This is a genomic window from Niallia sp. FSL K6-0212 (genome assembly GCF_038007605.1).
GTDB lineage: Bacteria > Bacillota > Bacilli > Bacillales > Cytobacillaceae > Niallia > Niallia circulans.
Window position 1 is genome coordinate 3,097,989 of the sequence record NZ_JBBOXL010000001.1, and the last position, 57,671, is coordinate 3,155,659.

Below are 57,671 nucleotides of genomic sequence, written 5' to 3' on the forward strand. Positions count from 1 at the left end.
CATGCATATCATTGATTTAGAAAAGCCAGAGGGAGTAGTGGTTCAGTTTGGCGGACAGACAGCCATCAACTTAGCTGGTCCATTAGCAGAGCGTGGCATCAAAATTTTAGGAACATCTCTTGAAGACTTAGATCGCGCTGAGGACCGTGATAAGTTTGAACAAAGTCTTCAAGACTTGGGTATACCACAGCCAGATGGAAAAACAGCGTTAACAGTTGAAGAAGCAATTGTCGTTGCACAATCAATTGGCTACCCAGTACTTGTAAGACCATCTTATGTATTAGGTGGAAGAGCGATGCAGATCGTTTATAAAGAAGAAGAGCTGATTCCTTATATGGAAAATGCGGTTAAAGCAAGTCCAGGACAGCCAATCTTAATTGATCGTTATTTAACAGGGAAAGAAATTGAAGTGGATGCAATCTGTGATGGCACTGATGTAGTAATTCCAGGAATTATGGAGCATATTGAGCGAGCAGGAGTACACTCAGGCGATTCGATCGCAGTCTATCCGCCACAAAGCTTATCTGCAGAAATCAAGCAAACATTAGTAGATTATACAACAAGGCTGGCAAAAGGGTTAAAAATCGTTGGTTTGCTGAATATCCAGTATGTTGTATCCAAAGGAGAAGTTTTTGTACTAGAAGTAAATCCTCGCTCTAGTAGAACAGTACCTTTCTTAAGTAAAATTACGAATGTGCCAATGGCGAAAATAGCTACAAAAGTTATTTTGGGTACTTCCTTAAAAGAACAAGGCTATCAATCCGGCTTAGTAGCAGAGAAGTCTGGTGTTTATGTGAAAGTTCCAGTATTCTCCTTTGCAAAATTACGAAGAGTAGATATTACCTTAGGTCCTGAGATGAAGTCAACAGGAGAAGTAATGGGCAAAGACATCACTCTTGAAAAGGCTCTTTATAAAGGGTTAATTGCTTCAGGAATGAAGATTAAAACATTCGGAACTGTTCTGATGACAATTGGCGATAAAGATAAGGAAGAGGCTTTACAGCTTGCAAACAGATTTACGAATATCGGCTATAGCTTAATGGCAACAAGTGGAACAGCAGCTTTCCTTGAAAGCAATGACATTCCAGTAAAAGTGGTTGGCAAAATCGGTGGAGAAGGCCATACATTAATTGATGTCATCCGCAATGGAGAAGCACAATTTGTCATTAATACCTTTTCCAAAGGCAGTCAGCCAGCAAGAGATGGATTCCGTATCAGACGTGAATCTGTCGAAAATGGGATTCCATGTTTAACTTCTTTAGACACAGCAGAGGCGATCCTTCGAGTAGTTGAATCCATGACATTTTCTACAGAGGCAATGGAGCCAAGTAAAAAGCAACTGGAGGCATTGTTAGTATGATCAAAAACGAAATTTGTACAGTAGTTGAACAGAAGGAAATAGCGGAGAATATTATGGAGCTCACCTTAACAGGTGAGCTTGTCTCTGAAATGAACGAGCCAGGTCAATTTGTTCATATCAAAGTAAGTGATCATTCTGCACCGTTATTAAGACGTCCAATTAGTATTTGCCACATTGATCCGGAAAGAAAAACATTTACGATGATCTACCGCGCTGAAGGAGCGGGCACAAAGCTTCTTGCCAAAAAACAAGCGGGAGAAGCTATTGATATCCTCGGTCCTTTAGGAAATGGTTTCCCAGTTGAAGAAAGCAAGTCAGGGCAGACAGCTTTATTAATTGGTGGAGGAATTGGAGTGCCGCCATTATATGAATTAGCCAATCGTCTAGTTGCCAAAGGAGTAAAGGTAGTGGCTGTATTAGGCTTTCAAACAGAATCCGTTGCTTTTTATGAAGAAAAGTTTGCGAAACTGGGGGATACGTATATCGCTACAGTAGACGGTAGTTATGGTGCACAAGGATTTGTAACAGACGTTATTTTTCAAGAAAAACTAGAATTTGACGTATTATACTCCTGTGGACCAACACCAATGCTTAAAAATCTAGAAAAAACATTTCCAGATAAAAAGGTGTTCATTTCTCTAGAGGAAAGAATGGGATGTGGGATAGGTGCATGTTTTGCTTGTGTATGTCATACAGCAGACGATCCAACAGGTTTTAGTTATAAAAAGGTATGTACAGATGGACCAGTATTTAGAACAGGGGAGGTTGTCCTATGAACCGACTTCAGGTAAAGCTTCCTGGATTAGAGCTTAAAAACCCTATTATGCCTGCCTCTGGCTGTTTTGGATTTGGACGGGAATACAGTAACTTATATGATTTAAGCAAGCTTGGTGCCATCATGATTAAAGCGACAACAGTAGAGCCTCGTTTTGGCAATCCTACACCAAGGGTCGCAGAAACTACTTCTGGGATGCTTAATGCCATCGGTCTGCAAAATCCCGGTCTTATAAAAGTAGTTGGGGAAGAATTGCCATGGCTAAGTCAGTTTGATGTACCAATTATTGCAAATGTTGCTGGATCCGTTGAAGAGGATTATGTTGCGGTTGCGAAAGAAATTTCCAGAGCTTCGAATGTCGCCGCATTAGAACTAAACATTTCTTGTCCAAATGTAAAAACAGGGGGAATTGCTTTTGGAACAATCCCTGAGGTTGCAAAGGAATTGACGAAAAAGGTAAAGGAAGTATCAGAGGTTCCGGTATATGTAAAGCTATCTCCCAATGTAACAAATATTGTGGAAATGGCAAAAGCAGTGGAAGCAGGAGGAGCAGATGGGATTACCATGATTAATACGCTTGTTGGCATGCGCCTGGACTTAAAGACAGGTCAGCCGGTTTTAGCAAACAAAACAGGGGGGTTATCAGGCCCAGCTGTTAAACCTGTAGCAATTCGAATGATCTACGAAGTAAGTCAAGCGGTAAATCTGCCGATTATCGGAATGGGCGGTGTTGCGTCGGCTGAGGATGTCCTAGAGTTTTTCTATGCTGGTGCAAGTGCAGTTGCAGTCGGCACAGCAAACTTTGTGGACCCATTCATCTGCCCAAAAATAATCGAAGACTTACCTGAGTTATTAGATAAATACGGATTTGAACATATTTCAGAAGTAACTGGAAGGAGCTGGGGAAAGCATGAACAATTCGCTTATCATCGCGCTTGATTTTGCAACAAAGGAAGAGGTACATTCCTTTTTGAAAAAATTTAATGGGGAATCTTTATTTTTAAAGGTAGGAATGGAACTTTTTTATAAAGAAGGTCCAAGTATTATCAAGGAATTAAAAGAGCAAAATCATCAAATTTTCCTCGACTTAAAATTACATGATATCCCTAATACTGTTGGTAGTGCGATGAAAAATATTGCTAGCTTAGGCGTTGATTTAGTAAATGTCCATGCAGCTGGTGGAGTGGACATGATGGCTCGTGCAGTGGAAGGACTTGAAGCGGGGACACCATCTGGAATGAAGCGAGCGAAATGTATTGGAGTAACTCAGCTAACAAGTACGTCTGAAGCAAGCATGCAAAAAGAGCAGTTAATTCAAGTTCCTTTATTGGAGTCTGTTTTACATTATGCATCGATTACGAAAGAGGCTGGACTGGATGGCGTTGTTTGCTCCACATTGGAAGCTGGGGCCATTCGTGAACAATTAGGAGAATCGTTTCTCACTGTAACACCTGGCATTCGTTTAAAAACAGATGAAGTACAGGATCAAGTGCGCGTTGCAACACCTCAAGTTGCCCGTGAGAATGGTGTATCAGCAATTGTTGTTGGTCGTTCGATTACAAGAGCAGAAAATCCATATAAAAGTTATACGTTATTTAAATCAGAGTGGGAGGGTATCACGCTATGAAACATGAAATTGCCGAACAATTGCTAGAGATTAAAGCCGTATTTTTACAGCCAAATGATCCATTTACTTGGTCTTCAGGATTAAAATCTCCAATCTATTGCGATAATCGCTTAACTTTGTCCTATCCTAAAGTGCGAAAAAATATTGCATCAGGGTTAGCTGGTTTAATTAAGGAGAAATTCCCTGAAACAGAAGTTGTGGCGGGAACAGCGACAGCCGGCATTCCTCACGCTGCTTGGGTAAGTGACCTTCTAGATTTGCCAATGGTATATGTGCGCTCTAAAGCAAAAGCGCATGGAAAGGGAAATCAGATTGAAGGAAAAGTGGAAAAGGGCCAAAAAGTAGTAGTAGTCGAGGATTTAATTTCTACTGGTGGAAGTGTTATCACAGCTGTTAATAGTTTACGAGAAGCAGGCTGTGAGGTGCTTGGAGTGGTTGCTATTTTTACATACGAATTACCAAAGGGGAAAGAATTACTTGGGGAGGCTGAGATTACAGCCTACTCATTAACAGACTATACGAGCTTATTAGATGTAGCACAGAAAAAAGGCTATATTCAAGAAGGAGATTTGGCAAGCTTAAATGCTTGGAAGGAAAGTCCGGAGAATTGGGGATAGATTAAGGAGTGAACAGCACTTTTATGTAAAGTGCTGTTTTTTAGTTTGAGTAAAAAAGTTAGTTATTGTTTGGGATTTGGTGAGAAGAATTGTTCATAAGAGGGATGAACGCCGAAATAGGAGCAGGAGGCAAGAAAAGTTGCGTTCATAAGAAGGGTGAACGCCGAAATTAGTGCGGCGGGCAAGAGAAGTGGTGTTCATAAGAAGGATGAAAACGGAAGACCAAGGATCGGAGACAAATCAGCTCTTCAAGCTATTATCATCATAAAAAACCAAAGTCACATGCATAATTAAACAAAAACGAGAGGCAGCTAAAGACCTCTCGTTTCAAACTATTTAGCTTTTTTTCAAGCGAATAACCGTTTCTTCATCTGGTGTAACATAAACAGTTTGCTGGTTATCATAAATTACAAAACCAGGCTTTGCGCCACTTGGCTTTTTCACATGACGTACTAATGTGAAGTCAACGGGAACAGAACTAGATTGGCGTGCTTTGCTAAAATAAGCTGCTAACTTTGCTGCTTGCATGATTGTTTCCTCGGAAGGCTCTTTGCTGCGAATAACAACATGGGATCCAGGAATATCCTTTGTATGCAGCCAAATTTCATCTCTAGCTGCTACTTTGTTTGTTAAATAATCATTTTGTTTATTATTCTTTCCGACGATAATTTCTGTACCCTCGGACGAAACATAGTAGTCTAAGACAGGCTTTACATTTTGCTGTTTCTTATTTTGCTTTTTCTGTCTTTCTCTAAGGTAACCTTCTTCCACTAACTCTTCCCGAATTTCCTGAATATCTTTTGGAGAGGCAGCAAGAATTTGCTGGTATAGTGTTTCAAAGTATTCATATTCTTGTTCTGCTAGTTTAATTTGTTCCTTGATAATATCAATCGAATTTTTCGCTTTTTGATATCTTGTGAAATATTTTTGCGCATTTTCAGAAGGAGACAGTCTTGGGCTAAGCGGAATCTTAACGGTTTTACTATCTTCATCATAATAATTGATTACTTCTACTTCTGACATGCCCTTTTTAACCGCATAAAGGTTTGCAGTCAAAAGTTCACCAAGTAATTGATATTGTTCCGCATTTTCAGCTTCCGATAAAGAACGTTCTAGTTTTTTTATTTTCTTTTTGTTTTTATCTCGTTCATTTACAATAAATCGTTCTAAATCATTGCTTTGCTGTTTCACTCGATCTCGTTCTGCTTTTCCGAAATAATAGCGATCAAGCATTTTACTTAATGTAGGAAAGGACTTCACGTTTCCTTTGACATGCTCCATTGATAGGCAGTAAAAATATTCTTTCTCTGGAGTATCCATGATAGAAGGAGCATAATTGCCTTTTTTTATTGGCTCCATTACCATAAGAAATGCTTTTGGTAAAGTTTCACGGTTTGCAAGACCAGCCAGATAGACCATTTCTTTAGCAATTAGTGGAGATAATCCAGCAAACTGCTGGACAAGCTGTTTGTCCAGTTTGCCGCTATTAAAATCAATAGCCCGCAGTACATCTTCCTCTGATGCTGTATAAGGATCTTGTTTTTCTTGTTTTGGCGGAGCTAAATACTCATAACCGGGAAGAATAGCTCTATGACTATTAACAGCATACGAAATATGTTTAATGCTATCTAGAATGGTATTTTTATCGCGGTCAACCAAAATGATATTGCTGTGTCTACCCATTATCTCGATCATCAGTTTTTTATAGGAAGTATCGCCAATTTCATTTCTTCCCCTAATTTCTAAAACAATGATCCGTTCATTGTCTATTTGATAAATATCTTCTATAAAATAACCTTCTAAATGCTTGCGGAGAAGCATGCAGAACATTGGTGGTTCTTTAGGATTTTCATAATTTTCTTCCGTAATTTGAATGCGGGCATAGCTAGGATGAGCCGATAATAGCAATTTTTGATTTTTTCCATTAGCTCGAATGGATAAAATAATTTCATTGGTAAAAGGCTGTTGAACTTTATTAATTCGGCCTCCTAGTAAAAGCTCTTTTAATTCAAGAGACATTGCGCGTGTAAATAAACCATCAAATGACATAACTAACGACCTCATTTATAATAATTTCCCTCTTTACTCTATCTTTATTGAGGAAGAAATACAAGGATTTGGGTTGAAAATGCTTGTGATTTTGCTATAGATGCAAGAATAACGAGAAGTGGAGGCAGCCTTCGCAAAATTTTAATTTGTAAAAAATAGATGAGATCTAGGCATATGGTATTTTTTCTCATAGTAAATAGGAATTAAATCTCTATCCTTAGCATTTTTTCGGCCAAGCTTGAATATGATTCTCTTAGAGTGGTGTTGGGACAACTATGTATGTTAGTAAGTTGCTAACTTTTGTTCAAAACAGCTACGAATTTCTTCGCTGCTACTATAGCGAACGGTGAATGAAAAAGGGGGAAGTGAGATGGCCGGATGAACTATCATGAAATGAACGAAAAAGAAGTAGAACAAACATTGAATACTGATTTTTCGGCTGGGTTATCAGATGAAGAAGCGGAAAAGCGACGAAAGAACTTTGGATACAATGAATTAGAGGAAGGAGAAAAGCAATCACTCCTGCTTATTTTCTTCAGTCAATTTAAGGATTTTATGGTACTCGTTCTTTTAGCTGCCACGCTTATTTCAGGTTTATTAGGCGAATATATTGATGCAATTGCGATAATTGCAATCATCATTCTCAATAGTTTTCTTGGATTTTTTCAAGAGATAAGAGCAGAAAAATCTTTATCTGCTTTAAAAGAATTATCACAGCCTCATGTTCAGGCACTACGGAATGGAGAATGGATTAGTCTATTATCGAAAGAGTTAGTTCCTGGAGATGTCATAAAATTCGCGAGCGGGGATCGAATTGGAGCAGATGTCAGAATTATTGAATCAAGAAGCCTGGAAGTGGAGGAATCTGCTTTAACCGGAGAATCTGTGCCAGTTCCTAAAACAGTATCTGCAATCAAAAATAACAATCTAGCACTTGGTGATATGGAAAATATGGGCTTTATGGGAACGATGGTATCCCGTGGAAGTGGTGTCGGGGTTGTTATTGGGACAGGGATGAAAACAGCAATGGGGCAAATTGCTGATTTGCTGCAAAATGCAGATTCGGTTACCACCCCGCTGCAAAGACGTTTAGAGCAGCTAGGGAAAATTCTCATTGTCACAGCATTACTATTAACCGTATTAGTTGTGGTGATTGGGGTTCTTCAAGGGAATGATTTATATACAATGGTACTAGCAGGTGTATCATTAGCGGTAGCCGCGATTCCAGAAGGCTTGCCAGCGATTGTAACCATTGCTCTATCTCTTGGTGTTCAGAAAATGATTCGCAAAAATGCCATTGTCAGAAAGCTGCCTGCTGTCGAAACTCTTGGCTGTGCTTCAGTCATTTGTTCTGATAAAACCGGAACATTAACGCAAAATAAAATGACAGTAACAAAAACTTGGATCGGCGGAAAAACATATACGGTAGATGGAACTGGATATGAGCCGCAAGGACAATACTATGTAGGCGAACAATTAATAAATCCAGCAAAGGATAAGGCATTACAACAGCTTTTAACCTTTGGAATGCTTTGTAATCACGCCGAGATTCTGCAAAAAGATGGCGATTATGTTTTAAATGGGGATCCGACGGAAGGAGCAATTTTAGTTGCAGGGATGAAAGCAGGATTCACGCGTGCTCAATTATTAAATCAATTTGCGATTGTCAATGAATTCCCTTTTGATTCTACAAGAAAAATGATGAGTGTTGTGGTAAAAGATCCAACTGGACGTCAATTTGTTGTTACTAAAGGTGCACCCGATGTCTTAATTGGTCAGAGTAAATCAATTCTTTTTGAAAATCGTTCACAAGCTTTAGGAAATAATGAAAAGCAAGTAGTTCAAGAAGCGATCAATGGCTTAGCTTCCCAGGCGCTTCGTACCATTGCAATTGGCTATAAGGAAATTTCACCAAACACTCTTATTATGCATGAAGGAGAAGCAGAAAAGGACTTGATTTTCATTGGTCTGCAAGGAATTATTGATCCGCCAAGACCAGAAGTAAAACAAGCTGTAAAAGAATGTAAAGAAGCTGGTATTAAAACAGTAATGATTACAGGAGACCATGTTATTACTGCAAATGCTATTGCGAAACAGCTAGGCATTGCCAATAATCGCTCTAAAGTAATGGAAGGGAAAGAGCTTTCAGATTTAAGTTTAAAAGAATTAGAGGATATCGTAGAAGATGTTGCTGTCTTTGCACGAGTTTCCCCAGAGCATAAATTGAAGATTGTTCAAGCATTTCAAAATAGAGGGCATGTAGTTGCGATGACTGGTGACGGAGTAAATGACGCTCCAGCGATAAAGAAAGCAGACATCGGCATTGCGATGGGAATCACAGGGACGGATGTTGCGAAGGAAGCATCTTCTTTAGTATTAATGGATGATAATTTTGCGAGTATAAAATCTGCTATTGTAGAAGGAAGAAATATTTATGAAAACATTCGTAAATTCATCCGTTATTTACTTGCCTCAAATGTTGGGGAAATACTGGTGATGTTATTTGCGATGCTGTTAGCACTTCCTTTGCCGCTTGTTCCTATTCAAATTTTATGGGTGAATTTAGTAACAGACGGATTACCAGCGATGGCCTTAGGCTTAGATAGACCGGAAGATAATGTTATGAAAAGAGGACCACGCAGTCCGAATGAAGGTGTATTTTCTAGAGGGCTTGGATGGAAGGTTATCTCTCGCGGGTTCCTTATCGGTATTTCGACTATTTTAGCTTTTATGTTTGCCTATAACAATAATCCAGAAAATCTTGAATATGCCCAAACGGTTGCTTTTATAACATTAGTACTTGCCCAGTTAATTCATGTATTTGACTGCCGCAGTGAAAAATCCATTCTTTCAAGAAATCCGTTTGGCAATATGTATCTAGTCTGGGCTGTGATTTCTTCCTTAGTATTGGCGCTTGCTGTTATTTACGTGCCAGGCTTGCAAGAAATCTTCCATACACTGCCAATAGCAATGAAAGATTGGCCAATGATCATCGGATTCGCCTCTGTACCAACTTTTTTACTCGCAGGATCATTTTTATTAAGTAAATCAAAATAAAATATGTTATAATCCAAAAGGTAGTAGAGACCACTCTATTACCTTTTATTTATTTGATGCTGTTTTTAATGCTGATTTCTAAAAGGTTAGTAACCATATAATGTATAATGAGAAATGATCGAATAATAAAGCAGCGTGAATACACGAAGACGGCAGGGGATTGTCAGATCCTTGAGGCAAAGCTGAAGAGGCATAAGCGTAAGCCTGCGGAAAGTGAAGTGCACTCTTGCTGGAGGTTAGCAGCGATTAAACTTTGTGGAAAAAGCACAAGCAAACATTAATTCGCACATTTTTTAGAAAACGGATGTGTCAGTATAATGAAAAGTATGACTGGATTTGGAAGAGCAACAAAACAATATCACCATGCAACACTTCATATCGAAATAAAATCGGTCAATCACAGGTTTAGCGATCAGATTATTCGGATGCCCAAGCAATTTCTATATTTGGAAGATCAAATAAAGAAAATTATTTCAAACTATATACATAGAGGTAGAATCGAAGTATTTGTAACATTAGAGGATGAAGACAAAAAAGGTCAAGAAATTATAGTGGATTGGCCATTGCTTGATCAATACTATCAATTGCTTCACCAATTAAAAGACAAATATTCTATCAAAGAGTCCATCTCGCTTCGTGATTTATTAAATCAAGAAGAGTGTTTTCAGATAGTAGAACGAGAGCTTGATATGGAAGAACTATCAGAAGTGTTGCTTATTACAATGGAAGAAGCGGTTGTCCAGTTAAATAAGATGCGCACTATTGAAGGAGTGGAATTATCCAAAGACTTAGAAAGCAATCTTAAGCAGATAGAAAAGCTAGTTGCGAAGTTACAGTCGTTGGCACCAGAAGTGATTGCACAATACCGTGAAAAGCTCAAGACAAGAATAGAAAGCTATTTAACGGAACCGATTGATGAAGCACGCCTTATTACAGAAGTGGCGATTTTTGCAGATAAAGCAGATATTAATGAGGAATTGGTTAGATTACATAGTCATATTAGACAGTTTTACCAAATTATGGAAGAAAGCAACCCGATTGGAAGAAAGCTCGATTTCTTACTTCAAGAAATGAACAGAGAGGTTAACACCATTGGATCCAAAGCTAATTCAGCAGATATTGGAGCAAATGTGGTGGAGATGAAAAGCTGTTTAGAAAAAATGAAAGAGCAAATTCAAAATATTGAATAAAAAGGGTTTAGAATAAATCTTCCTAGTTAAAACTAAAAATAATAAGATTGGAGAAGACGAATGTCCATAAAATTAATCAATATTGGTTTTGGAAATATAGTTTCTGCAAATAGAATTATCTCTATTGTCAGTCCAGAATCTGCTCCCATTAAACGTATTATCCAAGATGCTAGGGATAGAGGATCCTTAATAGATGCAACATATGGTCGAAGAACGAGAGCTGTTATTGTGATGGACAGTGACCATGTTGTTCTTTCAGCAGTTCAACCAGAAACAGTTGCACACCGTTTAAACGATCGTGATGAGATCATAGAGGAAGGGTAGGAGAAAAATTTGGTAGAAAAGGGACTTTTAATCGTTTTGTCTGGACCTTCTGGTGTAGGGAAAGGAACAGTGAGAAAGGAAATCTTCTCACAAAAAAATACATCCTTTGAATATTCTATTTCCATGACCACAAGATCACCGCGTGCTGGTGAGGTAGATGGAGTAGATTATTTCTTTAAATCAAGAGAAGAATTTGAGGATTTAATTGAACAAGGAAAGTTACTAGAATATGCAGAGTTTGTTGGAAACTACTATGGTACACCTGTTGATTACGTTAGAGAAACGACATTAAAAGGCAAAGACGTCTTTTTGGAAATTGAAGTAGAGGGCGCGAAGCAGGTTCGCGAAAAGTTTCCAGATGGATTATTTATTTTCTTGAGTCCGCCAAGTTTATCAGAGTTGAAAAATCGTATTGTGACAAGAGGTACCGAGTCAGAAGAGATTATTAACAACCGCATGAATGTGGCAAGAGAAGAAATAGAAATGATGCACTTATATGATTATGTCGTAGAAAATGATACAGTAGAGAATGCTTGTGAAAAAATAAAAGCAATCATTGTTGCGGAGCATTGTCGCAGAGAAAGAGTAGAACCAAAATACAAAAAAATGCTGGAGGCCAATTAATCTATGTTATATCCATCTATTGATAAATTAATGACAAAAATCGATTCAAAATATTCATTAGTATCTGTTGCTGCAAAAAGAGCAAGAAAACTACAAACTAATGCGAAACCACAATTAGCAAAATATGTTTCTCATAAAAATGTAGGGAAAGCATTAGAAGAAATCAACAAAGATCAATTAACTTATCGTGTAAATACACCCAATGGTGCAAGCGAGGAATAATTAAATTTTTATCATATAGTACGAAATAAAAGGCTTAAGTAAAAGGAATGATTCCATTTACTAAGTCTTTTTTCATGGACATAATGATTATTTAATTATATGCTAACAATAATAAAAAAAATACAAATCTTACATATGGCTGAAGTTTAAGAATATTAATTCTAACAAAGTGGGAGAATTTCTGCTTAGGATTGCTCGCATTTTTTATTAGCAACTTGCTTTGCCAATTCATTAGAACTTATTCATAAACAAACAATATATCTCACTCTTAACGAACAAAAAAGATTCATATTGTCTGACAGCTACAAATGGTTCAATTAATCCGGTCGCAGAGGGTTTATCTGGCTGATGATACGATTACTATATCATAAACTTTAGAATAGAAAGAAAGGAAGGAGGCACATGATGTTGAATGGCAAGAAGATTCTTCTGTGTGTAACAGGGGGCATTGCGGTATATAAGGTATGTGCTTTAACTAGTAAATTAACGCAAAAGGGAGCAGATGTAAAGGTTATTATGTCGGAATCAGCAATGGAATTTGTGAATCCATTAACCTTTAAAGCCCTCTCTAAAAACGAAGTATATACAGACACCTTTGATGAAAAAGATCCAAAAGTGATTGCACATATTGATTTGGCTGATTGGGCTGATTTAATTTTAGTAGCCCCAGCAACGGCTAATGTAATTGGAAAGATTGCAAACGGTATTGCGGATAATATGATTACAACAACCTTACTTGCAGCAACAAGCGATGTTTGGATTGCGCCAGCGATGAATGTACATATGTATGATCATCCTGCCGTTATTAAAAATATTAACACGCTTCATGACTATGGTTATCGCTTTATTAACCCAGGCGAAGGTTATTTAGCATGCGGCTATGTAGGCAAAGGAAGATTGGAAGAACCGGAAATGATTGTTCAGCATATGGAGGATTATTTTTCCAATAATAACAAGGACAAGATCTTAACTGGAACAACCGTACTCGTGACTGCTGGACCAACGCGCGAAAAAATTGATCCTGTTCGTTTTATTTCCAACCACTCTTCTGGAAAAATGGGATATAGTATTGCCAAAAAAGCTATGGCCTATGGGGCAGATGTTATTTTAATATCTGGACCTACAAATCTAACTCCACCAAAAGGTGCTCAGGTTATTTCAGTGGAAAGTGCGGAAGAGATGTATAACGCTGTAATGACATACAGAGAAGAGGCTGACATTATTATTAAAACAGCTGCGGTAAGTGACTATAAGCCTACGATTGTTTATGACCACAAAGTGAAAAAGCAAAGTGGTCCAGAAACAATTGAATTCACGCGGACCCAAGATATTTTATCCGAACTTGGAAAAAGAAAAGAACAGCAGATTCTCATTGGCTTTGCAGCGGAAACACAAAATATGGCTGAATATGCAATGGATAAATTAAAACGGAAAAATGCAGATATGATTGTGGCTAATAATGTAAATAGACAAGATTCTGGCTTTGGAACCGATACAAATCTTGTGACTATGTATAAGAGAGATGGAACTTCAATCGAATTACCGCTTCTTTCTAAGGATGAGGTAGCGGAAAAAATATTGGAACAAGCAATGCAGATGAAGGAAGCTGTTCAAAAATGACGGTAGCCAAAGTAATTGTCGATGTACCGGCAAAACAAACGGACAGACCCTTTGATTATCTAATTCCGAAAGAATTAGAAGACGTTATTCAACCAGGGATGCGCGTAATTGTTCCATTTGGTCCTAGAAAGGTACAAGGCTTTGTGGAAAGCATAGAAGAATCCTCAAGCTTTAAATCATTAAAAAAAATTATAGAACCGATGGACTTAGTGCCCGTTTTAAATAAAGAACTTTTATCTCTTGCTGACTGGTTGTCTCATTCTACGCTCTGTTATAAGATTTCTGCTTTTCAAGCGATGTTACCACCGGCTTTAAAAGCTAAATATGAGCGTAAAGTAAAAAAGGTATCTAGGGAAGAAGAGAAGATGGCTGAAGGGGTAGCCGCTCTTTTTACTAAAACGGAAGAAGTGGTTTGGGAGGAAGCGTTAAAGAATGTATCTCTTTCTTCCTTACAAAAGGAAGTGAAGAAAGGAACAATCGAGGTTTCCTATGAGGTACAATCAAGAGGCAAGAAGAAGAAGGTAAAGCATATTTATCCTCTTCTAAATAGGGAAGAATTACTTCATTATGAAGAATCGCTGAATAAAAACGCTAAAAAACAAAAAGAATTATTGGTTTATTTTAGTGAGCATCCAGACCCAATCGAACAAAAGCAACTACTTACGAAATTGAGTATTTCAACAGCTGTAATAAAAGGACTAGTCGAAAAAGGGCTTCTTGCAGAAATGGAAAAAGAAGTATACCGCGATCCTTATCAAGAGCGGGAGTTTGAAAGAACATTTGCCTTGCCTTTAACCGATGATCAGGCGAAAGTGGTGGCGCCGATTCATCAGGCGGTAGAACAAAATCAGCATGATGTTTTTCTGTTGTATGGTGTAACCGGTAGTGGGAAAACAGAGGTATATTTACAATCCATTGATAAAGTGTTGGCAAAGGGAGAAGAAGCAATTGTCCTTGTTCCGGAAATAGCGCTGACACCACAGATGGTCAATCGCTTTAAAGGCCGCTTTGGCGATCAGGTTGCCGTTCTCCATAGTGGGTTATCGGTGGGAGAAAAATATGATGAGTGGCGGAAAATCCAAAGAAATGAAGTAAAGGTGGTAGTTGGAGCGAGATCTGCTATCTTTGCGCCATTTACAAATCTCGGGCTTATCATTATTGATGAAGAGCATGAAATGACATATAAGCAAGAGGAGAATCCTCGCTATCATGCTAAAGATGTCGCGATCGAGAGAGGGAAAAAGCATGGATGTCCGATTATTTTGGGTAGTGCCACGCCATCTTTAGAAAGCTTTGCAAGAGCCCAAAAAGGTGTATATACTTTATTGTCTCTTCCTAATCGCATGAATAATCAAGCACTCCCGAAAGTGGAAATTATTGATATGCGAGAAGAATTGAGAAATGGCAATCGCTCTATGTTTTCCGAAGTATTGCTGGAAAAACTGAAAGATCGCCTAGAAAAAAAAGAACAAACGGTATTGTTTTTAAATAAACGGGGACATTCCTCCTTCGTCATGTGCCGTGATTGCGGTTATGTCGTGAAATGTCCAAATTGTGATATTAGCTTGACCTATCACCGCTTTCAAAATCAGATGAAGTGTCACTATTGTGGATATGAAACGTATACGCCTACTACTTGTCCAGAATGCAGCAGTGAGCATATTCGATATTTTGGAACAGGGACGCAAAAAGTAGAGGAAGAGCTGACAAAAATCCTCCCAGAAGCAAGGGTTATTCGCATGGATGTCGATACAACTAGTCGAAAAGGAGCCCACGAAAAGCTGCTGCAAAAATTTCAAGAGGGAGAAGCAGATATTTTATTGGGAACACAAATGATTGCCAAAGGACTAGATTTTCCAAGAATTACGCTAGTTGGTGTACTGTCAGCTGATACAATGCTTCATTTGCCAGATTTCCGCTCATCGGAGAAGACCTTTCAATTACTGACACAAGTAAGCGGCAGAGCAGGCAGACATGAATTACAAGGAGAAGTTATTTTTCAAACCTATACTCCTGAGCATTATAGTATTGAGCTTGCGAGCGAACAGGATTATGACCGTTTTTATGAAACAGAGATGATGATTCGCAGACAACATGCTTATCCTCCTTACTATTTTCTTACGATGATTACAATTAGTCATGAAGAGCTAATGAAAGTAGTCGGGGTTGCGGAAAAAATCACCCAGATTGTCCGAAATAGATTATCACCGCAAACAGTTATTTTAGGACCAGTCGCATCACCAATCGCAAGAATAAAAAATAAATATCGCTATCAATGCCTAATAAAGTATAAACAAGAACCAAACTTGGAAGAAGTTTTAAAATCAATTTTAGATCATTACCAAACAGAAATAAGCACAAACGGCCTGCAGATTTCGATTGATGTTAATCCGTTTATATTGATGTAATATTCTGTTTGCCTATTCGAACAGTTTGTTCAGATTAAAACTATAAAGACCATAGTAATAAAAAACATGGGTAAGGTCTCCGGCGATGACCTTACCCATGTTTGTATTTCGTTAATTATTTTCTTTCTCCAAATAATAAATGCCAATCTGTATATTTTGCTTATGATTTCCAAAATGTTCCCCGAATAAAGTCAACCCACCAACTCTTTCGGATTCCTCTTCAACTGCAATTCTTAGAGTGAGGAAAGAAGAGCTCTCGAGCTGTAATTCATTAATCGTTACGCTGGAAAAGGGTTCGCCATCAATGCCTGTATCTATTTTATTCACCCTGATTGTTTTTAGCAAACCGTACTGACTGAATTTATCATTCCACCATTTCGGCGTATACCGTCCTCTCACATCAGAAAAATTACCAGGAACCGTGTATGTGCCAAGCTTAACATTATTTAAATAAAATGTTATGTCGCTCGGCCAAACATTATTGGAAAGTGGGAATTCAGAAGCAAGCTCCAAACTGATTTCTACCATTTCTGGAATTTCATTTGGTCCAAGTAAGTTAGGGATTTTATACTCTACAAACCCCTGAGACAACCACAATAGCTGGGCGTCCACTCTTTGGCTGTCCATAAAATATTTCGGATCATCCGCTTTTCCGATTATTTCTTTTTCTGTTGCAATCCCGCAAGTAGGCTTTACAGAAAAATCTGTATAATGACCAATTTTTAAATCAGTTTCGTGGAGTTGATATTCTTTAAATATTTTTCTTGGAAAATGAATTTCAATATTGTCTATCGCTAAATAAACAATTTTCTGCAGTCCTGATTTTCCAGGGATTCGTTCCGATTTAACAATTCCTGCTTCTTCTAGTTTTTGAATATGACGGGTAACGATGGCGGCGCTTATGCCTAATTGTTTTGCTAAATCAGATATATTCATGTTGTTTTTTGCGAGAATTTCTATGATCTCTATTCTTGTTTCACTAGCAAGTGCTTGATAAATGTGAAAATAATCCTTTGAAATTTGTATTTGCATAGCAATCTCCTTTAACTTTATGGTTAAAAAGTAGCTTGTCTGTTTATTTTATCATCCACAGTGTTTAACTTCAATAGAAAACACTGAAAATATTGTTTAAATAAGATTGACAACGCTTTCTTATGTTGTTAAATTAATAGTGTAATAAGAATATTAGTAGTCACTTTAACTTTTTAGTTAAAGAATTTCGTTAAGTAATGAGTTAAATAAAAGGAGGAATTAATGTGGGGGCAAAGAGCAAGCTTTGGAAGTATGTTGGTGTGATTGGACTCTCAATCGGTATTTTAGCAGGCTGTGGAGATTCGGAAGCAAGTAGCAGTGCCAAAAATGAAATTACGTTTTGGAATCCGTTCACTGGTCCAGATGGAAAAAATATGCAGGCGATGGTAAATGAATATAATAAAACGAATCCTGAATACAAAATCAAAAACGTCTCTTTAAAAGAAGGAGATATGTATACGAAAATCCCAACAATCGTAAACTCTAAAAAGAATATTCCTGATTTAACGATTGTCCATGCAGAACGAATTAAACAGTTTAAAGATAATGATATGTTAACTTCTTATAATGACTTGCTTGCTGATTTTCCGGAAATTAAAGCAGATAACTATGTAGCAGAAGCTTGGAAGATTGGAGAACTAGATTCAGAGCGTTATAGTATCCCGTTAGATATTCATACTTTCGGACTTTACTACAACAAAGATTTAGTTGATAAGTATTTGCCGACAGCATTGGATGACAATATCGTTACATTTGATGAAATTAAACAAGTTGGCGAGAAAGCCCAAAAAGATAAAATCAGAGCATTAGGGGTAACATGGCTAAAGCCTAATTTCTTGTCCTTGTATGCACAAAATGGTGGTGAGTTAACAGAAGATGGCATTCAACCAACTTTAGTAAACCAAGCAGCGAAAGATACTTTTAATCTATGGAGAGATTATGTAAAGGCAGGTTATACAACAAAGGATGGAGAAGATCCAACTCAAATGTTCTTAACTGGAAAAGTTGTTTTTCTTCCTGAAGGAATTTGGATGCAAAACCAAATTAAAGAATCAAAGGTAAATTGGGGATTAACTAATGCGCCTCAATTATCAGATGATTTATCGAAAGCGGTCAACTGGTCTTCTTCTCACCAATTTGTCATGCTGAAAGATGACTCACGTACGGAGGAAAAAGAAAAAGCTGTTGTGAAGTTTTTAGACTGGGTTCGTGATAATTCAATGGAATGGGCAAAATCGGGACAAAATCCAGCAACGCTTGCGCTTTTAGAAAATGAGGAATATAAAGCAATGCCACAATCATTCTTCTTGGCAACACCTGAACAACAAGCAACATTAAAAATCTTTGACTATAAATACAATGGTTATGTTTCAGAATTATTAGATTCTAAAGCTGGGGATGTCGTATTCTCCAAAACAGAAACAGATAAAGCATTAGAAGATATGGAAAAAGAAATATCTGCTAAGGTAGAAAAAGATAATTCGAATTAATGTTTGCCAAAAAGTAAGAGCGCTTACTTATAGCTGGTGATTGGAGAAGCCGCTGACTGTTTAAAAAGGTAGTTGTTTACTATTGAGACATATTATTATGCAATTCTTGATGAACTTTATATCAAACAGCTAAATAAATAAAAAAGCAAGCAGCCTAAATATAGTAACAAAAGTGCAGCAGGGAATCGAGGTATTTAGGCTGTATGCTTAATCTAGATAAGATGAAAATCTTATTCTAATAGAAGCGAGAGGAAAGGAAGTAGGCGTATGGAAACTGTTCCCGCTACGAAAAATGTAAAACAAATGAAAATAAAAAACTCCAGGAATACATCCTTTGCACCATGGCTATTTTTAGCCCCTCATTTGATCATTTTTGGAGTGTTTTTTCTTATTCCAATCTTTTTTGGAGTTTATATTTCTTTTACAGAATGGGATTTAATTAGTTCGCCAATTTTTGTTGGATTGGATAATTATAAAGAATTATTACTTCAACCAGACTCCGTCTTTTATGAACAACTTCATAATGGGTTGAAAAATACCTTTTTATTTGTTCTATTTACTGTCCCATTTTGTATTATTGTACCTCTGCTTCTTGCAGCAGCTTTGAACACAAAACCAGTTCTGTGGAAAGTATTTCAGTCATTATTCTATTTACCATCGTTGTTTGCAATTTCCGCTGTCATTATTATATGGGGGCTTATGTTTAATGTAACATATGGTCCAATTAATAATATTTTCAATCTGGAAACCGTTTGGACTGGTACTCAGCCTTATGCGTGGATTGCGCTAGTAGCCGTAACAGTTTGGTGGACGATTGGAGGAAATATGATCATTTACCAAGCGGCATTGAATGGTATTCCGAAAGATTATTATGAAGCGGCAGATATTGATGGAGCTTCTTCTTTTCAGAAGTTTATGAAAATTACCCTTCCAAGCATTAGAGGTCAGATTCTTTATACGGTTGTTATCACAACCATTGCTCAATTTAACGTCTATGGGCAGCCGTTGATGTTAACAGGTGGCGGCCCAACAGATTCAACAAGGGTGTTATTAATGGATATTCAGCAAAATGCCTTTGGTTCAGGTCAATCGATTGCGGGGATCTCGTCTGCGATGGCGGTTATTCTTGGACTTTGTATAATGGTTGTAGCATCATTACAATTCTTTTTCTTAAGAGAGAAGAAGAATTAATTAAAGGAGGAAGAGTATGAGCAGTAAAAGAATCAATCCACTACCTAAAATAATCGGGTTTGCCTTTTTGCTTATCATGGCTGTGATTTGGATTATTCCTTTATTATGGGGAGTTGTAACCTCCTTTAAATCAGAGATAGAACTACAAACAGTGGGCTTTAAATTTCTTCCAATTGAATGGGTACTGACAAATTACACTACTTTATTAGTTGATAATACAAGTACACCATTGGTTCGTTGGTTTACAAATTCAGTTGTTATTTCTGTGTCACACACATTATTAGTATTAATTGTGGTGACATTATCAGCCTTCGCTTTTAGCAGATTGAATTTTAGAGGGAAACACGGTTTGTTTGCCTTTTTAATGGCAACGATGATGTTTCCTGGTGTAGTAAATCTTATTCCTCTCTATAAAATCATCGACGTTCTCGGCTGGGTGAATTCTCCGATTGCGATGATTGTTCCAGGTGCAGCAGGTGTATTTAATATCTTTTTAGTTAGACAATTTATGAATAATATTCCTCTAGAATTTGATGAAGCTGCTCGTATGGATGGGGCTAGTGATTTTCAAATTTTAGGAAAAGTAATCTTGCCTTTGATCAAACCGGTTCTCCTTGTTGTTGCCTTATTTTCCTTTACGGGATCATGGAATGATTTTTTATGGCCATCTATTGTTTTTAATGATATTGAAAAAATGCCGATCACACCGGGTCTGCAGCTATTGCAGGGGATGTATCAAGCACAGCCAACCTTATTAATGGCAGGCGCATTGGTTGCGATAATTCCCACTTTTATCTTGTACCTATTCGCACAGAAATACTTCTTGGAATCAATGTCCTTATCAGCTGGAGTGAAAGGATAATGAATAGAAAACTAGAAAGGAATTTAGTGAGAATAGTAGGCGTTTGGCAAATCATCGATGGTCTTATTACGATCCTGTTATATGGAACACTAAAAAAGGTCGAAGGTGCAAGGCTTGCGGAGGACTCGGCTTTTGTCTATATGAAAGCGATGGAATCTTATGTTGGAAGTGTCTATATATTCATTGGCATGTTTGGCGCCTTATTAATTGGTCTGGGGTTAATAAATTTAGTCTGTGCCAAGAAATATATGATAGATGATCAAGTTCATGTAAAGGTTGCCGTATGGCTGTTTGTATGTGGAGCATTATCCTATATCATCATGGATATTATCAGTCTAGTTTTATGTATGTCAGCGGGTATTTTAGTTTTAGCAAAAAATAAATCTATTCGAAAAATAAATAGGACAACAAATAATCGAGTCGGAGGTATAAATTAATGAATGTACTTCATCCAAATCCTCAGTTTCGCAGAGCGGAATGGGTTTCTTTAGATGGGAAATGGAAATTTGCGTTTGATGATAAAAAAGTGGGAGACAAAGAGAGATGGTATGACTCTTTTCCAGAAAGCCAAACCATCAATGTGCCGTTTACTTATGAGACGAAAGCAAGCGGCATCAATCAGCAAGAACATCATGAAACAGTATGGTATGAAAGAACAATCGTTATTGATGATACAAAGAAGCATCCAATTGTCCATTTTGAAGGAGTAGATTATGAGGCTTTTATCTATGTAAACGGGAATCTTGCCACGATCCATCAAGGAGGTTACCATGGTTTTTCTGTGGATGTAACTGACTTTGTAACAACTGGAGAGAATAAACTAACTGTTAAAGTCAAAGATTCAAAGGATTGTGCACAACCGAGAGGAAAACAACGCTGGCATGATGAAAATTTTGGCTGCTGGTATGTTCAGACAACGGGAATATGGAAATCCGTTTGGTTGGAATATGTAAATGAATCCTACTTAAATCATGCGAAAATTACACCATTATTTGATGCCCAACAAGTAGCGATTGAAGTAGAAACAAAAGGAATTCCGCTAACGGCAGATGGCTATAAAATAGTGGCATCCATCCAATTTGACGATAAAGTAATCAATGAATTAACAGCTAATATAATTGATAATGCAGCGTCCCTTACTGGAAGTGTATTAGAAAGACTGGATCCATGGACAATGAAAGTATGGAGTCCAGAAAACCCTAATTTATATGATTTGACGCTTAAATTGTACCACCATGATGAATTACTGGATGAAATTCAATCTTATTTTGGTATGCGCAAGATATCTATTGAAGGAAATAGAATTCTTCTTAATAATAGAGAGTTATATCAACGCTTAATTTTGGATCAAGGCTACTGGGAAGAATCAGATTTAACACCACCAAGTGTTGCAGCGTTGGAAGAAGATATCGATAAAATATTAGCATTGGGATATAACGGAGTTCGTAAGCATCAAAAAGTAGAAGACAGTAGATTTCTATATTTAGCTGATAAGAAAGGGCTTCTTGTCTGGCTGGAAGTTGGTTCGACGTATGGCTTTAGTGACAAAGCAGTCCGCAATTTTACCCATGAATGGCTGGAAATTGTGAAGCAAAATTACAACCATCCGAGTGTGATTACATGGGTGCCATTTAATGAATCGTGGGGCATTGGCGATATCCATCATGATAAGCAGCAACAAGCTTTTACGGAAAGTATCTATCATTTAACTAAAGCATATGATCGTAATCGCCCTGTTATCACAAATGACGGCTGGGAACATACTATTTCTGATATTATCACATTGCATGACTATGAGGAGTATGGAGCGCTGCTTGCTAGTAGATATAAAGACAGCGACAAGTTAATGTCTAATGGTATCCAGTTCAATAAAGGTTTCTATGCTTTTGCAGAGGGTTATCCGTATAAAGGTCAGCCAATCCTTATTTCTGAGTTTGGCGGAATTGCTTTTCAAACAGAGGAAGGTTGGGGCTATGGGAATCAAGTGAAGGATGAAGAAGCGTTCTTTAAACGTTTTGAAGACATTCACCATGCAGTTCAGGATTTAGAATACGTATGTGGTTATTGTTATACACAACTAACCGATGTCCAACAAGAAGTAAATGGCTTGCTTACAATCGATCGGAAGCCAAAAGTTTCTGTTGAGAAAGTAAGACAAGTAAATACCCGAAGATTATAATCATAGGAGTGTATAAGATGACGAGACAAGAATATCCCCGCCCGCAGTTCGTGCGTGACCAGTGGATTAACTTAAATGGAACTTGGCAATTTCAGTTTGATGATAAGAATGTAGGGGAACAGGAGCAATATTTTAATAAAGAAACACTGGATAAAGAAATACAAGTACCGTTTGTTTACCAATCTAAGTTAAGTGGAATTGGGGAAAGAACCATTCATGAATATGTTTGGTATAAGAAAGAAGTAGTGATTCCTAAATACGCAGATAAACGAACAATCTTGCATTTTGGTGCGGTAGATTACTATTGCAAGGTATACGTGAACGGAAAATTTGTGGGAGACCATGAAGGCGGGCATACTTCATTCTCATTTGATATTTCGAATTATTTATTAGACGAAAACCAAAGTATTACTGTTAAAGTCTACGATCCTATCAAAGATGAAACCATTCCACGAGGGAAGCAGTTCTGGGAAGAGGAACCAAGGGCGATTTGGTATACGAATTCTACAGGGATTTGGCAGACGGTCTGGGTGGAACAAGTAAATAATGATTATCTGGAAAAAGTTCGATTTACTCCTGATCTAGACCGCGGTGTCGTCTGGATGGATTTTGTTTTAAATAAAGAAGCAGAAATATCAAGAGCGAATTATTATGTGAAATACAAAATAAGTTTTAAGAACATTTTAATTGCGGAAGATCAAATTAAAATGAATAATCTTGCAGAAAAACGTGCGGTTGATATTATTCAAAATAAAATTTTTCGCACCAATTTTCACGATAGCGGCTATACTTGGTCACCAGAACACCCTAATTTATTTGACGTATCTATCGAACTTTGTGATGAAAAAGGAACCGTTTTAGATAAAGTGCAATCTTATTTCGGCTATCGAAAAGTCCATACAGAAAATGGTATGGTTTATTTAAACAATAAACCATACTATCAAAAACTGGTCCTTGATCAAGGTTATTGGCCAGAGGGACTTTTGACAGCTCCGGAAGCAGAAGATTTAAAAAAAGATATAGAATTAGCGAAAGAAATGGGATTCAATGGATGCAGAAAGCATCAAAAAACAGAAGATCCTCTCTTCATGTATTATGCAGATACATTAGGTTTTCTAGTGTGGGGAGAATGTGCATCAGCTCCTGTTTATACAAAAGAAGCAGCAACAAGATTAATGAAGGAATGGATGGAAATAGTCGACCGTGACTATAATCACCCTTCTATCGTTACTTGGGTTCCCTTAAATGAAAGCTGGGGTATTCCGGATATTCATCATGATAAAAAACAACAGCATTTCTCTACAACCATGTATCACATGCTCCATGCCATTGATGATACTCGTCTGGTTATCTCTAATGATGGCTGGGAAGCAACAGTTACAGATATTTGTGCGATTCATAATTACGGTCATGGAAATGCTGATGAAAAAGCAAAGTATCAATACTTCAAAGAGTCTATATCTTCTGTTGAAAATTTACTTACACATGCTCATAGCAAATGGGAAGTGTATGCTGAGAACCACTCCCACCAAGGAGAACCAATTCTGTTAACAGAATTCGGGGGCATTGCCTTTAAGATGGGGGAACAAAGCGGTTGGGGCTACACTTCTGTCGAAACTGCGGATGATTATATAACAGAATACCGCAAAATCATGGAAGCAATCTTTCAATCGAAGGGACTATGGGGCTATTGCTATACGCAGCTGACAGATGTTGAGCAAGAAATTAATGGGATTTTAACGTATAATCGTATTCCAAAATGTGATTTATCCAAAATTAAAGAATTGAATAATCTCTTCTTTCCCGAGCGATTGGCTACTAACGGGAAGAGGATGAATGGAGGCATAAACTAAATAAATAATCTGTAAAGGCAAACAATCTCAAAGTTAGTTATTAGATAATAGTTACTTTCTAACACGGATTTTTTATCGTTTTAAATATAGCCATGTTTAAAAACTAATTTGTTCCAAACTATACTTATCAACAGTAATATGTTAAAATGTTCAAGGCTCATGACAGCGAAAATGATGGATGGTTTCAAGTTATCCTGAGTTTCCTGACATGGGTTTTTATTTTGTCCGCCCAAAAATAAAGCAACGTACGAATTAATTTCCAAAAGGAATACATAGCTATTTAGTAGCAGGGTTTGATAAAATACAAAAAGGAATGAGTTTTAGCATAGGCTGTTTGTCTGAACAATGATGGCAAGACCGTCTTCGATTAATAAGAGCAAGCCTTTAATCGACTATCTCTCTTAATGTTTGGAGGAAATAATGTGGCAGTAAAACAAATTGTAATGTACCCGGATCCGGTGTTAGAAACACCATGCGCGGAAGTTACAGTCTTTGATAAAAAATTAGCAAAATTATTAAACGATATGTATGATACAATGATTGAATTTGACGGAGTTGGACTAGCTGCTCCACAAATTGGTATATCAAAGCGCATTGCTGTAGTAGATATTGATGATGATATGGGTACACTGGAATTAATTAATCCCAAATTATTAGAAGTGAATGGCTCTCAAGTTGGTCCCGAAGGATGTTTAAGTTTCCCGGGATTATTCGGAGACGTCGAAAGGCCATTGTCTATTAAAGTAGAGGCGCAAAATAGAAAAGGAAAAAAATATATAATAGAAGCTGAAGAATATTTAGCAAGAGCGATTTTACATGAAATGGACCATTTAGATGGAGTACTATTTACATCAAAGGTAATTCGCTATCTAGAGGAAGATGAGCTAGAAGGAGTGGAAGCAAATGACTAAAGTTGTATTTATGGGTACCCCGGATTTTTCTGTTCCTGTATTACAAAGATTATTAGAAGAAAAGTATGAAGTAATTGCGGTTGTGACACAGCCTGATCGTCCTGTGGGCAGAAAAAAGGTGTTAACCCCGCCGCCAGTAAAGGTAGAAGCTCTAAAACATGATATCCCTGTCTATCAACCAGAGAAGATTCGTCAATCAGACGAGCTGAAAGCTATTATCTCTTTGAACCCGGATATTATTGTGACTGCTGCGTTCGGTCAAATTTTGCCAAAAGAGCTATTAGATGCACCAAAATTCGGCTGTGTGAATGTTCATGCATCCTTGCTTCCTGAATTAAGAGGCGGAGCGCCAATTCACTACAGTATTTTACAAGGGAAAGAAAAAACCGGTATTACCATTATGTATATGGCGGAGAAGCTAGATGCTGGTGATATTATTTCAGTGGCGGAAGTGGAAATTGAAGAAGAAGATACAGTAGGAACACTTCATGATAAATTAAGTCGTGTTGGAAGTGATTTATTAGCAGAAACTTTGCCTAAACTGTTAGCAGGAGAAATTACGCCGATTCCGCAAAAGGATGAGGAGGCAACATTTGCTCCAAATTTGAAGCGGGCGGACGAACTAATTGACTGGTCTGTTTCTGGAGAAGAAATTTATAATAAAATTCGTGGTTTAAATCCTTGGCCAGTAGCTTTCACTCTTTATCAAGGGAAAGTGATGAAAGTATGGGCTGGTAAGAAAGTGGCGAAAAAGAGAGATGCCTCTCCTGGAACAATTGTCGACATAACAGATCATGGCCCAATTGTGGCAACAGGTAATGACACATACATTCAATTAACAGAAGTACAACCAGCGGGCAAGAAGAAAATGGACATCAGTCAATTCTTACGCGGGGCTGGCAGTAAAATGCAAGTAAATGAGATATTAGGAGTTACGAATGAAGAAAACTAGAAAAAATGTGCGAGAAGCAGCATTAGATATTTTGGAAACCATTCAAAAAAATCAAGCGTATAGTAACTTATTGCTAAATACGACGATTAAGAAAAATGAGATTCCTTCTAAAGATATCGGTTTGTTAACAGAAATTGTTTATGGAACGCTGCAAAGAAAAATGACTCTGGAATTTTATCTGCGTCCTTTCCTTAATAAAGGAAAGAAAATAGAGGAATGGGTTTATATTCTTCTGCAGATGACTGTCTATCAAATCGTTTATTTAGATCGTATTCCAGATCATGCTGCAATAAATGAAGCGGTAGAAATTGCTAAAAAGAGAGGCCACAAAGGAATAAGCGGCTTTGTAAATGCTGTACTAAGAAATATGCTAAGACAAGGATTGCCATCCTTTAATGAGATTAAAGATGAAATAGAACGACTTTCCATTGAAACAAGTCATCCTAGTTGGCTTGTAAAAAGATGGGTCGAGCAGCTTGGTGTAGAAGAAGCGAAAAAAATGTGCGAAATCAATCTAACTGCACCGATGCAAACAGCAAGGGTTAATACAACAAAGGTTTCTGTAACGGAATGTATAGAACTTTTAACAGAAGAAGGATTTCAAGTAGAAGCAAGTGAGGTAATTCCAGAAGGGATTAAAGTTTTAAAGGGAAATATCGCTCATTCATCTGCTTTTGAAAAAGGGCTGCTGACGATTCAAGATGAAAGCTCGATGATTGTTGCTTATGCACTAGATTTAGACAAACCATATTCCGTATTGGATGCTTGTGCAGCTCCAGGTGGTAAATCTACTCATATTGCAGAGAAGATGAATAAGGACGGCAACATTCTTTCTATTGATCTTCATGATCATAAAGTAAAGTTGATTAAGCAAAATGCAGATCGCTTAGATTTACCAACGATTGAAACAAAGGCAATGGATTCAAGAAAGCTGGACAGCAGCTTGGAGAAAGAAAGCTTTGATCGAATTCTGTTAGATGCACCATGTTCAGGGTTTGGTGTAATGAGAAGAAAGCCAGATATGAAATATACAAAAACAGAAGCTGATGTAGATCGGCTGCAGAAAATTCAATTGGATTTACTAGCTTCTGTTTCCCCGCTTTTAAAAAAAGGTGGAATATTAGTATATAGTACATGTACCATTGATACAGCAGAGAATGAAGAAGTGGTGGAGAAATTCTTAGCTGTTAATACGCAGTTTGAGAGAGATAGAACATTGGCGGATCGTCTGCCACAAGATGTAAAGAATTACGCAGAAGGAAATGAATTACAGATATTACCGCAATATTTTGGCTCAGACGGCTTTTATATTGCAGCATTAAGAAAGAAGGTGCAATGATGGAACAAGTAAAAACATCATCAAGAAGAAGACAAAAGGCAGAACCAGCTATTCCCTCGATATACTCAATGGAATTGCAAGCACTAAAGGATTGGCTGACAGCGCATAATGAAAAGGCGTTTCGTGCGGATCAAATTTTTGAATGGCTATATAAAAAGAGAGTAACCTCTTTTGAAGATATGTCTAACTTATCGAAAAATTTACGTTTAATGCTTCAGGAAAATTTTACAATTACAACATTAAATACGCTTATTCAGCAAACATCAAATGATGGGACAATTAAATTTTTATTTGAATTACATGATGGCTATTCCATTGAAACAGTTTTAATGCGTCATGATTATGGTAATTCTGTTTGTGTAACAACCCAAGTCGGCTGTCGAATCGGCTGTACTTTCTGTGCTTCTACATTAGGTGGATTAAAAAGAAATTTAGAAGCAGGAGAAATCGTTGCACAAGTCGTAAAAGTACAACAGGCATTAGATGAATTGGGCGAACGTGTAAGTTCAGTTGTTATTATGGGAATTGGGGAACCATTTGATAACTTTACTAGTATGTTAAGTTTCCTAAAAATTATTAACCATGAACAAGCATTAAATATTGGAGCAAGACATATCACTGTGTCAACCAGTGGGATTATCCCGAAAATTTATGAATTTGCGGATCAAAATATGCAAATTAATTTTGCGGTTTCCCTGCACGCGCCAAACACAGAGTTAAGAAGCAGACTAATGCCAATTAACAGAGCGTATAAATTACCTGATTTAATTGAAGCTATCCGATACTATGTGGATAAAACAGGTAGACGTGTAAGTTTTGAGTATGGTTTATTTGGCAACGTAAATGATCAAGTAGAGCATGCGGAAGAGTTAGCTGAGCTTGTGAAAGGAATCAAGTGTCACGTAAACTTAATTCCTGTTAACTATGTACCAGAAAGAGATTATGTAAGAACACCGAAGGACCAAATCTTTTTATTTGAAAAAACATTAAAGAAACATGGAGTAAATGTAACAATCCGCCGTGAGCAAGGTTCAGATATCGATGCTGCATGTGGACAGCTTCGTGCGAAGGAGAGAAAAGAAGAGACGAGGTGATCACCTTTGAGTCAAATTTTTATGACTGATAAGGGGAAAGTTAGACAACATAATGAGGATAGTGGAGCAATTATTAGAAATAAAAGCGGTCAACGCCTTGCCATCGTAGCTGATGGCATGGGTGGACACCGTGCAGGTGATGTTGCAAGCTCACTCACTGTTGAGAAACTGACAGAACTTTGGACAATGGTAGAGGAAATTAAAACAGCAGATGAGGCAGAAAACTGGTTGGAATCCAATATTTTAGAGGTCAATCAATATGTTTTCGATTATGCTTCCACCCATCCAGAATGTGAAGGCATGGGTACCACCATTATAGGGGTAATCAGTACAGAAAATTTTTCGACGATTGCTCATGTGGGAGACAGCAGATGCTATCTTTATAATGAAGATGGCTTTAAACAAATTACAGAAGATCATTCCTTAGTAAATGAATTAGTTCGTATGGGCCAGATATCGAAAGAGGATGCAGAGCATCATCCCAGAAAAAATGTCGTCTTGAGAGCACTTGGAACAGATGCGCAGTTAAATATTGATGTGATGACCATTATGTTTGAAGAAGGAGACATCATATTTATTTGTTCTGATGGACTATCTAACAAAGTAACGGATCAACAAATTAAAGAGATTCTTGAAAAAGAGATTACATTAGAAGAGAAGGCTTCTACGTTAATCGAAACTGCCAATATAAATGGTGGAGAAGATAATATTACGGTCGTTATTTTGGAGTATGGGGATGGTCATCAAGCAGGTGAAGGGCAATGATGATTGGAAAAAGAATAAGTGGCCGTTATAAAGTCTTAGAGATGATTGGCGGAGGTGGAATGGCAAATGTCTACCTTGCGCATGACATGATTTTAGATCGAGATGTAGCAGTGAAGATGCTAAGACTCGATTATGTCAATGATGAGGAGTTTATTAAACGATTTCATCGCGAAGCGCAATCTGCTACAAGCTTAGCTCATCCGAATGTCGTCAATATATATGATGTTGGAGAAGAAGGAGACATCTATTATATTGTTATGGAATATGTGGAAGGCGATACACTGAAACAATACATACATAAAAATTCACCACTTTCTGTAGAGACAGTTATCGCAATTATGCAGCAAATAACATCTGCAATCGCGCATGCGCATCAAAATAATATTATCCATCGCGATATAAAACCGCATAATATTTTAATAGATAAAGAAGGAAAAGTAAAAGTAACCGATTTTGGAATTGCAATGGCATTAAGTGCGACAAGCATCACGCAAACAAATTCTGTGTTAGGTTCTGTTCATTATTTATCTCCTGAACAAGCTCGTGGTGGAATGGCGAATAAAAAATCTGACATTTATTCTCTTGGGATTGTAATGTTTGAATTATTAACAGGGAGATTGCCTTTTTCTGGCGAATCAGCTGTTTCGATTGCTTTAAAACATTTGCAGTCTGAAACGCCTAGTGTTAGAAGATGGAACGAAGCTATCCCGCAAAGCGTGGAGAATATCGTCTTAAAAGCTACTGCGAAAGATCCTTTTTATCGATATAATAGTATGGAAGAAATGTCAGAGGATTTGCAAACAGCTTTAGATTTAGAGAGAATAGACGAACCCAAGTTTGCAATACCCGTTGATGACGAAGCTACAAAAGCAATTCCGGTCATTACAAATGATGGTTTATATAAAAATTTTGATGAGACGATTGTTCATACAAATGAAAAAGAAGATCAAGGAAACACATTGGTAAAGGAAGCCCCAGTAAAGAAAGAGAAAAAGAAGAAAGCTAAGAAAAAGGGAAAGAAAATTGCTGCCATTATTATTTCAACCTTTATCGCCTTGCTATTAATAATGGGACTAGTAATATTTTTTCTGCCAGATTTACTTGCTCCAGAAGATATAGTGGTTCCTGATGTCACTGGTTTAGAATTAGATAAAGCAAAGACAACGCTAGAAGAAAAAGGCTTTGTAGTGTCTGATACTATTACCTTAAATAGTGATGATGTAGAAAAAGGTCATGTTATTAAAACAAGTCCTAGTGCAGGCAGCGCGCGAAGAGAAGGGACAGAAATTGCGATCTATGAAAGTCTTGGAAAAGAGACGGTCGTGTTAAGTGATTATGTAGGAAGAAAATATGATGATGTTGTTAAACTATTAGAATCAGAAGGATTCGATTTTAAAGATATTGATCCTATCGAAGTTTTTGATGATAGTGAACCAGGAACAATATTAGAACAAAATATTAAGCCAAAAGAGGAAGTAGTACCAAGTGAAACTTCATTAGAATTTACAATAAGTAAAGGTGCACAGTTAATTAGTGTCAAAGATTTATCAGATTATACGAAAAAAGAAGTAAATGACTATGTGGACGATGCTGGTTTAACGGTAACTTTTAAGGAAGAATATAGTGACACAGTGGAAAAAGGTCTAGTCATTTCCCAAACGCCTGAACCTCGTACTAATTTGAAAAAAGGTGCTGGAATTACTGTTGTTCTTTCTAAAGGAAAAAAAGAAGTACAACCGAAAGAAGTAATGAGAGAAATATCGATTCCATATGAACCGACTGAAATGACTGCCGATGGGAAGCCAGTCGAACAAACAGTAAGAATATATATTGGTGATTTTAATAATAGTATGACAGAACCAGCTGAAACATTTACGATTACCGAAAATACTAAAAAGACAATCTATCTGCAAATTCCTGAAGGGCAAAAAGGATATTATCGAGTGCAGATTGACAGTGTAGTCATCCTTGATGAAGAGGTTCCTTATCCTAACTAGTAATTGGTTTGAATTTAGCAAGAGAGGGAATGCTCTTTAAGTAGGTATTTTCTAATAAGCTGTCGGTTTTAAAATAGTTTTTAGAAACATACTAGAACTTTTATTAGTGAGCGAAAGTAAGTAAGGAGCGTTATATTTATGCCTAAAGGCAAAATTATTAAAGCGTTAAGTGGATTTTATTATGTATTAAGTGAGGGTCAATTAATACAGTGTCGCGGTAGAGGTGTATTTCGAAAAAACAAGATAACCCCTTTAGTAGGCGATGAAGTCGTTTTTCAAGCAGAGAATGAAACAGATGGCTATATTTTAGAAGTGAACGAAAGAAAAAATGAATTAGTAAGACCGCCGATTGCCAATGTGGATCAAGCCATTCTTGTCTTTTCTAGTGTGGAGCCAGATTTTAGCACCGCGCTATTGGATCGTTTTCTCGTATTAATTGAATACAATAGAATTGACCCAGTAATCTGTATAACAAAAATGGATTTAGCAAGTAGTGAGGAGGTTGAAAAAATGAAGGAGTACGCAGCGCAATATGAAGCTGTAGGGTATCCTGTCATTTTAACCTCTTCTGAAACCGAAGCGGGCATAGAACAGCTATTGCCTTATTTAAAGGATAAGATTTCGGTATTTGCCGGACAATCGGGAGTAGGAAAGTCTTCTTTGTTAAATGTAATTAGACCTGATTTAGACTTAAAGACAAATGAAATTTCTGCCAGTTTAGGAAGAGGAAAGCATACAACAAGACATGTAGAGCTTATCTCAATTGGAGATGGACTTGTCGCAGATACACCAGGTTTTAGTTCACTGGAGTTTCTAGAAATTGAAGGAGAAGATTTGAATTATTGTTTTCCTGAAATAGAAAAAACAAGCGAAAACTGTAAGTTTAGGGGCTGTCTTCATCTTTCAGAACCAAAATGCGCAGTGAAAGAAGCGGTAGAAAATAATCAAATTCCAACTTATCGTTATGAGCACTACAAAGATTTCTTACAAGAAATTAGAGATCGAAAACCGAAGTATTAGTTGCTGAATTGTTAAAAAAACAGCGTTTTATGAATAGGAGAGAATTCTATATTCCATTTGCATGAGCTTGGACAGAGATGTGGAGACCGGGCATATGCACCTAAAAGCGATAGAATTCTTGGAATTACACTTAGATAGACTTTTACTTATTTTGTATTTGCAGCCTTAAAGCAGATTCTTTCTATATAGCCGTTTGGACTTTTATCTGGATTGATTAGTAATCAACGTAGATAAAGAAAACAAAGGCATATAAAAAAGGATCTGTATTTTTGTATAGAAAAGTAATAAGAGGAGGAGAAACATGATTGTTCATATTATGGCTGGAGGACCAAAGCAGTATATTCCTCAGTTAGATAACTATCCGAAAGATATTTGCTGGATTGGTGTGGATAGAGGGGTTATGTATTTAATCGAAAGATCCCTGCCGATTTATGCAGCTTTTGGTGACTTTGATTCTATTTCGGAAACAGAACTGCAGGCGATGGAAGAAAAAACAGGTATTATTAAACGTTTTAAGCCAGAAAAAGACGAAACAGACATGGAACTTGCTCTTTTATGGGCTATTAAAGAAGGTGCAACGACGATTCGGTTATTTGGTGCGACAGGGGGGAGACTCGACCATACAATAGCTAATCTTCACCTGCTATTACGAGAAGCGCTAGACAATAAGAAGATTCAACTAGAAATAATCGATAAACAAAACAGCGTATCTGTTGTACAAGCAGGGTCTTATACGGTAAAAAAACTGGAGGAATATAAATATATTTCATTTTTCCCATATAGTACAAAGATTGTAGGTCTATCTTTAGAAGGTTTTAAATACCCTTTAGTAAGGAGAAATCTTCCTGCTAGCAGCACATTGTGCATTAGTAATGAACTAATTCGAGAAACTGGTACTTTTTCCTTTGATGAAGGCATATTAATGGTAATAAGAAGTTGTGATTAAAATCTGATAAATGATGGTACTAATTTATTTAATCTGAATAGGATATGGAAGTGCTAGCGATGTTTATTGATTAAGGAGGGACAGTATTCATGAGATTCTATACCATTAAATTGCCGAAATTTTTAGGAGGACTTGTCCGAGCAATGTTAGGAACCTTCAAAAAGGACTAACGAAAGATTCTGCGAATTTTTTTAGTAAAGACAACCTTTCACTATGAGGCGGGGATCTTCGAAGACTCACTTATGTATACGCTTTTGAATGTTGTTTGGAGACAAAATAAAAAAGGACATGTGACATGTCCTTTTTTATTGCGATCTGATTAAACGCGTTCTACTTTACCAGATCTTAATGCTCTAGCAGAAACCCAAACACGTTTAGGTTTACCGTCTACTAAAATACGAACCTTTTGAAGGTTAGCTCCCCAAGTACGTTTGTTAGCGTTCATTGCATGGGAACGAGCATTACCTGTAGTTGTTTTTCTTCCAGTGATAACACATTTACGTGGCATGTATATTTCCCTCCTTATTACAGAAACCCATTAAAATGAGTTTGAAAAGTCATAGATAGCAATTTACTTATAGTCTGCTAAATAATCCTCATTACAGATACCTTAATAATTTATCATACAACTTAAATGAATGCAATAGTTGGATGAAAAGCTTTCAAGAAAATTTCCTTGACATGTATTTCTTTACTGAACAGATCAGTTTATCTCAAGACTTTATGGGAATAGTAAAACAAGTAGCTGTTTTCTGAATTTATCCCAATGCTTTAATAGAAGTGTTATTTTGTTATATAATAATAATAAGCTTTTTAACTATAGCTTTCAAAAAAGTTTTGGTTATAGTAAAATGTCAGTAGTCAAGGAGCAATTCCAAAGGGGGAAAACTCATGTCCATTGAACTAAAAACGAATTTCGGACAAATTGATATATCTACAGAAGTTATCGCTACAATCGCAGGTGGAGCAGCAGTAGACTGCTACGGTATCGTTGGAATGGCGTCGAAAAATCAAATTAAAGACGGTTTAACAGATATTTTGCGAAAAGAAAACTTTACACGTGGTGTAATCGTTCGAAAAGTTGAAGAAGAAGTACATATTGATATGTATATCATTGTAAGTTACGGAACGAAAATCTCCGAGGTTGCGCACAATGTTCAATCAAAAGTAAAATACACACTCAATAAGACAGTTGGACTTGCCGTTGACTCGGTTAATATTTACGTTCAGGGAGTTCGTGTGACGAACCCGTAGTAGAGGAGGAAACACAGTGTCAATTACAGTTTTAGAAGGAAAGCGATTTGCCGAAATGGTAATACAAGGAGCAAACCATTTGTCCTCTAATGCTAAATATGTAGATGCGTTAAATGTCTTTCCAGTGCCAGATGGAGATACAGGAACGAATATGAATTTATCGATGACTTCAGGTGCAAAGGAAGTTCAAAAGAATATTCAATCACATATCGGTAAAGTTGGAACCTCATTATCGCGAGGTTTATTAATGGGAGCCAGAGGGAATTCAGGGGTTATTCTTTCTCAATTATTTCGAGGGTTTTCTAAGCATATTGAGCAAAAAGAGACGATAACTGGAAAAGAATTTGCGGATGCCTTACAATTCGGTGTGGAAACAGCATATAAAGCAGTAATGAAGCCGGTAGAAGGAACGATTCTTACAGTTGCAAAAGATGCTGCAAAGAAAGCGGTTCAATCTGCCGAAAAAAATGATGATATCATTGTTATCATGGAGGATACAGTAAAAGAAGCAAGAGCTTCTTTAAACAGAACACCTGAACTTCTGCCTGTGTTAAAAGAAGTAGGCGTCGTTGATAGTGGTGGGCAAGGTCTAGTATTTGTATATGAAGGGTTTCTTGCAGAGCTAAAGGGTGAAAAACTTCCAGACGCTGTGCAAAATGTTGTTTCTATGAATGAATTGGTAAATGCAGAACATCATAAAAATGTTCACAGTTATATCAATACAGAGGATATTGAATTTGGCTACTGCACAGAATTTATGGTTCGTTTAGAGCAAGAAAAGTTAGGGAATAAGCCGTTTTCAGAAGATGACTTCAGACAAGCGTTAAGTAAATATGGAGATTCATTACTTGTAATTGCGGATGATGAAATTGTGAAAATTCATATTCCCTCCAATCAGCCTGGTGAAGTATTAACATTTGGACAAAAATACGGTAATTTGGTAAAAATGAAGATTGAAAATATGCGTGAACAGCATAGCAGCTTAGTGGATGCAGCAGAAAAAGAGGAAGTAAATAATGCTCATTCCGTGGAAGAACAAAAAGAGTATGGGATTGTAACAGTTTCGATGGGAAGCGGAATTGCAGATCTTTTCAGAAGTATCGGTGCTCATTATGTTATTGAGGGCGGTCAAACAATGAATCCAAGCACGGAAGATATTGTTAATGCTGTACAACATATCAATGCGAAAAAGGTCTTTATTTTACCAAATAATAAAAATATTATTATGGCAGCAGAACAAGCAGCTGACGTATTAGAACAAGAGGTTGTGGTTATCTCTTCTAAAACGGTTCCTCAAGGAATGTCAGCTTTACTTGCTTTTAATCCTTCTAGTGATTTAGCAACAAATGAGAAGAATATGAAAGCGGCGCTTGAACATGTGAAAACTGGTCAAATTACGTATGCAGTCAGAGATACAAGTATTGATGGGTTAGAGATTGAAACAGGCGACTTTATGGGACTTGCAGAAGGAAAAATCATTGTAAAAAGCAAAGATAAAACAGAATCTGCAATGGAACTTTTAAAATCCATGATTGATGAGGATTCAGAAATTGTAACGATAATTAAGGGAGAAGAAGCGACGGAAGAAGAGGTTGAAACGCTTGTATCTTTTATTGAAGGCAATTTTGAAGATGTGGAAGTAGAAGTTCATGATGGAAAACAACCACTGTATTCCTTTATTTTTTCTATTGAATAATAGTATTTTAAAAGGGTGTGCCTGTATATATGGAGGCATGCCTTTTTGTGTTTTAAAGGGGATAGTGGATGGAATGGGAGGGTCCTTCTGCTGTTTGTTCCCTTTTTTGAGGAGGAATAGATGCAATGGGTAACAGAGAGGAAGTGTCAGTGCTTATTAAAGTATAGTGAAGAGAAAAAAGGAACAGATGCACGATAACAAAAGTTATGCAGGAAGAAAACTTCGATATATCCCCTCAACCCTTCACACTTTCCTAATCAAAATTAGCTATTTTCTATCGAAGAATAAGAATTAGAACCATATATTAATATAGTATGATATTATATAGTGTAATCAATTTATACCCAGTATTATGTTAAAGAAATATCATTTTGACTTTTGGCCATTTAAGGAGAGACAAATCCATGAAATTTAAAAGCGTTTTTGATATTATTGGTCCAGTCATGATTGGTCCATCCAGTTCCCATACAGCAGGTGCGGCAAGGATTGGCAGAGTGGCGCGTAACCTTTTTGAAAGAGAACCAAAATGGATAAACATTCATTTTTATGGTTCATTTGCTGAAACATATAAAGGCCATGGAACAGATGTAGCGATAATTGGGGGAATTCTTGATTTTGATACCTTTGATGAGCGAATTAAAGACTCCTTAGAAATTGCAGAACAGCATGGAATCCAAGTAAACTTTCATATAGAAGAAGCGATCCCCGAACATCCTAATACAGCAAAAATTCATTTGGGGGATGAAGACGGAGAAATGGAGCTAGTTGGTATTTCTATTGGCGGCGGGAAAATAGAAATCACCGAGTTAAATGGCTTCCAATTAAAGCTTTCTGGTCATCATCCTGCGATATTAGTTGTTCATAATGACCGATTTGGTGCAATTGCGAAAGTGGCCAATGTATTGGCTAAATACGAAATTAATATTGGTCATATGGAAGTTAGTCGTAAAGAAAAAGGAAAACTGGCTTTAATGACAATTGAGGTCGATCAAAATATAGAAGAATCCATTTTAAAAGAGCTTGAAGAGTTAGATTCAATTGAAAAAGTTACAACAATCGTGGAATAAAGGGAGGGGTAAATATGTTTCGTAATGTAGCAGAATTGGTAGAAATAGCAACGACTAGAAATTTACCGATTTCCGAAATAATGATAGAACAAGAAATGCGAGTAACAGGAAAAACAAGACAAGAAATTATTGGTCAAATGGAAACGAATCTTCAGGTAATGGAGCAAGCTGTTGAAAGAGGGTTAAATGGAGTTGTATCCCATTCTGGATTAACTGGTGGAGATGCGGTGCTTCTCCAAAACTATATTAAGAAAGGTCAATTTCTTTCCGGAGAGATCATTCTAGACGCAGTAAGTAAAGCTGTTGCGACAAATGAAGTAAATGCTGCTATGGGAATGATATGTGCAACACCAACAGCAGGTTCAGCAGGAGTAGTACCTGGTACGTTATTTGCTGTACAAAATAAACTGAATCCTACAAGAGAGCAAATGATTGCATTCCTTTTCACGTCTGGTGCATTTGGTTTTGTTGTGGCAAATAATGCCTCCATCTCAGGTGCTGCAGGGGGATGCCAAGCGGAAGTTGGCTCGGCTGCTGGAATGGCTGCAGCGGCAATTGTAGAAATGGCAGGAGGAACACCAGAACAATCAGCACATGCGATGGCTATCACGTTAAAGAATATGCTCGGTCTTGTTTGTGATCCAGTTGCCGGTTTAGTAGAAGTTCCTTGTGTAAAACGAAATGCAATGGGAGCAGCGAATGCGATGATTGCTGCTGATATGGCTTTGGCAGGTATTAAAAGTCGTATACCATGTGATGAAGTAATTGATAGCATGTATCGCATTGGTCAGGCAATGCCTACAGCGCTTAAAGAAACAGCACGGGGAGGGTTGGCAGCAACACCGACAGGCCGCAGGTTAGAAGCCGAAATCTTTGGTAGTGCAGCTGCCGCAAATAAGTGAATGAGTCTTTACAACTATCCGTCGAACATTTAAAAGGGGTTGGACCCGAAACAAAAAAACAGTTAGAAGAAATGAATATTCATAAGATTAATGATTTGCTAGAATATTTTCCTTATCGCTATGAGGATTATCGTCTGAAAAACCTCGAAGAAATAAAGCATGAAGAAAAAGTGACGGTAGAAGGGAAGGTTCATAGTGAACCCTCCCTTATTTTTTATGGAAGAAAGAAATCTAGATTAACAATAAAGCTATTAGTCGAACAGTACTTAATTACGGTTGTATTTTTTAACCAGCCCTATTTAAAAAGTAAATTAGCTGTGCAAGAATTGATTACGGTAACAGGGAAATGGGATCAGCACCGCCAAACCATAACAGCAAACCATTTGCAAATTGGCAGTAATCAAAAGGGGCATTTATTCGAACCAGTCTATGCTGTAAAAGGGAATATGACCGTAAAAAATTTACGTAAATATATATCCACTGCTTTAAATCAATATGGAGAATTAATCGAAGAGAATTTTCCTTCTTCAATGTTAACGAAATATCGTTTGCTGCCCCGGAAGGAAGCACTCAAGATTATCCATTTTCCTGAAAAGAGAGAGGATTTAACGCAAGCTAGAAGACGTTTTGTGTATGAGGAATTTCTTTTGTTTCAATTAAAAATGAGTGCCTTAAGAAAATACGAAAGAGAACATTCTGGTGGTAAAAGCCAGCAATATTCCCTTGAAAAACTAACCACTTTCATCGAGGCACTTCCTTTTCCGTTGACAAATGCTCAAAAAAGGGTAGTAAACGAAATTCTCACAGATATGAAAGCAGAGGTGCGAATGAATCGTTTACTGCAAGGGGATGTAGGATCAGGAAAAACAATTGTGGCTGCGATTGTGTTATATGCTTCGATCCTTTCTGGCAATCAAGGTGCGCTAATGGCACCGACAGAAATCCTGGCAGAGCAACATGCAGATTCATTGCATCAGATTTTTTCAGAATTTGGAGTGGTATGTGGTTTGTTAACAAGTTCTGTTAAAGGTAAAAAAAGAAAAGAATTACTATCCCAATTAAAAGAAGGAAAAATCGATATTTTGATAGGGACACATGCATTGATCCAAGATGATGTAGTATTCCAATCATTAGGATTAGTCATTACAGATGAACAGCACCGCTTTGGTGTGGAACAAAGAAGAGTACTGCGGGAGAAGGGGGAAAATCCAGATGTTCTGTTTATGACGGCGACCCCAATTCCACGAACACTTGCCATCACGGTATTTGGTGAGATGGACGTCAGTATTATCGATGAAATGCCAGCAGGGCGAAAAAATATCGAAACATATTGGGTAAAGCATGATATGTTAACAAGAATCCTGCAGTTTATGGAAAAAGAACTTCATCAAGGAAGACAAGCATATGTAATTTGTCCATTAATCGAGGAATCCGAAAAGCTGGATGTTCAAAATGCAATCGATGTGCATGCAATGTTATCTACCTTTTTCCAAGGCAGATACAATGTTGGGCTTATGCACGGAAAACTGCATCCAGAAGAGAAAGATAATATGATGAAACAGTTCAGCCAAAATGAAATCCAAGTGCTTGTAAGTACAACGGTTGTTGAAGTCGGAGTTAATGTACCAAATGCGACATTTATGCTCGTATATGATGCAGAACGTTTTGGGTTATCACAGCTTCATCAGCTTAGAGGAAGAGTAGGGCGAGGGGATGCTCAGTCTTACTGTGTATTAATCGCCGATCCCAAAACAGATGTTGGAAAAGAACGAATGAAAATTATGACGGAAACGAGCGATGGGTTCGTGTTAAGTGAAAAGGATCTAGAATTAAGAGGACCAGGAGATTTTTTTGGGAAAAAACAAAGTGGTCTACCTGAATTCAAAATGGGTGATATGATACACGATTATCGCATCTTGGAAACAGCCAGAAATGACGCTGCTATCCTAATCGAGTCAACTGCATTCTGGCAAAATGATGACTACAAAGCGCTAAGAGATACTTTAAAAGAAACAGGGGTCCTTAACGGAGAAAAGCTAGATTAATCACAAGATATTTTCTAGTAAATAAAACAAGTGTAAGTATTTTGACTTGCTTTTTTATAGAGAGAGAAGAAGCCTAAACTAGCTTGAATACACTACAGACAACATAGTAATAGTAAAGCCCCTTCTCGTACAGCCGAAAAGATAGGGTAGGGGATTCATGCTCAAGGTTTACGTTTTTATTCACCAGTAGTTAGAACAAAACTTCGGCTTGCAATCCCATTGTATAAATTATATACTACTATTAGTACCTAGTCTTAATAGTGCGGTGGTGTGAATAAATGAAGAGGAACAAAAGAGAACGTCAAGAGCTTTTAGTGGAGACAATCAAGGAAACTCCATTTATTACAGACGAGGAATTGGCGGAAAAATTCTCTGTTAGTGTACAGACGATAAGACTAGATCGGTTAGAACTATCCATTCCAGAGCTTAGAGAGCGCATTAAAAATGTCGCCAAACAATCACTTGAAGACGAAGTGAAAGCATTGCCTATCGAAGAAGTCATTGGTGAAATAATCGATATGGAATTAGATAGTTCAGCTATATCTATCTTTGAAGTGAAAGAAGAGCATGTTTTTAAAAGAAATGGCATTGCAAGGGGACATCATCTTTTTGCACAAGCGAATTCTCTTGCAGTTGCCCTGATTAACGATGAGCTAGCATTAACAGCAAAAGCAAATATTCACTTTACGAGATCGGTTAAATTAGGTGAACGAATTATTGCCAAAGCAAAAGTAAAGCATATAGATAGTATGACCGGCAGAACAACAGTAGAAGTGAATAGTTATGTGAACACAGAATTAGTTTTTAAAGGCGAATTTGATATGTACCGTGCCAAAAGATAAAGGAGTAATCAATATGATGAAAATTGCAATGGATGCAATGGGGGGAGACAATGCCCCGAAGGAAATAGTTATTGGTGCCCAAAAAGCAATTGAAACTTTTTCAGACCTAGAGATACTTCTTGTTGGGGATGAAAAACAGATTCAATCTTTTCTAACCAATAAAGAACGAATTGATATTTTACATACAGAAGAGCAAATTTTAGCAACAGATGAACCAGTAAGAGCAGTACGCCGGAAAAAAACAGCTAGTATGGTCCTTGGTGCTACAGAAGTAAAAGAGGGAAGAGCAGATGCGTTCATATCAGCAGGAAATACAGGTGCCTTAATGGCAACTGGATTATTCGTTGTTGGTAGAATGGAGGGAATTGACCGTCCAGCATTAGCACCAACCTTGCCGACGATCAGTGGAGAGGGCTTCCTTTTACTTGATGTTGGTGCAAATGTAGACGCTAAGCCTGAAAACTTAGTTCAATATGCCATGATGGGAAGCATCTATTCCGAAAAAGTAAGAGGAGTTGCTAAACCAAGAGTCGGCTTATTGAACATTGGAACAGAAGAGAAAAAGGGGAATGAGTTAACAAAGAAAACCTTTGAACTTCTCCAAAGCACCAATATTCATTTCATCGGAAATGTGGAAGCACGTGATTTGCTTGATGGAGTATGTGATGTTGCTGTGACAGATGGTTTTACAGGAAATATGATTTTAAAAACGGTCGAGGGAACAGCGATGTCTATGTTTAAAATGATTAAGGCCGAGTTAATGAGCAGCTTTACTTCCAAAATGGCTGCTGCCGTCTTGAAGCCTAATCTAAAGCAGATTAAAAATAAGTTAGATTATTCAGAGTATGGTGGAGCTGCTTTATTCGGTTTAAATGCCCCTGTTATCAAGGCTCATGGTTCGTCTGATAGTCAAGCGATATTTAGTGCAATCAGACAAACTAGAGAGTTTGTGCAATCAGGTGTAGTCGCTCAAATAAAGAATGCAATGGAGAGCAATGTAGAATAAATTGAGACAGATATGGTGAATTCCACTTCTAATGGGAAGAAAAGGAGAGTAAAAATAAATGAGTAAAATTGCTTTTGTTTTTCCAGGTCAAGGCTCACAAGCAGTCGGAATGGGAAAAGATTTATTTGAACAATTTGAACCGGCAGCAAATGTATTTAAAAAAGCGGATCAAAAATTAAACTTTTCTTTAACAGACTTAATTTTTGAAGGGCCAAAGGAAGAGCTTACGCTTACCCATAATACACAGCCAGCTTTACTTACAACAAGCATCGCTATTTTAGAACACTTTAAGCAGTTTAATATACAGCCAGATTTTGTTGCTGGCCATAGTTTAGGTGAGTATTCAGCGTTAGTGGCAGCAGGTGTGCTGTCTTTTGAAGAGGCTGTATTTGCAGTTCGCAAGCGTGGAGAATATATGCAAGAAGCAGTTCCAGCAGGCGAAGGAGCAATGGCCGCTGTGCTAGGGTTAGAAAGAGAGAAATTAACTGCGGTCACACAAGAGATTTCAGATGCAGGCAATTCTGTACAGTTGGCTAATCTTAATTGTCCTGGACAAATTGTGATCTCAGGCACTACAAAGGGTGTTGAATTAGCGGGAGAAAAAGCGAAGGAAGCAGGCGCAAAGCGGGCAATCCCTCTGGAAGTAAGTGGTCCATTCCATTCAGAGTTAATGAAACCTGCAGCGGAAAAATTTGCTTCCGTACTAGACGGATTGCAATTAACAGATGCAAAAATTCCTGTCATTGCTAATGTAACGGCAGCTCCAATTCAAGATCATGCAGAAATAAAAGCAAAGCTAGTGGAGCAATTGTATTCATCTGTCCTTTGGGAAGATTCCGTTCGCAAAATGCTTGATTTAGGAGTAGATACATTTATTGAAATTGGACCTGGCAAAGTTCTTTCCGGTTTAATCAAGAAAATTGATCGAAAAGCAAAAGTATATGCTGTAAACGATATGGAAACAAGTAGTAAAGTTGCAGAAGAATTAAAGGGGGATATGTAAGTGAAATTAGCTGGTAAAGTTGCTGTTGTCACTGGAGCATCTCGAGGAATTGGTAAATCGATTGCACTTGAGTTAGCAAAGCAAGGTGCGGATGTTGTTGTTAACTATGCAGGAAGTGTAGATCGTGCCAATGAAGTAGTGAAGGAAATCGAAGCTTTAGGAAGAAAAGCAATGAGCATTCAATGTGATGTATCCGATAGTGATGCTGTAAATGCGATGATGAAAGAAGTGTTAGACGCGTTTGGCAGTCTGGATATTTTGGTGAATAATGCTGGAATTACAAGAGATAATTTATTAATGCGTATGAAGGATTCAGAGTGGGACGATGTTATTAATACCAATCTTAAAGGTGTGTTCCTCTGCACGAAAGCAGTAACAAGACCAATGATGAAGCAAAGAAAAGGGAGAATAATAAACATTACTTCCATTGTTGGTGTGACAGGAAACCCTGGTCAAGCTAATTATGTTGCAGCAAAAGCAGGTGTGATTGGTTTTACAAAAACAACTGCGAAAGAACTTGCTCAGCGTAATATTACGGTAAATGCGATTGCTCCTGGATTTATTACAACAGATATGACGGATAAACTGACAGAAGAAGTGAAAAATGGCATGCTTACGCAAATTCCCTTAGGTCAATTTGGTAAACCAGAAGATATTGCTAATGCTGTTGTCTTTTTAGCTTCTGATGAGAGCAGCTATATTACAGGGCAAACATTGCATATTGATGGTGGAATGTATATGTAATCTTTCCTAAACAAAGGGAAAAATGCGAATAGTAAGAGAATAAACATCAGATAAAGTTCTCATTTATTATTTCGTTAAAATACTCTATAATGCATTTGAGGGGAGGTGAAATAAATGGCAGATGTATTAGAGCGTGTAACAAAAATCGTTGTAGATCGTCTTGGCGTAGAAGAATCAGAAGTAACTTTAGAGGCTTCTTTCAAAGATGATTTAGGCGCTGACTCTCTTGATGTAGTTGAACTTGTTATGGAATTAGAAGATGAGTTTGATATGGAAATTTCTGACGACGATGCTGAAAAGATTTCTACAGTTGGTGATGCTGTGAATTACATAAGTAATCGCTAATCAGTGTTTAAAAGCTCCGTTGCAACGGGGCTTTTAATTTTGTATATTAGCGGTGATTTATGTATATTCTATGACTGAGGAAATATCAGGAAAATCCATTATGAAAATGGCCCTAAGAATAGATGACAATATCTGTTTGTTTGATGTATACTAATAACTAAATACCTATTATTATAGGCGAAATATGAGTTATTGGACGGACAGATATGGATTCGTTCAAAAGAATAACAAATACAGCGTTTATTGACGCATAAAAGGATAGAAATAGTTTTTCTTATGTGAAGTGGGGTTAGCCCCCTAGTGGTAGCCCGATTTCTGTAATAGAAAAGGCTTGGAGAGAAAAAACTTTCCAAGTTTCTTTGCGTTTTTTATCTTTTTTACTTAAACTTGAAATGAATTGTAAACTTAGTGCTAAGGTGGATGCAAAATGCGAGGCAATCGAAAAGACAAAAGAACTGTTCGACCAAATGAGAAAAAAATGAAGGAACTCCAAGAAAAATTGGGGATTCATTTTACGAATGAAAAACTATTGAAGCAGGCTTTTACCCATTCATCATATGTGAATGAGCATCGAAGAAAACCACATGAAGATAACGAAAGATTAGAATTTCTTGGGGATGCCGTTCTAGAATTAACGGTATCTAAATTTCTCTTCAACAAATTTCCGATGATGAGCGAAGGAGAGCTGACTAAATTGCGGGCTGCAATCGTGTGTGAACCATCGCTTGTTTCCTTTGCTAATGAACTTTCCTTTGGCAAGTATGTGCTCTTAGGCAAAGGAGAGGAAATGACTGGGGGAAGAACGAGACCAGCGCTGCTAGCTGATGTATTTGAAGCGTTTATTGGTGCTTTATATTTAGACCAAGGATTGGATTCAGTGGTAGCATTTTTAGAGGAAGTTATTTTCCCGAAAATTAATAACGGTGCTTTTTCTCATGTGATGGATTTTAAAAGTCAACTACAAGAATATGTACAAAGAGATGCTGTTGGAACAATCGAGTATAAAATATTGCTTGAAAAAGGACCCGCACACAATAGAGAGTTTATTTCACAAGTCTTTTTAAATAATCGAGAACTTGGAACAGGTATGGGTCGTTCCAAGAAAGAAGCAGAGCAGCAAGCTGCCCAAAAATCATTATTAATGCTAAAGGCGGAAAGTGAAAACTAAATGCTCAAAAAAACGAACGAAGAAAAACAACTAGAGGAAAACAAGGAAGAATCGGGGTGAGGTCATGTTCTTAAAACGGTTAGATGTTATCGGTTTTAAGTCATTTGCAGATCGGATTTCTGTCGATTTTGTGCCAGGTGTGACGGCAGTAGTAGGACCAAACGGAAGTGGGAAGAGTAATATTACGGATGCAATTCGTTGGGTACTTGGAGAACAATCTGCAAAGTCCTTGCGTGGAAGTAAGATGGAGGATGTTATCTTTTCAGGTAGTGACTCAAGAAAAGCGGTTAACTTTGCAGAAGTGACGTTAACTTTAGAAAATGAAGATCATTTCCTGCCATTGGATTTCCATGAAGTAAGTGTAACGAGGCGTGTATATCGATCAGGAGATAGTGAATTTTTAATTAATAAACAATCTTGTCGTCTAAAAGATATTATTGATTTATTTATGGACTCAGGGCTTGGGCGCGAAGCATTTTCGATTATTAGTCAGGGAAAAGTCGAAGAAATCTTAAATAGTAAGGCAGAGGATCGCCGGTCTATCTTTGAAGAAGCAGCAGGCGTATTGAAATATAAAACTCGTAAGAAAAAGGCAGAAGGAAAGCTTGTAGAAACACAAGATAACCTAAACCGTGTAAATGACATACTACATGAATTAGAAAGTCAGGTTGAGCCACTAAAGATTCAAAGCTCAATGGCTAAGGAATATTTACATCATCGAGAGAATCTTGAATCGATTGAAGTGGCCTTAATGGTTCATGATATTGAAGAAGCGCATGAGCGATTTGAAGCTATTTCAAAGCAATTAGAAACATATAAACAAGAAGAGCTAAAGCTATCCTCTATGCTGCAAAATAAGGAAGCGAAGATGGAGGAAGTGAAAAATGAAGTAGCCGCTTTAGATGAATCGATTGATGATCTTCAACAAGTACTTCTTTTAGTGAGTGAAGAATTAGAAAAATTAGAAGGTCGAAAAGAAGTATTAAAAGAACGAAAGAAGAATGCAACACAAAATCGTGATCAGCTTGAAAAGAGCAAGGTGGAGCTGCAAGAAAGAGTAGAAACTCTTGTGCTGCAAAAAGAAACGCAAGAAAAGCTTGTTCATGAATTGCAAGCAGAGTCGAAAGCGATTGAAGAAACTTTAAAAGCTAATGAAAAAAATCTTGCTCTTTTTAATGAGAACCTAGAAGAAAAAATTGAGATGCTAAAAAGCGACTATATTGAGATAGTGAGTAATCAAGCAGCGGCAAAAAATGAATTGAATTCGGTTATTCAACAACTAGAAAATCATGAAAAAAGGACGTCGCAGCTTGATGAAGAAAATGCTAACTTCACAAATGAGCGTATGCAAATTCAAGAAAAAAAGACTAAGTTTACGGAGAAATTGAAGGAACTATCTGATGAACTGGAGAAATGGTCTAAACACTGGCAGGAAAAGCAAAGTCATTTTCAAGGAATAGAAGCAAAGGTTCAACAAGTAGAGAAGGCGCTTTATCAATCTTATCAATATGCACAGCAGGCGAAATCACGTAAAGAAATGCTTGAGGAATTAGAAGATGACTATTCTGGATTTTTCCACGGAGTAAAGGAAGTACTTAAAGCTAGAGGGAAATCCTTACAAGGGATTAGAGGTGCAGTTGCGGAATTAATGCAAGTACCAAAGGAATATAGTGTGAGCTTAGAGATTGCATTAGGTGGATCGATGCAGCATATTGTGGTGGAAACAGAACAAAATGGACGGGAAGCAATCGCTTTTTTAAAGAAGAATGGGTTTGGACGAGCTACGTTTTTACCAATGAATGTTATTAAGGGAAAAACGCTTGCTGATTCCCAACTACGATTAATTCAAGGGCATCCATCCTATATTGGGGTTGCGGCAGATTTGATTAATTATGACAGTCAATATCGGGAAATTATCCGTAGTTTATTAGGAAATGTTGTGATTACGAAGGATTTAAAGGGCGCCAATGAGATGGCGAAAATTCTTCAATATCGTTCCCGTTTTGTAACGTTAGAAGGGGAGATAGTTAATCCTGGTGGGTCGATGACTGGTGGAGCGATGAAGCAGAAACAAGCTTCAATCATCACCAGAAAAGGAGAATTAGAAGAGCTTAAGAAAAAGATTTTTGAAATGGATAAAACATCTTTAAAGCTTGAGGAACAGCTGAAAAAAGGAAAAGCAGCATTGCAAGCAGAAGAATCATCGATAGAAGAAGCGCGCTTAAAGGTGGAAGATCTTCGTTTCCAAATTCAGACATGGAAAGATGACTTAAAAGAGGTGGAATTCGAAGAAAGAGCAATGAATGATAAATTGTCTCTATATGACCGCAATAAGGCCGATTCACATCAAGAGCAAGAGCTTCTGCAGCAAAGAAGAACTGTTTTGCAAGAAAAACTGGAACAGCAAAGTAAAAAGTTATCTGAATTAGATAAAGAGATTGCTTTAGTTACCGAGCAAAAAAATAAACAAACAGTTTCCAAAGAATCAGTCGTAAATACAATTAGTGATTTACGAATTCAGTCGGCAGCTAAAAAGGAACAGCTCCGCCATGAAAAGGACAAGTTAGCAGCTATCATTCAAGAACATGAATCAACAGAAGAAAAGTGGGAGCTTGTCAAAGAGGACTTACGCTTGCTTTCTTCTGAAATGAGTAATTCTCATTCAGGGGAAGCGACATTAGAAGAAGCAGCAGAACAAAAACTGCAAGAAAAACAAGAAACGATCCAGCTTATTTCTTTACGCAGAGAGGAAAGATTGCAAAAACAAATGCGCTTAGAAGAGCTGGAGCTGGAAACAAAGGAGCAGCGCAGGCTTCATAGAGGGATTGTTCAAGCACTAAAGGATGAAGAAGTTAAATTAAACCGTGTAGACGTGGAATTAGATACACGATTAACGAATCTACGCGAGGAATATTTATTAACGTATGAAGGGGCTAAGCTTGATTATCCTTTAACATTAGAAGTCGAAGAAGCCCGTAAAAAGGTAAAGCTCATTAAATTAGCTATGGAAGAACTAGGAACTGTAAATCTTGGGGCCATAGAGGAATATGAGCGAATCTCGGAAAGATACGAATTCCTGCTCGAACAAAAAACAGATTTAGAAGAAGCGAAGGATACCCTTTACCAAGTAATCGATGAAATGGATGAGGAAATGAAAAATCGATTTGAGCAGACATTTGAAGGGATAAAGGCTCATTTTGAAACGGTATTCCAAAGTTTATTTGGTGGAGGAAGTGCTGATTTAGTATTAACAAATCCAGAAGATCTTTTAAATACAGGAGTAGAGATTGTAGCCCAGCCACCAGGGAAAAAACTTCAAAATTTAAGTCTTTTATCTGGGGGAGAAAGAGCGCTAACAGCCATCGCTTTATTATTCTCCATTCTAAAAGTAAGACCAGTTCCTTTCTGTATTTTGGATGAGGTCGAAGCGGCATTGGATGAAGCAAATGTATTCCGATTTAGTTCCTATTTAAAACGTTATAGCCATGAAACACAATTTATTGTCATTACTCACCGCAAAGGGACAATGGAAGAAGCAGATGTTCTTTATGGGGTCACTATGCAAGAGTCAGGTGTTTCAAAGCTAGTTTCCGTTCGTTTAAGTGAAACAAAGGAATTAGTTGCAAATGGATAATTTTTTTATAGTTAGTTAGAAGCTTAATTCGCTTTAATAAACATTTCTAATTTCACTTCCGAGGCCTGTTGCTCTGTCAAGATAGAGGCCTTGGAAACTTTTAAGGTTTACGATAAGCAGTTTACATGTACATAACCATATTTTGTAATGAAAGAAGGGATAATAATGAGTTTTTTTAAAAAGTTAAAAGAAAAAATGTCTCAGCAGACTACAACCGTAACGGAGAAGTTTAAAGAAGGCTTATCGAAAACAAGAAATAACTTTTCCGAAAAAGTAAATGAACTTGTGTCACGTTATCGAAAAGTAGACGAAGATTTCTTCGAAGAGCTGGAAGAAATCTTAATTGGAGCAGATGTTGGTTTCGAAACAGTCATGGAACTAATTGATGAGCTAAAAAAAGAAGTGAAAAGAAAAAATATTCAAGATCCAAAAGAAGTACAAGATGTAATTTCCGAAAAGTTAGTTGCAATTTATCAGAATGGGGAAGACCAATCCTCTACGATTAATATGCAAGCAGAAGGCTTAACTGTGATCTTGTTTGTTGGCGTAAATGGAGTAGGGAAAACTACGACAATCGGTAAGCTTGCTCATAAGTATAAAGAGGAAGGGAAAAAAGTTTTGCTTGCTGCAGGTGATACCTTCCGTGCTGGAGCAATCGAACAGTTGGAAGTATGGGGAGAGCGTGTCGGTGTGGATGTCATTAAACATACAGAAGGCTCTGATCCAGCAGCAGTTATGTTTGATGCTGTACAGGCTGCTAAGTCTCGTCAAGCAGATATTCTTCTTTGTGATACAGCTGGAAGATTGCAGAATAAAGTGAATTTAATGAAGGAATTAGAAAAAGTTAAGCGAGTAATTGAACGAGAGGTCCCAGGTGCACCACATGAAGTTTTACTCGTGCTAGATGCCACAACTGGGCAAAATGCTTTAGTACAGGCTAAAACATTTAAAGAAACAACAAATGTAAGTGGCATTGTACTAACAAAATTAGATGGAACAGCAAAAGGCGGAATTGTGTTAGCAATTCGAAACGAACTACATATTCCAGTTAAATTTGTTGGATTAGGTGAAAAAATGGACGATCTCCAAAGCTTCGATCCAGAAAAATATGTCTATGGATTATTTTCAAACTTAGTAGAGCAAAGTGAAGAGTAAAAGAGAGTTAGGTGGAAAGATGTCGTAAAGGAAGCTTACGACATCTTTTTTTAACTGAATGTTAAATTATTGCAAAAACGTAATAAAAATAAGGATAAGAATAATAATAAAAGTAATATCTTTTTTTGGAGGGAAAACGTTTGATTATTCAAAGCGTTGTATTGCTTATTCTTATTGGAGGCGTTGTCTTAACAGTAAAAGGTCATCTTGTTCAGCATCATGCTTATGCTCAACTAGGTGACTCCTTACCAGCCAAAAAATTGAAAGGAGCAGAAGGAGAAAATTTGCTTACGCTAGAAGAGGAAAATCTTTTTTTAAGCAGCTTATCTGGCCTGCGCATGAAAATAATTGGTGCCATTCTAATAGCAATACCAACTAGTATCCTTATCCTTTTCCATTTAAACTAGCTTGTGTTCAAAGTTAGTTGAATTGCCTTTAAAGATTGAATGAAGGCGAAATGAGTATTTTACAAAAAAATACTAGCACCGATAATTATAGAACAATATTAAAATCAAACTTCTGTTAAAAGGTTACAGAAGTTTTTTTAAATGCTTCCCAAAAATAGTTTCTAATACATAAAACATTTGCAACAGTCTCTTCGTCTAATGAAGGAGAGACATTTATTTTGTAATATTCAAAAATATATATGTATAAAAAGTTTGTATTAGTGTAAAATTACATTATAATATTTTTGTCATTTACTGTAGGGAGGAAACAACTGTCAATCGTTTATTAATTAGAACCAAAAAATAGAAAATGGGGGAAACATAGTTTGCGAAAAGTAAAGAAAGTGATAATTATATGTTTTATCTTGTTCTTGGCCACTACTTTTATTGTCAAAGAAGCAAATGCTGCTTCTACTGACACAATAAAAATCACAACAGAAGCTGGATTAGCTGGTAAGGTAATGGATGGAAGAGGATTTCAATTAAAAGTTACAATGGAAAATACAGGAGAAGACTTTAAAGGAGATTTATTAATTCCCTATTCTCCAAGCTATGAAGCTGGAGGACAAACATTAGTTTCTGTCGATATCCCGGCAAATAGTAAGAAGACCTATATGGTCACAATCCCTGGGATTTCTTCTGATACAGATTATGCTAACAAAAAGATGAAATTATATCGCGGAAGCTGGCAGAATGGAGATGAAGTAACTTTTACTGGAGTAAAAGAAGTAAGGGTAAATCTTATCCCTGAACAGACTTTAGGTATTCTTACTGATCAATATGATAAATTTAAAGATTTAAGAAAGCTGCCTAGTAATTCCATTTATACAACGGAAATGATCAAAGAAGAAATACCTGATCAGGCATTAGCGCTTGAAACAATAAGCTATCTGCTGGTTGATCAATTTTCACTGAGTGAATTAACGGGTGAGCAGCAGCAAGCAATAAAAAAATGGATTGAAAATGGAGGTATTTTGATTACTGGTGCACAACCAAATGGAAAGCAAGCATACGGTCATTTAGAAACATCGATGCCGCTAGCACTTGGCAAAAAAGAACCTTTTTCCTTGACGGTTCTAGACACAAAAAATAAACAGCAAGCGAAAATAGATGGTTATCAATCTACCTTAATAGAGGGCGCAGAAGCAATTGTTTTACATAATGACCAGCCCATTATTGCGAAAAAGGAGCTCGGTGAAGGAAAAATTATACAAGCTTCCTTTTCACTTAGTGATTCCAGTTTTCTTGGCTGGTCCGGATTTAATAGTTGGATAGAAAATATACTATTAGCTGAAAGTTCGCAGCATGCCAATAATTCTCAATATAACAGTAACCCAATTGGTGATCTCTATAATAGTTTTGTGCAAGCAAATGAATATTTCGAGAGCTCCACTATTTCCACTAGTATATTATTAATTATTTTGACAGGTTATTTGCTTGTTATTGTGCCGATTTTATACGTTGTGTTAAAAAGAATCGACAAACGGGAGCATGCTTGGTGGATTATACCGAGCTTATCGATTCTTTTATCGATTGCGGTGTTCCTAACGGGTGCAAAGGATAAAATAAGAAATCCGCAATTTAATGAAATGGGTGTCTATCAATATAGCAATAACTATTTATCTGGATATCAAGCTACAACTCTTTTATCGAATAAATCTGGTGATTTTACATTTATGTATGATAAAAATTTGTATACTCCTATTCCTTTTACTGGATATGGAGAATTACAAACGAAGGCCGTTACAAAGGAAAAAATTAAAAAGAATGAAGTGATTTTTCCGGATGTAGAGTATTGGTCCAGTCGTACTATGTACGGCAAGTCCAGTATCCCAGTAGAAGGTGGATTCAGTCATAAGTTTGAAACAACAGAAAAAGAGATTACTGGTTCCATAACAAATCATTTTCCATATGATTTCTCCAACCTATTTATATGGTCGGGAACGGAAAAAATCGAATTAGGTTCTCTTGCTGCTGGAGAAACAAAAAAAATTAAGGTTTCTCGTAAGCATAAGTATTTTTCTAAACCATCTGATTCGAATCAAGGTTCCTATGTTTATGATTACAATGGAAATGATTTAAATGAATATAGAGAATTAGTTGCTTCAGGCTTGGTGTTGAATACGGAGTATTTTCAGACTGTGACAACTGGAGATCCATTATTAATTGGAATTACAAATGAGGATATCATCAAGGTTGGTTTAACAAGTGGAAAGGTAACAAAGAACAGCACTAATTTAATAATGGAGCCTCTTACAATAGCCAATAATTTTCCTGGGCCTTTTACCTTGAATGAAGGAGATATGTACCAGAAACTAGCAGTAGTTAAAGGAACTGTCTATAATCAGAATTTCCAAGAAAATGATTTTACGTTAGAAGATGGGGAGTATCTCTATACACTTGGAATTCCGAAATCTTATGAAGATAGCTCGATTGCTTTTGAATCTATTACGATACAAGCAAGCGGAACTCCAGGTGTGAAATACAGTATTTATAATAAACGCACAGGAAATTATGAAGAAGTAAAAAATCTTTTCAAATTGGAGAAACAAAAGATTGCCAACTATTTGGATGAAAATAGAAAAATTACGCTGAAGGTGAATAAAGCAACAAATGGAGACCCATACATGCAATTGCCAACTGTTAAGGTGAAAGGAGAGATAAAAGAATGATAGAAATTAAAGGTCTTTCCAAGAAGTATGGAAAGTTTACAGCACTTGAACCATTAGATTTACAAATTGAAGCTGGATGTGTGTTTGGGTTTGTCGGCCAGAACGGAGCTGGTAAATCTACGACCTTCTCCATTCTTGCTACCTTATTAGCACCTACTTCTGGAACAGCAACGATAAATGGTGCAGATATTATCAAACAGCCGAAAGAGGTTAGAAAACAGTTAGGGTATATGCCTGATTTCTTTGGTGTTTATGATCAGTTAAAAGCAGAAGAATACTTAGATTTTTATGGTGCTAGCTATGGAATTTCAGCTGCACAAAGAGAAAAGTTAATTCCGCAGCTGTTAGAGCTAGTAAATCTTTCTCATAAGAGAAAAGAATATGTTGATCTTTTGTCGCGAGGGATGAAACAGAGACTTTGTCTTGCCAGAAGTTTAATTCATGATCCAGCAGTTCTTATTCTAGATGAGCCTGCATCTGGATTGGATCCACGTGCACGAATAGAAATGCGGGAGATTTTAAAAGAATTAAAGAATATGGGAAAGACCATTCTGATTTCTTCACATATCTTGCCAGAACTAGCAGAAATGTGTGATGTCATTGGTATTTTGGATCAAGGAAAATTAGTAGCGCAAGGAACGGTTTCAGCTATTCAACAGCAATTACAGAGTGAAAAAATCATTAATGTCAAAACATTTGATGTACAAAAAACGATTGCATTTTTGGAAGAAAGTCCACGAATTACAAAGATAGAAGTGCTGGAAGATGGCAAAGCAATTCAGTTCCTCTTTAAAGGTGGAGATAAAGAGCAGCTAGAATTATTAAAAACAGCGATTCAAAAAGAAATTCCGATTATTAGTTTTTCAGAGATGGAGAGCAATTTAGAGGATGTCTTTATGGAGATTACAAAGGAGGTTGAATTCTCTTGAAAGCTTATTTCATGAATCCAGTATTAAATAAAGAGCTAAAGCTACGTTTTCGTTCAGGAAAAACATTTGTCGGAATTCTGTTTTATCTGCTTGCACTTACCTTGCTGATGGTTGCTTTAATGTATGTACTCAGAACCTCGAGCCCAAATGGATTTTTTAAACCACAGGAAAGTCGCTTGATGTTTATGTTTTTGGCGTTTGTTCAATTAGGATTAGTTTTATTTATTACACCAGGACTGACAGGTGGGGTAATTAGTAGTGAAAGGGAAAGACAAACCTTAAGTATTCTTTTAACAACCACCCAAAGCAGCTTTACGATTATTCTCGGCAAATTGCTTTCGTCCATTTCGTACTTAGTACTATTAATTTTAGCAAGTCTTCCGATATATAGTTTTGTGTTTTTATATGGTGGGATTTCGCCAACGCAGTTAACACAAGTATTTTTCTTCAGCTTATTTACGATGCTTGTCATTGGCAGCTTTGGTGTTTTATTTTCAACCCTCATACGCAAAACAATTGTTAGTATGGTGACAACCTATAGTGTTGCGTTATTTATTGTGGCTGGAACGGCAGTTATTTCTCTTATACTTTTTCAAATAGCGAATATTCATGCTTCTGCGACTCCGGCAAAAGTTCCATCTGTATACTTTAGTGCCATGTTTAATCCTGGTATTGTGCTTGCAGATATATTTGAACCAACTGTTTCGGAACAAATTATAGAATTGACAGGCATTAAGTTTCCGATTTGGGCTGCCCACCTTATTACTTATTGTATTGTGATTGCACTGTCACTAACAATTAGTGTTCGTAATTTACGTGCCAATATGAAAAAGGGAAGTTGATAAGTCTATGGAAAATCTTCAGCAGTATAAGGAATTGCTCAAACCAGTAAGAAAATCTATTGTGAGAGAGTTGCTTGCAAAAGAGCTATGCCTATTACTAGCACTTATAGGAGGAGGATTTCTCCTCCTTTCCATAATGGCGTATCTTTTTATTCTGCCTTTTTTGTTATACTATCTCTTCGCCGTGCTGGGTCTTGGTGTTTCCATTTCTCTCATCCGTTTATGGAGAAAATGGCCAACAGAAAAACAAGCGGTAAAACTATATAATCAGTTTGTAGCCGATGATTATGCAACGACGGCCTTTTCCTATCTACATAGTGAAGGTGCGGTCGAACAAGTAGTTGTAAAGCAAGCGATAGCGCAAATGACAGAGAAACAACTAGCTGTATTAAGCCGAAAGAAAAGATATATTTATCCGAAATTTATTCTTTCAGGAATGGTATGTTTCATTATTTGTCTACTGTTACAGTTTTTTCCATCAGCTAATATGGAAGCTGCCAAGAAAAAAGAGAATGAGATAAAAACAATCGCTAAAGCGGAAAAGGAATTAGAAAAAGCGATAAAAAAAGAAACAGATAAACAGGTGAGAAAAGAGCTAAAACAAATCCAAAAGCAATTAGAAAAGAAGGACACGGTCGAAAAAACCTTTGCAGAATTGGAAAAACAGGCGAAAGAGCTCCAGCTGCAAAAGAGAAAGATTCAAGAGAAAAGCAAGGAACGCCAACAGACAGAATCCATGCTGAATGAGGCAGGTTTGAAATCTCTCGCTAAGGCTATCTCAGAGAAAGATAAGGAAGGAGTACAGAAAGAATTACAAAAAGCAAACGAACAATATAAACAATTAACAGATCAACAAAAAGATGCTCTCAATCAATTGACAGGTGCAAATAAGCAATTATCAGAAGAACAGCTTCAACAGCTATTAAAACAAATGGATGAATTGCTGAATAATGAGGAATTGCTGCAACAATTAGAAACTGTGCAAGCAGAACTTGACCAGGTAGGGAAAAAGCTGGAGGATGAAAGTCTAGCAAATGGAATAACAATCCCTAAGTCTCGTACGGTTGCCAATGGCTCAAGTAATAATGAAACAACTTCTTCAGGAGAGACAACTACCAGTAGTCAGCAAGGGCAGAATGATAAGGGCAACTCAACAAATGGAAATAATGGTTCTTCCAGCTCGGGTAATGGTGCAGGTAATAGCAATGGATCAGGATCAGGCTCAGGAAATGGCTCCGGTTCAGGCAATGGTGCTGGTGGATCAGGGAATGGGAATGGCCCAGGAGCTGGATTCGGAAGCGGAAGCAGAGAATTATTAACAGTACCGGAAAAAACAGATGGAAAAGATAATGTCGAAGTGGATTCAAGTAAATTAGGCAATGGCAAGCAAGGTCAGATGACAGAAGGGGAAGGTCCCGTTCTAAAAGGGAATATTCGTCCGTATGAACAGGTATTTTCAGAATATGAAGCTTCTTACAGGGAAAGTACTTCAAGATATAAATTGCCAAATGACTTAGAAAATATTGTAAAGAACTATTTTACTGATATCAAACCAAATGAAAAGTAGGGGAAAAGATGGAAAAAGAACTAGTGGAACAGGATTTTATCCAAGCAGAGGCTTTGCTTAAAAAGGTGAAAGAGGAGATTGGCAAATTCATTGTCGGACAGGAAAAAATTACTGATGAGGTACTTTGGAGTATGCTGGCAGGTGGACATGTACTTTTAGAAGGACTTCCAGGTCTTGGAAAGACGATGATGATTCGCACTATTTCGGAAGTCATGGACTTATCCTTCGCGCGAATTCAGTTTACGCCAGATTTAATGCCAGCAGATATTACTGGTACGATGGTGCTGCAGCCTGATAATAAAGGAAAACAACAATTTCATTTTCATGAAGGACCTTTATTTAAGCATATTGTTCTTGCAGATGAAATTAACCGTGCAACACCGAAAACGCAAAGTGCTTTATTGGAAGCGATGGGGGAGAAAACAGTCACCATTATGGGGGAAACGAAAAAATTAGCAGCGCCATTTTTTGTATTAGCAACACAAAATCCCCTTGATATGGAGGGAACTTATCCATTGCCGGAAGCTCAGTTAGATCGGTTTCTATGTAAATTGCATGTTACTTATCCGTCAAAAGAAGAACTAAAAGCCATTATTAAAAAGACTACTGGAACGGAGTCAACTGTATTAACGCGTGTTGCCTCTGTAGAGGATATTCTTCATTTACAAAGTCTTGTCAAACAAATTCTCGTTGCGGATGATATTTTAGATATTGCTGTCAATATTGTTTCTGCCACTCATCCTGGTTCGGAGGATGCGACAGAATTAGGAAATAAGTATATTCAGGCAGGAAGCGGTCCGAGGGGACTGCAGTCCTTAGTAACCATGGCAAAAGCAAGAGCATTAGCTTC

The 57,671-nt window shown here is 37.2% G+C and carries 49 protein-coding genes (2 of these 49 cut by a window edge); 46 read left to right on the forward strand and 3 right to left on the reverse strand.

Translation table 11 applies throughout. The features are described from left to right. The 5 genes in view from carB to pyrE are tightly spaced (each overlapping or abutting the next) and all read left to right on the forward strand, a layout consistent with a single transcriptional unit that may run on beyond the window. Positions 1–1,360, forward strand: the end of a protein-coding gene (carB, locus tag MHH96_RS14595; protein WP_144544181.1) for a carbamoyl-phosphate synthase large subunit. 1,853 nt of this gene lie to the left of the window's left edge; 1,360 of the gene's 3,213 nt are visible here — the last part of the coding sequence; its start codon lies beyond the left edge, outside the window; the stop codon is at positions 1,358–1,360. Continuing rightward, positions 1,357–2,136, forward strand: a complete 780-nt coding sequence (locus tag MHH96_RS14600; RefSeq protein ID WP_061796753.1) for a dihydroorotate dehydrogenase electron transfer subunit — start codon at positions 1,357–1,359, stop codon at positions 2,134–2,136. The genes carB and MHH96_RS14600 overlap by 4 nt, the downstream gene beginning before the upstream one ends. Next, the gene (locus tag MHH96_RS14605; protein WP_061796750.1) at positions 2,133–3,074 is read left to right on the forward strand and encodes a dihydroorotate dehydrogenase; all 942 of its coding nucleotides are present in this window, start codon (positions 2,133–2,135) and stop codon (positions 3,072–3,074) included. The genes MHH96_RS14600 and MHH96_RS14605 overlap by 4 nt, the downstream gene beginning before the upstream one ends. Then, positions 3,046–3,762 carry an orotidine-5'-phosphate decarboxylase gene (pyrF, locus tag MHH96_RS14610; RefSeq protein WP_047939939.1) on the forward strand — a complete coding sequence of 239 codons (717 nt, stop codon included), beginning with the start codon at positions 3,046–3,048 and terminating at the stop codon, positions 3,760–3,762. The genes MHH96_RS14605 and pyrF overlap by 29 nt, the downstream gene beginning before the upstream one ends. Beyond that, positions 3,759–4,379 carry an orotate phosphoribosyltransferase gene (gene pyrE / locus MHH96_RS14615; RefSeq protein ID WP_061796748.1) on the forward strand — a complete coding sequence of 207 codons (621 nt, stop codon included), beginning with the start codon at positions 3,759–3,761 and terminating at the stop codon, positions 4,377–4,379. The genes pyrF and pyrE overlap by 4 nt, the downstream gene beginning before the upstream one ends. Positions 4,380–4,715: 336 nt before the next feature. Here the strand turns inward: pyrE and MHH96_RS14620 are convergent, their stop codons facing one another. After that, positions 4,716–6,428, reverse strand: coding sequence for an Rqc2 family fibronectin-binding protein (locus tag MHH96_RS14620; protein WP_061796747.1), 1,713 nt, complete (start codon positions 6,426–6,428; stop codon positions 4,716–4,718). A 378-nt stretch (positions 6,429–6,806) separates the two neighbouring features. On the opposite strand from MHH96_RS14620, the gene MHH96_RS14625 reads away from it, so the two are divergent. From MHH96_RS14625 to priA, 7 genes are all read left to right on the forward strand, one after another. Then, positions 6,807–9,485, forward strand: a complete 2,679-nt coding sequence (locus MHH96_RS14625; RefSeq protein WP_047939942.1) for a calcium-translocating P-type ATPase, SERCA-type — start codon at positions 6,807–6,809, stop codon at positions 9,483–9,485. 314 nt (positions 9,486–9,799) lie between these two features. Further along, positions 9,800–10,675 (forward strand): YicC/YloC family endoribonuclease, encoded by an 876-nt coding sequence (locus tag MHH96_RS14630; protein WP_095257571.1) that lies wholly within the window; start codon positions 9,800–9,802, stop codon positions 10,673–10,675. Positions 10,676–10,735: 60 nt separating this feature from the next. Then, positions 10,736–10,999 (forward strand): extracellular matrix/biofilm regulator RemA, encoded by a 264-nt coding sequence (remA, locus tag MHH96_RS14635; protein WP_016201046.1) that lies wholly within the window; start codon positions 10,736–10,738, stop codon positions 10,997–10,999. A gap of 9 nt (positions 11,000–11,008) precedes the next feature. Then, complete coding sequence (gmk, locus tag MHH96_RS14640) at positions 11,009–11,623, forward strand: guanylate kinase (RefSeq protein ID WP_047939944.1); 615 nt, start codon at positions 11,009–11,011, stop codon at positions 11,621–11,623. 3 nt (positions 11,624–11,626) lie between these two features. Beyond that, a complete protein-coding gene (gene rpoZ, locus MHH96_RS14645; RefSeq protein ID WP_047939945.1) occupies positions 11,627–11,845 on the forward strand; it encodes a DNA-directed RNA polymerase subunit omega in 219 nt (72 codons plus the stop codon). A 405-nt stretch (positions 11,846–12,250) separates the two neighbouring features. After that, positions 12,251–13,465, forward strand: a complete 1,215-nt coding sequence (gene coaBC / locus MHH96_RS14650) for a bifunctional phosphopantothenoylcysteine decarboxylase/phosphopantothenate--cysteine ligase CoaBC (RefSeq protein WP_061796745.1) — start codon at positions 12,251–12,253, stop codon at positions 13,463–13,465. Next, positions 13,462–15,873 (forward strand): primosomal protein N', encoded by a 2,412-nt coding sequence (gene priA, locus MHH96_RS14655; RefSeq protein ID WP_047939947.1) that lies wholly within the window; start codon positions 13,462–13,464, stop codon positions 15,871–15,873. Before coaBC ends, priA begins: the two co-directional genes overlap by 4 nt. 111 nt (positions 15,874–15,984) lie before the next feature. On the opposite strand, the gene MHH96_RS14660 is transcribed toward priA, so the two are convergent. After that, positions 15,985–16,905, reverse strand: coding sequence for an ArsR/SmtB family transcription factor (locus MHH96_RS14660; RefSeq protein ID WP_047939948.1), 921 nt, complete (start codon positions 16,903–16,905; stop codon positions 15,985–15,987). 224 nt (positions 16,906–17,129) lie between these two features. Between MHH96_RS14660 and MHH96_RS14665 the strand changes: the two genes are divergently transcribed. From MHH96_RS14665 to spoVM, 15 genes are all read left to right on the forward strand, one after another. Further along, positions 17,130–18,395 (forward strand): extracellular solute-binding protein, encoded by a 1,266-nt coding sequence (locus tag MHH96_RS14665; protein WP_053215544.1) that lies wholly within the window; start codon positions 17,130–17,132, stop codon positions 18,393–18,395. Between the two features lie 267 nt (positions 18,396–18,662). After that, positions 18,663–19,586, forward strand: coding sequence for a carbohydrate ABC transporter permease (locus MHH96_RS14670; RefSeq protein WP_309325240.1), 924 nt, complete (start codon positions 18,663–18,665; stop codon positions 19,584–19,586). A gap of 16 nt (positions 19,587–19,602) precedes the next feature. Then, positions 19,603–20,448, forward strand: a complete 846-nt coding sequence (locus MHH96_RS14675) for a carbohydrate ABC transporter permease (protein ID WP_047939949.1) — start codon at positions 19,603–19,605, stop codon at positions 20,446–20,448. Further along, on the forward strand, positions 20,448–20,885 hold the full coding sequence (locus MHH96_RS14680; protein WP_047939950.1) for a hypothetical protein: 438 nt from the start codon (positions 20,448–20,450) through the stop codon (positions 20,883–20,885). Before MHH96_RS14675 ends, MHH96_RS14680 begins: the two co-directional genes overlap by 1 nt. After that, entirely contained in the window at positions 20,885–22,627 is a 1,743-nt protein-coding gene (locus tag MHH96_RS14685; protein ID WP_047939951.1) for a glycoside hydrolase family 2 protein, read from the forward strand. Before MHH96_RS14680 ends, MHH96_RS14685 begins: the two co-directional genes overlap by 1 nt. Before the next feature lie 17 nt (positions 22,628–22,644). Beyond that, a complete protein-coding gene (locus MHH96_RS14690; protein WP_047939952.1) occupies positions 22,645–24,480 on the forward strand; it encodes a glycoside hydrolase family 2 protein in 1,836 nt (611 codons plus the stop codon). A 422-nt stretch (positions 24,481–24,902) separates the two neighbouring features. Further along, positions 24,903–25,391 carry a peptide deformylase gene (gene def / locus MHH96_RS14695; RefSeq protein ID WP_047939953.1) on the forward strand — a complete coding sequence of 163 codons (489 nt, stop codon included), beginning with the start codon at positions 24,903–24,905 and terminating at the stop codon, positions 25,389–25,391. Next, positions 25,384–26,343, forward strand: coding sequence for a methionyl-tRNA formyltransferase (fmt, locus tag MHH96_RS14700; protein ID WP_047939954.1), 960 nt, complete (start codon positions 25,384–25,386; stop codon positions 26,341–26,343). The genes def and fmt overlap by 8 nt, the downstream gene beginning before the upstream one ends. Further along, a complete protein-coding gene (rsmB, locus tag MHH96_RS14705; protein ID WP_047939955.1) occupies positions 26,330–27,682 on the forward strand; it encodes a 16S rRNA (cytosine(967)-C(5))-methyltransferase RsmB in 1,353 nt (450 codons plus the stop codon). The genes fmt and rsmB overlap by 14 nt, the downstream gene beginning before the upstream one ends. Then, complete coding sequence (gene rlmN / locus MHH96_RS14710; protein ID WP_095257565.1) at positions 27,679–28,776, forward strand: 23S rRNA (adenine(2503)-C(2))-methyltransferase RlmN; 1,098 nt, start codon at positions 27,679–27,681, stop codon at positions 28,774–28,776. Before rsmB ends, rlmN begins: the two co-directional genes overlap by 4 nt. Positions 28,777–28,782: 6 nt before the next feature. After that, complete coding sequence (locus MHH96_RS14715) at positions 28,783–29,541, forward strand: Stp1/IreP family PP2C-type Ser/Thr phosphatase (protein ID WP_095257564.1); 759 nt, start codon at positions 28,783–28,785, stop codon at positions 29,539–29,541. Then, positions 29,538–31,538: a Stk1 family PASTA domain-containing Ser/Thr kinase gene (pknB, locus tag MHH96_RS14720; RefSeq protein WP_341117610.1), complete on the forward strand. Its 2,001-nt coding sequence runs from the start codon at positions 29,538–29,540 to the stop codon at positions 31,536–31,538. Before MHH96_RS14715 ends, pknB begins: the two co-directional genes overlap by 4 nt. Positions 31,539–31,676: 138 nt before the next feature. Next, the gene (gene rsgA, locus MHH96_RS14725) at positions 31,677–32,558 is read left to right on the forward strand and encodes a ribosome small subunit-dependent GTPase A (RefSeq protein ID WP_047939958.1); all 882 of its coding nucleotides are present in this window, start codon (positions 31,677–31,679) and stop codon (positions 32,556–32,558) included. Between the two features lie 301 nt (positions 32,559–32,859). Next, positions 32,860–33,504, forward strand: coding sequence for a thiamine diphosphokinase (locus MHH96_RS14730; protein WP_047939959.1), 645 nt, complete (start codon positions 32,860–32,862; stop codon positions 33,502–33,504). An 89-nt stretch (positions 33,505–33,593) separates the two neighbouring features. Beyond that, positions 33,594–33,674 carry a stage V sporulation protein SpoVM gene (gene spoVM, locus MHH96_RS14735; protein ID WP_016201070.1) on the forward strand — a complete coding sequence of 27 codons (81 nt, stop codon included), beginning with the start codon at positions 33,594–33,596 and terminating at the stop codon, positions 33,672–33,674. A gap of 149 nt (positions 33,675–33,823) precedes the next feature. Here the strand turns inward: spoVM and rpmB are convergent, their stop codons facing one another. Beyond that, the gene (gene rpmB / locus MHH96_RS14740) at positions 33,824–34,012 is read right to left on the reverse strand and encodes a 50S ribosomal protein L28 (RefSeq protein WP_016201071.1); all 189 of its coding nucleotides are present in this window, start codon (positions 34,010–34,012) and stop codon (positions 33,824–33,826) included. 383 nt (positions 34,013–34,395) lie between these two features. Between rpmB and MHH96_RS14745 the strand changes: the two genes are divergently transcribed. The 19 genes from MHH96_RS14745 to MHH96_RS14835 form a co-directional block, all read left to right on the forward strand. After that, complete coding sequence (locus tag MHH96_RS14745) at positions 34,396–34,758, forward strand: Asp23/Gls24 family envelope stress response protein (RefSeq protein ID WP_047939960.1); 363 nt, start codon at positions 34,396–34,398, stop codon at positions 34,756–34,758. A 16-nt stretch (positions 34,759–34,774) separates the two neighbouring features. Beyond that, positions 34,775–36,454, forward strand: a complete 1,680-nt coding sequence (locus MHH96_RS14750) for a DAK2 domain-containing protein (RefSeq protein ID WP_341117611.1) — start codon at positions 34,775–34,777, stop codon at positions 36,452–36,454. 404 nt (positions 36,455–36,858) lie between these two features. After that, the gene (gene sdaAB, locus MHH96_RS14755) at positions 36,859–37,521 is read left to right on the forward strand and encodes an L-serine ammonia-lyase, iron-sulfur-dependent subunit beta (RefSeq protein ID WP_047939962.1); all 663 of its coding nucleotides are present in this window, start codon (positions 36,859–36,861) and stop codon (positions 37,519–37,521) included. A gap of 14 nt (positions 37,522–37,535) precedes the next feature. Beyond that, complete coding sequence (gene sdaAA / locus MHH96_RS14760; RefSeq protein ID WP_341117612.1) at positions 37,536–38,423, forward strand: L-serine ammonia-lyase, iron-sulfur-dependent, subunit alpha; 888 nt, start codon at positions 37,536–37,538, stop codon at positions 38,421–38,423. Then, complete coding sequence (gene recG, locus MHH96_RS14765; protein ID WP_047939964.1) at positions 38,420–40,468, forward strand: ATP-dependent DNA helicase RecG; 2,049 nt, start codon at positions 38,420–38,422, stop codon at positions 40,466–40,468. The genes sdaAA and recG overlap by 4 nt, the downstream gene beginning before the upstream one ends. A 278-nt stretch (positions 40,469–40,746) precedes the next feature. Beyond that, entirely contained in the window at positions 40,747–41,310 is a 564-nt protein-coding gene (gene fapR, locus MHH96_RS14770; protein WP_047939965.1) for a transcription factor FapR, read from the forward strand. A gap of 16 nt (positions 41,311–41,326) precedes the next feature. Continuing rightward, a complete protein-coding gene (gene plsX, locus MHH96_RS14775) occupies positions 41,327–42,316 on the forward strand; it encodes a phosphate acyltransferase PlsX (protein WP_144544375.1) in 990 nt (329 codons plus the stop codon). Positions 42,317–42,374: 58 nt separating this feature from the next. After that, positions 42,375–43,319, forward strand: a complete 945-nt coding sequence (fabD, locus tag MHH96_RS14780; RefSeq protein ID WP_047939966.1) for an ACP S-malonyltransferase — start codon at positions 42,375–42,377, stop codon at positions 43,317–43,319. Next, positions 43,320–44,063 (forward strand): 3-oxoacyl-[acyl-carrier-protein] reductase, encoded by a 744-nt coding sequence (fabG, locus tag MHH96_RS14785; protein ID WP_095321282.1) that lies wholly within the window; start codon positions 43,320–43,322, stop codon positions 44,061–44,063. Positions 44,064–44,177: 114 nt separating this feature from the next. Next, the gene (locus MHH96_RS14790; RefSeq protein ID WP_016201082.1) at positions 44,178–44,408 is read left to right on the forward strand and encodes an acyl carrier protein; all 231 of its coding nucleotides are present in this window, start codon (positions 44,178–44,180) and stop codon (positions 44,406–44,408) included. Between the two features lie 427 nt (positions 44,409–44,835). Next, on the forward strand, positions 44,836–45,576 hold the full coding sequence (rnc, locus tag MHH96_RS14795) for a ribonuclease III (protein WP_047939968.1): 741 nt from the start codon (positions 44,836–44,838) through the stop codon (positions 45,574–45,576). Positions 45,577–45,640: 64 nt separating this feature from the next. Beyond that, positions 45,641–49,210, forward strand: a complete 3,570-nt coding sequence (gene smc, locus MHH96_RS14800) for a chromosome segregation protein SMC (RefSeq protein WP_047939969.1) — start codon at positions 45,641–45,643, stop codon at positions 49,208–49,210. Positions 49,211–49,375: 165 nt separating this feature from the next. Beyond that, positions 49,376–50,365, forward strand: a complete 990-nt coding sequence (ftsY, locus tag MHH96_RS14805; protein WP_047939970.1) for a signal recognition particle-docking protein FtsY — start codon at positions 49,376–49,378, stop codon at positions 50,363–50,365. A gap of 140 nt (positions 50,366–50,505) precedes the next feature. Continuing rightward, positions 50,506–50,772, forward strand: a complete 267-nt coding sequence (locus MHH96_RS14810) for a hypothetical protein (protein WP_047939971.1) — start codon at positions 50,506–50,508, stop codon at positions 50,770–50,772. A gap of 365 nt (positions 50,773–51,137) precedes the next feature. Continuing rightward, positions 51,138–53,483 carry a hypothetical protein gene (locus MHH96_RS14815; protein ID WP_341117616.1) on the forward strand — a complete coding sequence of 782 codons (2,346 nt, stop codon included), beginning with the start codon at positions 51,138–51,140 and terminating at the stop codon, positions 53,481–53,483. Beyond that, positions 53,480–54,412 (forward strand): ABC transporter ATP-binding protein, encoded by a 933-nt coding sequence (locus MHH96_RS14820; protein WP_047939973.1) that lies wholly within the window; start codon positions 53,480–53,482, stop codon positions 54,410–54,412. The genes MHH96_RS14815 and MHH96_RS14820 overlap by 4 nt, the downstream gene beginning before the upstream one ends. Continuing rightward, positions 54,409–55,254, forward strand: coding sequence for an ABC transporter permease (locus tag MHH96_RS14825; RefSeq protein ID WP_047939974.1), 846 nt, complete (start codon positions 54,409–54,411; stop codon positions 55,252–55,254). The genes MHH96_RS14820 and MHH96_RS14825 overlap by 4 nt, the downstream gene beginning before the upstream one ends. A gap of 7 nt (positions 55,255–55,261) precedes the next feature. After that, positions 55,262–56,821, forward strand: a complete 1,560-nt coding sequence (locus MHH96_RS14830) for a hypothetical protein (RefSeq protein ID WP_053215545.1) — start codon at positions 55,262–55,264, stop codon at positions 56,819–56,821. Positions 56,822–56,829: 8 nt separating this feature from the next. Further along, positions 56,830–57,671: the 5' portion of an AAA family ATPase gene (locus tag MHH96_RS14835; RefSeq protein WP_047939975.1), read on the forward strand. Its footprint extends 169 nt past the window's final position; the window shows 842 of its 1,011 coding nt (coding positions 1–842); its start codon is at positions 56,830–56,832; the stop codon falls past the right edge of the window.

What these genes read in the sequence shown, in the direction of transcription:
- rpmB (WP_016201071.1), bottom strand. Translation starts at nt 34,012, where the DNA reads ATGCCACGTAAATGTGTTATCACTGGAAGAAAAACAACTACAGGTAAT.
- rsmB (WP_047939955.1), top strand. Translation starts at nt 26,330, where the DNA reads ATGAAGAAAACTAGAAAAAATGTGCGAGAAGCAGCATTAGATATTTTG.
- MHH96_RS14690 (WP_047939952.1), top strand. Translation starts at nt 22,645, where the DNA reads ATGACGAGACAAGAATATCCCCGCCCGCAGTTCGTGCGTGACCAGTGG.
- MHH96_RS14745 (WP_047939960.1), top strand. Translation starts at nt 34,396, where the DNA reads ATGTCCATTGAACTAAAAACGAATTTCGGACAAATTGATATATCTACA.
- MHH96_RS14670 (WP_309325240.1), top strand. Translation starts at nt 18,663, where the DNA reads ATGGAAACTGTTCCCGCTACGAAAAATGTAAAACAAATGAAAATAAAA.
- fabD (WP_047939966.1), top strand. Translation starts at nt 42,375, where the DNA reads ATGAGTAAAATTGCTTTTGTTTTTCCAGGTCAAGGCTCACAAGCAGTC.
- coaBC (WP_061796745.1), top strand. Translation starts at nt 12,251, where the DNA reads ATGTTGAATGGCAAGAAGATTCTTCTGTGTGTAACAGGGGGCATTGCG.
- smc (WP_047939969.1), top strand. Translation starts at nt 45,641, where the DNA reads ATGTTCTTAAAACGGTTAGATGTTATCGGTTTTAAGTCATTTGCAGAT.
- spoVM (WP_016201070.1), top strand. Translation starts at nt 33,594, where the DNA reads ATGAGATTCTATACCATTAAATTGCCGAAATTTTTAGGAGGACTTGTC.
- MHH96_RS14820 (WP_047939973.1), top strand. Translation starts at nt 53,480, where the DNA reads ATGATAGAAATTAAAGGTCTTTCCAAGAAGTATGGAAAGTTTACAGCA.
- MHH96_RS14730 (WP_047939959.1), top strand. Translation starts at nt 32,860, where the DNA reads ATGATTGTTCATATTATGGCTGGAGGACCAAAGCAGTATATTCCTCAG.
- sdaAA (WP_341117612.1), top strand. Translation starts at nt 37,536, where the DNA reads ATGTTTCGTAATGTAGCAGAATTGGTAGAAATAGCAACGACTAGAAAT.
- MHH96_RS14680 (WP_047939950.1), top strand. Translation starts at nt 20,448, where the DNA reads ATGAATAGAAAACTAGAAAGGAATTTAGTGAGAATAGTAGGCGTTTGG.
- rnc (WP_047939968.1), top strand. Translation starts at nt 44,836, where the DNA reads ATGCGAGGCAATCGAAAAGACAAAAGAACTGTTCGACCAAATGAGAAA.
- MHH96_RS14685 (WP_047939951.1), top strand. Translation starts at nt 20,885, where the DNA reads ATGAATGTACTTCATCCAAATCCTCAGTTTCGCAGAGCGGAATGGGTT.
- rsgA (WP_047939958.1), top strand. Translation starts at nt 31,677, where the DNA reads ATGCCTAAAGGCAAAATTATTAAAGCGTTAAGTGGATTTTATTATGTA.
- fapR (WP_047939965.1), top strand. Translation starts at nt 40,747, where the DNA reads ATGAAGAGGAACAAAAGAGAACGTCAAGAGCTTTTAGTGGAGACAATC.
- MHH96_RS14830 (WP_053215545.1), top strand. Translation starts at nt 55,262, where the DNA reads ATGGAAAATCTTCAGCAGTATAAGGAATTGCTCAAACCAGTAAGAAAA.
- priA (WP_047939947.1), top strand. Translation starts at nt 13,462, where the DNA reads ATGACGGTAGCCAAAGTAATTGTCGATGTACCGGCAAAACAAACGGAC.
- fmt (WP_047939954.1), top strand. Translation starts at nt 25,384, where the DNA reads ATGACTAAAGTTGTATTTATGGGTACCCCGGATTTTTCTGTTCCTGTA.
- ftsY (WP_047939970.1), top strand. Translation starts at nt 49,376, where the DNA reads ATGAGTTTTTTTAAAAAGTTAAAAGAAAAAATGTCTCAGCAGACTACA.
- rpoZ (WP_047939945.1), top strand. Translation starts at nt 11,627, where the DNA reads ATGTTATATCCATCTATTGATAAATTAATGACAAAAATCGATTCAAAA.
- MHH96_RS14790 (WP_016201082.1), top strand. Translation starts at nt 44,178, where the DNA reads ATGGCAGATGTATTAGAGCGTGTAACAAAAATCGTTGTAGATCGTCTT.
- sdaAB (WP_047939962.1), top strand. Translation starts at nt 36,859, where the DNA reads ATGAAATTTAAAAGCGTTTTTGATATTATTGGTCCAGTCATGATTGGT.
- pyrF (WP_047939939.1), top strand. Translation starts at nt 3,046, where the DNA reads ATGAACAATTCGCTTATCATCGCGCTTGATTTTGCAACAAAGGAAGAG.
- MHH96_RS14600 (WP_061796753.1), top strand. Translation starts at nt 1,357, where the DNA reads ATGATCAAAAACGAAATTTGTACAGTAGTTGAACAGAAGGAAATAGCG.
- MHH96_RS14605 (WP_061796750.1), top strand. Translation starts at nt 2,133, where the DNA reads ATGAACCGACTTCAGGTAAAGCTTCCTGGATTAGAGCTTAAAAACCCT.
- pyrE (WP_061796748.1), top strand. Translation starts at nt 3,759, where the DNA reads ATGAAACATGAAATTGCCGAACAATTGCTAGAGATTAAAGCCGTATTT.
- MHH96_RS14625 (WP_047939942.1), top strand. Translation starts at nt 6,807, where the DNA reads ATGAACTATCATGAAATGAACGAAAAAGAAGTAGAACAAACATTGAAT.
- rlmN (WP_095257565.1), top strand. Translation starts at nt 27,679, where the DNA reads ATGATGGAACAAGTAAAAACATCATCAAGAAGAAGACAAAAGGCAGAA.
- remA (WP_016201046.1), top strand. Translation starts at nt 10,736, where the DNA reads ATGTCCATAAAATTAATCAATATTGGTTTTGGAAATATAGTTTCTGCA.
- MHH96_RS14675 (WP_047939949.1), top strand. Translation starts at nt 19,603, where the DNA reads ATGAGCAGTAAAAGAATCAATCCACTACCTAAAATAATCGGGTTTGCC.
- MHH96_RS14660 (WP_047939948.1), bottom strand. Translation starts at nt 16,905, where the DNA reads ATGCAAATACAAATTTCAAAGGATTATTTTCACATTTATCAAGCACTT.
- pknB (WP_341117610.1), top strand. Translation starts at nt 29,538, where the DNA reads ATGATGATTGGAAAAAGAATAAGTGGCCGTTATAAAGTCTTAGAGATG.
- plsX (WP_144544375.1), top strand. Translation starts at nt 41,327, where the DNA reads ATGAAAATTGCAATGGATGCAATGGGGGGAGACAATGCCCCGAAGGAA.
- MHH96_RS14620 (WP_061796747.1), bottom strand. Translation starts at nt 6,428, where the DNA reads ATGTCATTTGATGGTTTATTTACACGCGCAATGTCTCTTGAATTAAAA.